Annotated in this window: 50 protein-coding genes and 1 pseudogene (1 of these 51 running past the window's edge); 10 read left to right on the top strand and 41 right to left on the bottom strand. The window is 45.9% G+C overall.

The window, feature by feature from the left end; genetic code table 11:
• The 3 genes from ACYVE4_RS21345 to ACYVE4_RS21335 form a co-directional block, all read right to left on the bottom strand.
• Positions 1-233, bottom strand: the 5' end (the start) of a protein-coding gene (locus ACYVE4_RS21345) for a dihydrodipicolinate synthase family protein (protein ID WP_461042267.1). It extends 706 nt beyond the left edge of the window; the window shows 233 of its 939 coding nt (coding positions 1-233); it begins with the start codon at positions 231-233; its stop codon lies off the left edge, out of view.
• Entirely contained in the window at positions 226-1,818 is a 1,593-nt protein-coding gene (locus ACYVE4_RS21340) for a sodium:solute symporter family protein (RefSeq protein WP_461042266.1), read from the bottom strand. The genes ACYVE4_RS21345 and ACYVE4_RS21340 overlap by 8 nt, the downstream gene beginning before the upstream one ends.
• Positions 1,819-1,959: 141 nt before the next feature.
• Positions 1,960-3,504: an MGH1-like glycoside hydrolase domain-containing protein gene (locus ACYVE4_RS21335; RefSeq protein WP_461042265.1), complete on the bottom strand. Its 1,545-nt coding sequence runs from the start codon at positions 3,502-3,504 to the stop codon at positions 1,960-1,962.
• A 129-nt stretch (positions 3,505-3,633) separates the two neighbouring features.
• Here ACYVE4_RS21335 and ACYVE4_RS21330 point away from each other — a divergent pair, with 129 nt between their 5' ends.
• Positions 3,634-5,961 (top strand): DUF5703 domain-containing protein, encoded by a 2,328-nt coding sequence (locus ACYVE4_RS21330; RefSeq protein WP_461042264.1) that lies wholly within the window; start codon positions 3,634-3,636, stop codon positions 5,959-5,961.
• Between the two features lie 17 nt (positions 5,962-5,978).
• Here ACYVE4_RS21330 and ACYVE4_RS21325 read toward each other — a convergent pair whose 3' ends face one another.
• From ACYVE4_RS21325 to ACYVE4_RS21235, 19 genes are all read right to left on the bottom strand, one after another.
• Positions 5,979-6,473, bottom strand: a complete 495-nt coding sequence (locus tag ACYVE4_RS21325; RefSeq protein WP_461042263.1) for an RES family NAD+ phosphorylase — start codon at positions 6,471-6,473, stop codon at positions 5,979-5,981.
• Positions 6,474-6,479: 6 nt separating this feature from the next.
• A complete protein-coding gene (gene parS / locus ACYVE4_RS21320; protein ID WP_461042262.1) occupies positions 6,480-6,884 on the bottom strand; it encodes a type II RES/Xre toxin-antitoxin system antitoxin in 405 nt (134 codons plus the stop codon).
• 106 nt (positions 6,885-6,990) lie between these two features.
• The gene (locus tag ACYVE4_RS21315; protein WP_461042261.1) at positions 6,991-7,503 is read right to left on the bottom strand and encodes an RICIN domain-containing protein; all 513 of its coding nucleotides are present in this window, start codon (positions 7,501-7,503) and stop codon (positions 6,991-6,993) included.
• Between the two features lie 59 nt (positions 7,504-7,562).
• On the bottom strand, positions 7,563-7,694 hold the full coding sequence (locus tag ACYVE4_RS21310) for a hypothetical protein (protein ID WP_461042260.1): 132 nt from the start codon (positions 7,692-7,694) through the stop codon (positions 7,563-7,565).
• Positions 7,695-7,728: 34 nt separating this feature from the next.
• Entirely contained in the window at positions 7,729-9,447 is a 1,719-nt protein-coding gene (locus ACYVE4_RS21305; RefSeq protein WP_461042259.1) for a protein-disulfide reductase DsbD family protein, read from the bottom strand.
• 9 nt (positions 9,448-9,456) lie between these two features.
• Positions 9,457-9,906 carry a protein-disulfide reductase DsbD domain-containing protein gene (locus tag ACYVE4_RS21300; protein WP_461042258.1) on the bottom strand — a complete coding sequence of 150 codons (450 nt, stop codon included), beginning with the start codon at positions 9,904-9,906 and terminating at the stop codon, positions 9,457-9,459.
• Positions 9,907-9,993: 87 nt separating this feature from the next.
• Positions 9,994-10,449, bottom strand: coding sequence for a protein-disulfide reductase DsbD domain-containing protein (locus tag ACYVE4_RS21295; RefSeq protein ID WP_461042257.1), 456 nt, complete (start codon positions 10,447-10,449; stop codon positions 9,994-9,996).
• Between the two features lie 210 nt (positions 10,450-10,659).
• Entirely contained in the window at positions 10,660-11,547 is an 888-nt protein-coding gene (locus ACYVE4_RS21290; protein ID WP_461042256.1) for a sugar phosphate isomerase/epimerase family protein, read from the bottom strand.
• 10 nt (positions 11,548-11,557) lie between these two features.
• The gene (locus tag ACYVE4_RS21285; RefSeq protein WP_461042255.1) at positions 11,558-13,168 is read right to left on the bottom strand and encodes a sodium:solute symporter family protein; all 1,611 of its coding nucleotides are present in this window, start codon (positions 13,166-13,168) and stop codon (positions 11,558-11,560) included.
• Between the two features lie 16 nt (positions 13,169-13,184).
• Positions 13,185-14,336 (bottom strand): four-carbon acid sugar kinase family protein, encoded by a 1,152-nt coding sequence (locus ACYVE4_RS21280; RefSeq protein WP_461042253.1) that lies wholly within the window; start codon positions 14,334-14,336, stop codon positions 13,185-13,187.
• Between the two features lie 18 nt (positions 14,337-14,354).
• Positions 14,355-15,422: a 4-hydroxythreonine-4-phosphate dehydrogenase PdxA gene (gene pdxA / locus ACYVE4_RS21275; protein WP_461042252.1), complete on the bottom strand. Its 1,068-nt coding sequence runs from the start codon at positions 15,420-15,422 to the stop codon at positions 14,355-14,357.
• Between the two features lie 66 nt (positions 15,423-15,488).
• A complete protein-coding gene (locus ACYVE4_RS21270; protein ID WP_461042251.1) occupies positions 15,489-16,403 on the bottom strand; it encodes a dihydrodipicolinate synthase family protein in 915 nt (304 codons plus the stop codon).
• A gap of 9 nt (positions 16,404-16,412) precedes the next feature.
• Positions 16,413-17,603 carry an iron-containing alcohol dehydrogenase gene (locus ACYVE4_RS21265; protein WP_461042250.1) on the bottom strand — a complete coding sequence of 397 codons (1,191 nt, stop codon included), beginning with the start codon at positions 17,601-17,603 and terminating at the stop codon, positions 16,413-16,415.
• 76 nt (positions 17,604-17,679) lie between these two features.
• Positions 17,680-18,813 (bottom strand): sialidase family protein, encoded by a 1,134-nt coding sequence (locus ACYVE4_RS21260; protein ID WP_461042249.1) that lies wholly within the window; start codon positions 18,811-18,813, stop codon positions 17,680-17,682.
• 53 nt (positions 18,814-18,866) lie between these two features.
• The gene (locus ACYVE4_RS21255; RefSeq protein WP_461042248.1) at positions 18,867-19,529 is read right to left on the bottom strand and encodes a DUF3826 domain-containing protein; all 663 of its coding nucleotides are present in this window, start codon (positions 19,527-19,529) and stop codon (positions 18,867-18,869) included.
• Positions 19,530-19,531: 2 nt separating this feature from the next.
• Positions 19,532-21,040, bottom strand: a complete 1,509-nt coding sequence (locus tag ACYVE4_RS21250) for a sialate O-acetylesterase (protein ID WP_461042247.1) — start codon at positions 21,038-21,040, stop codon at positions 19,532-19,534.
• Positions 21,041-21,093: 53 nt separating this feature from the next.
• Positions 21,094-23,001, bottom strand: coding sequence for an exo-alpha-sialidase (locus ACYVE4_RS21245; protein WP_461042246.1), 1,908 nt, complete (start codon positions 22,999-23,001; stop codon positions 21,094-21,096).
• On the bottom strand, positions 22,998-26,144 hold the full coding sequence (locus ACYVE4_RS21240) for a DUF6298 domain-containing protein (RefSeq protein ID WP_461042245.1): 3,147 nt from the start codon (positions 26,142-26,144) through the stop codon (positions 22,998-23,000). Before ACYVE4_RS21240 ends, ACYVE4_RS21245 begins: the two co-directional genes overlap by 4 nt.
• 76 nt (positions 26,145-26,220) lie before the next feature.
• Entirely contained in the window at positions 26,221-27,864 is a 1,644-nt protein-coding gene (locus ACYVE4_RS21235; protein ID WP_461042244.1) for a pectate lyase family protein, read from the bottom strand.
• Between the two features lie 406 nt (positions 27,865-28,270).
• Between ACYVE4_RS21235 and ACYVE4_RS21230 the strand changes: the two genes are divergently transcribed.
• Positions 28,271-29,419 carry an aldose epimerase family protein gene (locus ACYVE4_RS21230; protein WP_461042243.1) on the top strand — a complete coding sequence of 383 codons (1,149 nt, stop codon included), beginning with the start codon at positions 28,271-28,273 and terminating at the stop codon, positions 29,417-29,419.
• A 113-nt stretch (positions 29,420-29,532) separates the two neighbouring features.
• Here the strand turns inward: ACYVE4_RS21230 and mtgA are convergent, their stop codons facing one another.
• On the bottom strand, positions 29,533-30,387 hold the full coding sequence (mtgA, locus tag ACYVE4_RS21225; protein ID WP_461042242.1) for a monofunctional biosynthetic peptidoglycan transglycosylase: 855 nt from the start codon (positions 30,385-30,387) through the stop codon (positions 29,533-29,535).
• A gap of 115 nt (positions 30,388-30,502) precedes the next feature.
• The gene (gene hemW / locus ACYVE4_RS21220; RefSeq protein WP_461042241.1) at positions 30,503-31,639 is read right to left on the bottom strand and encodes a radical SAM family heme chaperone HemW; all 1,137 of its coding nucleotides are present in this window, start codon (positions 31,637-31,639) and stop codon (positions 30,503-30,505) included.
• An 87-nt stretch (positions 31,640-31,726) separates the two neighbouring features.
• Between hemW and ACYVE4_RS21215 the strand changes: the two genes are divergently transcribed.
• Positions 31,727-33,106 carry a hypothetical protein gene (locus ACYVE4_RS21215; RefSeq protein ID WP_461042240.1) on the top strand — a complete coding sequence of 460 codons (1,380 nt, stop codon included), beginning with the start codon at positions 31,727-31,729 and terminating at the stop codon, positions 33,104-33,106.
• Positions 33,107-33,436: 330 nt separating this feature from the next.
• Here ACYVE4_RS21215 and ACYVE4_RS21210 read toward each other — a convergent pair whose 3' ends face one another.
• The 3 genes from ACYVE4_RS21210 to ACYVE4_RS21200 form a co-directional block, all read right to left on the bottom strand.
• Positions 33,437-34,273 (bottom strand): PhzF family phenazine biosynthesis protein, encoded by an 837-nt coding sequence (locus ACYVE4_RS21210; RefSeq protein WP_461042239.1) that lies wholly within the window; start codon positions 34,271-34,273, stop codon positions 33,437-33,439.
• Between the two features lie 30 nt (positions 34,274-34,303).
• Positions 34,304-34,993 carry a hexitol phosphatase HxpB gene (hxpB, locus tag ACYVE4_RS21205; protein ID WP_461042238.1) on the bottom strand — a complete coding sequence of 230 codons (690 nt, stop codon included), beginning with the start codon at positions 34,991-34,993 and terminating at the stop codon, positions 34,304-34,306.
• 140 nt (positions 34,994-35,133) lie between these two features.
• Positions 35,134-35,421, bottom strand: a complete 288-nt coding sequence (locus ACYVE4_RS21200) for a YciI family protein (protein ID WP_461042237.1) — start codon at positions 35,419-35,421, stop codon at positions 35,134-35,136.
• 114 nt (positions 35,422-35,535) lie between these two features.
• Between ACYVE4_RS21200 and ACYVE4_RS21195 the strand changes: the two genes are divergently transcribed.
• On the top strand, positions 35,536-37,968 hold the full coding sequence (locus ACYVE4_RS21195; protein WP_461042236.1) for a prolyl oligopeptidase family serine peptidase: 2,433 nt from the start codon (positions 35,536-35,538) through the stop codon (positions 37,966-37,968).
• Between the two features lie 157 nt (positions 37,969-38,125).
• On the opposite strand, the gene ACYVE4_RS21190 is transcribed toward ACYVE4_RS21195, so the two are convergent.
• Both ACYVE4_RS21190 and ACYVE4_RS21185 read right to left on the bottom strand, forming a co-directional pair.
• A complete protein-coding gene (locus ACYVE4_RS21190; RefSeq protein WP_461042235.1) occupies positions 38,126-39,598 on the bottom strand; it encodes a serine hydrolase in 1,473 nt (490 codons plus the stop codon).
• 105 nt (positions 39,599-39,703) lie between these two features.
• Positions 39,704-40,930, bottom strand: coding sequence for an ABC transporter permease (locus tag ACYVE4_RS21185; protein ID WP_461042234.1), 1,227 nt, complete (start codon positions 40,928-40,930; stop codon positions 39,704-39,706).
• A gap of 150 nt (positions 40,931-41,080) precedes the next feature.
• Between ACYVE4_RS21185 and ACYVE4_RS21180 the strand changes: the two genes are divergently transcribed.
• Both ACYVE4_RS21180 and guaA read left to right on the top strand, forming a co-directional pair.
• Positions 41,081-43,315: an ATP-binding protein gene (locus ACYVE4_RS21180; protein ID WP_461042233.1), complete on the top strand. Its 2,235-nt coding sequence runs from the start codon at positions 41,081-41,083 to the stop codon at positions 43,313-43,315.
• Positions 43,316-43,448: 133 nt separating this feature from the next.
• Entirely contained in the window at positions 43,449-44,981 is a 1,533-nt protein-coding gene (gene guaA / locus ACYVE4_RS21175) for a glutamine-hydrolyzing GMP synthase (RefSeq protein ID WP_461042232.1), read from the top strand.
• 162 nt (positions 44,982-45,143) lie between these two features.
• On the opposite strand, the gene ACYVE4_RS21170 is transcribed toward guaA, so the two are convergent.
• Positions 45,144-46,514: a hypothetical protein gene (locus ACYVE4_RS21170; RefSeq protein ID WP_461042231.1), complete on the bottom strand. Its 1,371-nt coding sequence runs from the start codon at positions 46,512-46,514 to the stop codon at positions 45,144-45,146.
• A 362-nt stretch (positions 46,515-46,876) separates the two neighbouring features.
• Between ACYVE4_RS21170 and ACYVE4_RS21165 the strand changes: the two genes are divergently transcribed.
• Together ACYVE4_RS21165 and ACYVE4_RS21160 are read left to right on the top strand one after the other, a co-directional pair.
• A complete protein-coding gene (locus ACYVE4_RS21165; protein WP_461042230.1) occupies positions 46,877-47,608 on the top strand; it encodes a DUF72 domain-containing protein in 732 nt (243 codons plus the stop codon).
• Positions 47,609-47,685: 77 nt separating this feature from the next.
• Positions 47,686-47,931, top strand: coding sequence for a DNA/RNA non-specific endonuclease (locus tag ACYVE4_RS21160; RefSeq protein ID WP_461042229.1), 246 nt, complete (start codon positions 47,686-47,688; stop codon positions 47,929-47,931).
• A 230-nt stretch (positions 47,932-48,161) separates the two neighbouring features.
• Here ACYVE4_RS21160 and ACYVE4_RS21155 read toward each other — a convergent pair whose 3' ends face one another.
• The 8 genes from ACYVE4_RS21155 to ACYVE4_RS21120 all read right to left on the bottom strand — a co-directional run bounded on the left by ACYVE4_RS21155 (position 48,162) and on the right by ACYVE4_RS21120 (position 52,881).
• The gene (locus ACYVE4_RS21155) at positions 48,162-49,229 is read right to left on the bottom strand and encodes a 3-oxoacyl-ACP synthase III family protein (protein ID WP_461042228.1); all 1,068 of its coding nucleotides are present in this window, start codon (positions 49,227-49,229) and stop codon (positions 48,162-48,164) included.
• Positions 49,230-49,401: 172 nt separating this feature from the next.
• Positions 49,402-49,836: a hypothetical protein gene (locus ACYVE4_RS21150; RefSeq protein ID WP_461042227.1), complete on the bottom strand. Its 435-nt coding sequence runs from the start codon at positions 49,834-49,836 to the stop codon at positions 49,402-49,404.
• Positions 49,837-50,221: 385 nt separating this feature from the next.
• Entirely contained in the window at positions 50,222-50,485 is a 264-nt protein-coding gene (locus tag ACYVE4_RS21145) for a hypothetical protein (protein ID WP_461042226.1), read from the bottom strand.
• A 440-nt stretch (positions 50,486-50,925) separates the two neighbouring features.
• On the bottom strand, positions 50,926-51,096 hold the full coding sequence (locus ACYVE4_RS21140) for a hypothetical protein (RefSeq protein WP_461042225.1): 171 nt from the start codon (positions 51,094-51,096) through the stop codon (positions 50,926-50,928).
• 65 nt (positions 51,097-51,161) lie between these two features.
• Positions 51,162-51,356 carry a hypothetical protein gene (locus ACYVE4_RS21135; protein ID WP_461042224.1) on the bottom strand — a complete coding sequence of 65 codons (195 nt, stop codon included), beginning with the start codon at positions 51,354-51,356 and terminating at the stop codon, positions 51,162-51,164.
• A gap of 128 nt (positions 51,357-51,484) precedes the next feature.
• Positions 51,485-52,018: a hypothetical protein gene (locus tag ACYVE4_RS21130; protein ID WP_461042223.1), complete on the bottom strand. Its 534-nt coding sequence runs from the start codon at positions 52,016-52,018 to the stop codon at positions 51,485-51,487.
• Between the two features lie 336 nt (positions 52,019-52,354).
• Positions 52,355-52,546 (bottom strand): hypothetical protein, encoded by a 192-nt coding sequence (locus ACYVE4_RS21125; protein ID WP_461042222.1) that lies wholly within the window; start codon positions 52,544-52,546, stop codon positions 52,355-52,357.
• Positions 52,547-52,605: 59 nt separating this feature from the next.
• A complete protein-coding gene (locus tag ACYVE4_RS21120; protein ID WP_461042221.1) occupies positions 52,606-52,881 on the bottom strand; it encodes a hypothetical protein in 276 nt (91 codons plus the stop codon).
• Between the two features lie 259 nt (positions 52,882-53,140).
• On the opposite strand from ACYVE4_RS21120, the pseudogene ACYVE4_RS21115 reads away from it, so the two are divergent.
• Positions 53,141-53,253: pseudogene (locus ACYVE4_RS21115) on the top strand (IS1 family transposase); the annotation flags it as partial.
• Positions 53,254-53,257: 4 nt separating this feature from the next.
• A complete protein-coding gene (locus ACYVE4_RS21110) occupies positions 53,258-53,467 on the top strand; it encodes a hypothetical protein (RefSeq protein WP_461042220.1) in 210 nt (69 codons plus the stop codon).
• Between the two features lie 503 nt (positions 53,468-53,970).
• Here ACYVE4_RS21110 and ACYVE4_RS21105 read toward each other — a convergent pair.
• From ACYVE4_RS21105 to ACYVE4_RS21095, 3 genes are all read right to left on the bottom strand, one after another.
• Positions 53,971-55,650 (bottom strand): autotransporter outer membrane beta-barrel domain-containing protein, encoded by a 1,680-nt coding sequence (locus tag ACYVE4_RS21105; RefSeq protein ID WP_461042219.1) that lies wholly within the window; start codon positions 55,648-55,650, stop codon positions 53,971-53,973.
• 211 nt (positions 55,651-55,861) lie between these two features.
• On the bottom strand, positions 55,862-56,239 hold the full coding sequence (locus tag ACYVE4_RS21100; protein WP_461042218.1) for a T9SS type A sorting domain-containing protein: 378 nt from the start codon (positions 56,237-56,239) through the stop codon (positions 55,862-55,864).
• A 514-nt stretch (positions 56,240-56,753) separates the two neighbouring features.
• Positions 56,754-57,671: hypothetical protein (locus ACYVE4_RS21095; RefSeq protein ID WP_461042216.1), on the bottom strand; the 918-nt coding region annotated here is incomplete at its 5' end.

Here is a 57,671-nt window from a genome sequence, read left to right as displayed (position 1 = left end):
GGAACTGCGCCATTCGTCACCTTGATGACGTGTTCGATAATCTGAATCCGCTCGGCTTCGCTTAACTCAAACATTTCGCTCGACAGGCAATTGGCAAACAGTCCGGCAGCTCCTGCCTGTAAATACAGTTCGGTAAGTCGAGTCAGTGCATCGAAATCGATGGCGCCATTGTCTTTAAATGGCGTGAGCATAACAGGGATAAATCCCTTTTCGGCAGATGATTGGTTATTCATTGGAAAGTAGTGTAGCGCCCTCTGTTTGTTCTACAGGACGACCTTTAAGTTTTGTCAGCAGTACGCCAGCCAGAAAAATAGTCAGCGTACCGATAACGATAATCATATTGCTGTGAAATGGACTTCGAAGATAGCCGTATTCGTCAGAGAGTTTGGGAGAAAAAGTCATCCAGATAATTATTAAAACGCCAATGGTAGTAGCCAATATAGCTTCACGATTTTTAGTTTGCCGACTGATTAGGCCCAGTAGAAATAGCCCAAGCATACCAGCCGCAAAAATACCGGACAAGGTCCACCAGGCATCCAGAATACTCTTTACGCCAATCATAGCCAGCCCCGCTCCCAGCCCCATTAGTCCGACAACCACGGTAGCGATATGCAACAGTGTTAATTGTTTTTTGGATGACGGATTCGGGTTAATGTAACGCTTGTAAATATCTTCCGTAAATACCGTCGCCGATGCATTCATGCCCGAACTAATTGTACTCATCGCTGCCGACAAAATAGCGGAAATAATCAATCCCATCAGCCCCAGCGGTACGTTGGTCACCATAAAATTCGGCATCACTTTATCGCCATAATCGGCGGGTTGCAACGTAGCCGCCATACGTGAAATTTCGTCGGCAGAAGCTGTAGCAGGCAAGCGTTCAATTGCTACGTTGCGTCGAATGGTTTCGAGCATTTCGGGATGTTGCTGGTAATACGCAAACAGGCAGGCTCCTATTATAAAAAACAGCAACGAGGCTGGAACATAGAGCCATACGCACAACCAAAGTGATTTCCGGGCTTCTTCTGCCGATGCCGTGGTATGATACCGCTGAATGTAATTCTGATCCATCCCAAAATTATTCAGGTTGATGAAAAAGCCATACAGCAACACCACCCAAAACGTCGACTGCGTAAAATCGGGAGAGAAACTTCCCAGACTGAATTTACCGTTCGCACTGCCGATATCGACTATGGTTGAAACGCCACCTGGCATCGCATTCACAATCAGGTACAGAATTAGTAGCGCACCGAACGTTTTGATTACACCTTGCACGACCTCCGTCCAGATGACGGCTTCAATGCCGCCCATCACCGTGTAAATGATAATACAAACGCCCATCACCAGCATAATCGTCTGCATCGAATAGCCCGTCAATGCCTGCAAACTCAGGGCAATTCCTAGAAAAATAGAACCCATTCGGGCCAATTGCGTTAGCAGAAAACAGACGACAGCATAGGTTCTGGCCCAGGGACCAAACCGATGTTCAAAATGCGTGTAGGCTGACACTTCACCCGTACGTCGGTAAAAAGGAATAAAGAATCGTGACGCTACATAAGCAGCAATGGGCATCGACAAACTGAACACAAATGAATTCCAGTTGCCGCCAAAGGCTTTGCCCGGCACGCCCAGGAATGTATTGCTACTGAGGAACGTAGCGTAGATCGACAAGCCCGTTGCCCAGCCCGGAATCAGCCCGGAAGCGGTTGTGAACTGGTCGGCATTTTTATTTTTTCGGGAGAAATACACGCCCACCAGCACCATTGCTACAAGATACGCAGCAATAACGCCAAGGTCGAATAAGGGTAGGTTTTTCATGGGGTCAGGGTTACGAACTCAACTACCTTTTCCATGGCCTGTGTCCTCACAGGCCACTGTTCCGGATGGCTTGAGTACTGGCGCATGATTGGCCTGTGAGGACACAGGCCATGGAAAGGAATGCCAAATTATTGATTGTTCTTAAAATTTTAGAATCGTTACGTTTTCTAACGTACTTCCCTTAAATACTTGCTTTCCGTTCGAAAAGACTATGAACCCCTGCCCTTTACCGTAATGTTTTCCCGTTTTATCGTATAGAATGGTCAGGATTTTACCGTGATAGAGTACGTTGTCCAGGCAAAACCAATCCCATTTATTAGTAGGAATCAACGGATGAATTTCCAATGCCTTATCAGCGCGTGGTTTCAGGCCGACTAAGTTGTTGATGATCAGATCGGCAAAACCAGAATGATTATAGAACTTACTCCGTGGATTGTCACCTTTTAGCCACTCGCCCGTTTTTTCGTCTTGATACTCACCTAGATACAATTTCCCATTCATGGTATGCGACTTTGCATATTTGACCAGTTCGTTGTAAAAAATATCCTTCGTCATGCTTCCCTGATTCGTATAATTCGTGAGCAGATTCGACAATCCTTTCAACGTTTGCGTCGTTGCAAATGGCCATAAAGCCCCGTCCCATTCGCAACTATGTCCCGATCCATGCGTACGAAACTGCGGATGTCGGCGCTCAGCTGTCGTGATGCCCCAGGGAGCATCGAAACCCGTCGTATCGGTCAGTTGGTTCCATTGGGAAGCGTATGCCGGCGTATCATCGGGAAGGCCAAAATACCAAGGAATAAATCCGATGGCTTCGCGGACGTTTGCAAACGAACCATTTGGGTATTTTACCTCAAAAAAATGATCCGTTTTATTCCACAAACTATCCAGTGTCAGCTTTTTCAACTCCATAGACAGCCGTTCATATCGATGCTGTAGCGTGTCGTTTTTTGCCAGTTTCGCCATAGCAGCCAATGCTTTGGCGTTACCATACATGTAGCTATTGATCGTTGGGCGACGATTCTTGTCTTTCCGCGACCCACTGATCGATTCTTCCATCGCATCCTTCACGTCGAACTGCCAGAACAAACCACTGGGCAATTGTTTTTCCTGCTGCCATTTTCGATAGTCCGCATCGAGCGTCAGCAAATTTTTCTGAATAAACGGCTTGTCGAGATTGACCAGATATCGATTGTAAACCGCATCATCGACCCAGCTGCTGAATCCATGAAAGCGCTGCACCGTGTGCATTGGATCGACGTAGAGCCAGAATGAAATGTAGTCGTCAATGTATTTCTGCGTATGCAACCAGCGCCCTTCGTAAATATGGTGACCGAGCGCACTACTGACGGCATTATACTTACCTGCATGGTTTACTTTCGTGATGAATTCCGTAAAAATGAATCCCTCAGGCGTCTCTTTCAGGTGTTTCCGAAACGCCCACCATCGGTAGTAATACAACTCGCGAAGTATCGAATCGGGGCAGTCGAATAAGGGAATATTTTTCGCCAGCCAATCGAATGATTGATCATTCGGAACGTAGTTTTTAACCGCTTCTTCCTGATCGACTATATTGAAATAAGTTACGTAATCTTTGAGCTTATCTGTCGATAAAACCTTTGCCGACTGCGACCAGCCAACTGTGGTTTGGAGCAAGCAAATCAGTAAGACATAAAATTTCTGCATCTCAATTCAGAACTAATCGAACACTAAGGCTCTTCACAAAGCTAACTCCTAAATTTGTCCTGTATCTCTACTATTTTCCCTTTTAATTATACCATATTAGCTTTGACACGCCTTCTTTCTAATCTAAAAATGCATCAAAATAAGGTCCGCTCAATAGTACTTATTAGCTTAATTATAAGCACATTAACCAACGGATTTACACAATCAAACCCTATCAATCAGTACAACGTACTATGGACTAACCAAAGCAAAAATTCGTCAGAATCGATGCCTTGCGGGGGCGGGGACATTGGCTTGAACGTCTGGGTTGAAAACGGCGATTTGCTGTTCTACATGGCGAAAAGCGGTACATTCGATCAGAATAATACAGTACTAAAATTAGGTCGCATTCGGTTGAAACTTTCCCCCAATCCATTTACCGACGGCGCTTCGTTTAGGCAGGAATTAGTGCTCAACAAAGGACATATCGAAATTAAGGGCGCGACCTCTGGACTTTCGGCAACCATAACGGTTTGGGTCGATGTATTCCGGCCGGTCGTTCATGTCGATGTTTCGAGTAATAAAGCCCTGAAAGCCGAGGCTGCTTTTGAAAGCTGGCGTCATGTAGACCACATCACGAAAGGGAAAGAAAACAATGCGAATTCGTATAAATGGGCCCCGCCAAGCGAAGTAATTACGCGTAAAGATTCGATTGACTTCCAAAACAATGCCGTTTTATTCTATCATCGAAATGGCTCTGAACGCTCCGCTTTCGACGTAACAGTGCATCAGCAAGGATTAGACAGCGTTAAGAATCAGCTATTTAATCCTATCAAAAGCCTCACATTTGGCGGGAGCTTTTCGGGTAAAAACATGCAACCCGCCGGGACGTATCAAGGTACGTATTTGGATACCGATTTCCAGGGCTGGAAACTGACCAGTACATCGGCCTCCCGGACGCAGGAGCTTCTTATCACATTACACACCGCTCAATCAGATAACATAACTGACTGGAAACGGGGACTTGAACAGCAGCAAAAAGAAGCCGTTTTATCAGCAAAAACAGCGCAGTCGAAAACGCAGACCTGGTGGGCCGATTTCTGGTCGAAAAGTTTCATTTACATAAATACAGCGCCAAATTCGCCTGAATGGCAAGTTGCACGTAACTATCAACTATTACGGTATATGCTGGGTTGCAACGCATTCGGCAAGTTCCCAACCAAGTTTAATGGCGGCCTATTCACGTATGACCCATCGCTTACTGATTCCACAATGCGCTTTACACCGGATTTTCGGAACTGGGGGGGCGGAATCCATACGGCTCAGAATCAGCGTTTAGTGTACTGGCCAATGCTGAAAAGTGGCGACTGGGCCCTGATGAAACCTCAGTTCGATTTTTATTTGAACTTGCTAAAAACCGCTGAACTACGTACGGCTTTTTACTGGCGTCATAATGGAGCAAATTTCAATGAGCAAATCGAAAATTTTGGCCTTCCCAATTTTGCGGAATACGGCACAAAACGCCCGGCGGATTTTGACAAAGGCATGGAATACAATGCCTGGCTGGAGTATGAATGGGATACGGTACTGGAATTTTGCCTGATGATGCTCGAAACCGAACGATACGCGGGTCAGGATATATCGCCCTACATTCCGTTTATCGAAAGCTGCCTGACGTTCTTTGATGAGCACTACCAATATCTAGCAAAAAAACGGGGCAGTAAGGCACTAGACGCCGATAAAAAACTGATTCTGTACCCCGGTTCGGCTGCCGAAACCTATAAAATGGCATATAACTCAGCCTCTACAATTTCGGCGCTCCGTACCGTTCTGACTCGCTTGCTGGAACTTCCCGCTACGTATTTAACAACCGAAAAACGAACGAACTGGCAGGCCATGCTCGACCGGATTCCAGCGATTACATTCCGGTCGTTTGATGGACATCCGACTATTGCGCCCGCCAAAGTTTGGGAACGGATCAACAACGTTGAGTCACCACAACTGTATCCGGTATTTCCGTGGGGCATCTATAGCGTCGGCAAACCGGGGTTAGATACGGCAATCAATACCTATCGATACGATAAAGACGCTCTAAAATTTCGTAGTCATGTCGGCTGGAAGCAGGACAATATTTTCGCAGCCCGACTCGGTCTGACCGACGAAGCGGCCCGATTAACACTCCTCAAATTAGGCAATGCTCCCCGCCGATTTCCTACGTTCTGGGGACCTGGCTACGACTGGACACCCGATCACAACTGGGGCGGTTCGGGCATGATTGGCCTCCAGGAAATGCTCTTGCAGGCCGACGGTAAAAAAATCTACCTGTTCCCAGCGTGGCCTAAAACCTGGGACGTCCACGTCAAACTCCATGCACCTTACAATACCACTGTTGAAGCTATCTTGAAAAACGGTAAGCTGGAATCGTTGATCGTATCGCCCAAATCGCGACGGGCAGATGTTGTGAATATGCTGAAGTAGTACGTTGTGTAAACATTTTATTCTGGACCAGCTTTCGCCTGCCAAAGCCGTGTATCAATCGGAAACGGCTTACTATCAATAACCTGCACCTGTTCGAAAGTAGAGTGTAACGGATGTATCAGATAATTCAACGATTCAGATACCACTGCCGACGGGACTCCGATAGCGAGTGTATCCGGTTGACGAAACCAGTTGGCTAACTGGTTATGATTAGCCGTAAAATCGGCTTCATCACGCCAGTTGAGAGGTAATTCGTCTGGTGTCAGTACGCGGGGTAGCTCAGGCAATTCAATTGTGAGTAGGAAAAGTCGGGGCAAATCAGTGTAGGGCACCGTTGGCAGGTGAACCAACTGCTCCAATAGCGTTAACTCAGGTGTCGCTGATGTGTATAAAATACCGATACCCGGCGGATTCCAGCGACCACCCCACCGGCGGGCACCTTCAGCTGAAAGTGGACTACTCAGGAAACGCTCTTTAACTAACCGATAAACACGGAAAGGGAGGGAACTCATTACTAATTACGCGTAAATACCGTGTTCGATACGGCCTAAAACAGTATGCACCATGCCGAAACCTGTAACGGTATCCAACAACGTAAGGGGCGCCTGTTGACGTAATTCAGGCAAAGGAACACGCAGCCAGCGGCTAAGTACCTCAGGCCGTTCGTCAAAGACATCTAAACCGTGCCGAATCAACGCTTCCAGCAGCAATAGCCGTTCTGACGCGTTAGAATCTAATCGAGCGCTGGGCTGAATGCGATGCAATGTCCGCTCCGACAGATTCAGAACACGAGCCATTTCCCGGTCAGTCAGTCCTGCTAAAGCCGCTACTTCGTCTGCTTTAGACCGATAAACACCAGTCCTAGCCTGTTCCACTAAATTGAAACCGCTGTCTGTCGAGCCTGTTTCTAATATCAATTCCATATATGCGCCATTTGTCACAAATATAAACGCCATATGTCTTATTTACAATCTTCATTTATAAAATTCTGCAGCTATACAAACGATGGGCCATGCATCTTATAGACACTTAAATCTGCGGATCTTGCTCGTAAATGGTCCAGAGTTGCGCTTGCGAATTTGTTTTCTTAGCCAGCATGATTCGGGAATTGACGGAGCCTTTACTATCGACGGGCGTAATGTATAGATCTGATCCTTTGAGTTTTATGCGATACGCATCTTTACCAGCTGAAATAAATTCGTATTCTTGATTGGCTTGTGACGCTACTAATGGCTGCTGCTCCAGATTGACACCCTCACCTAATTTTCCGCCCTCCGGCTGCAACGTTTTGCTGGTGAATAGATTTTTCAGTTGATAGGTGCCGCCTTCAATGTGCATAAAATCCCAGGTAACGCATTTCCAGTTTACAGGCGAATAAGCAACGATCGGTGTACCATCGGCTTTTCGCGCATCCTGAACACGAAGCAAAAGCCCCGTTTGAACATTCTTTATGGCATAATGCCCACGAATGGTTTGCGCAAAACTGGCGATTTGAACCAGATTGAGAAGCAACAAACCGAGCAATAGGTCTCTGATTTTCATAACCGTTACGTTTATCCTTGTGCAAATTAATACATAACGGGCAATTGAAAAGACTTCTATTATTGACCTATCAATTCAATCACAGCGCCTTGCAGTCCCTCAGACGTAGCTTTCAGAATAATCTTACCCGGCTTTTCTTTTGTCTGAATAATGGCTAAGGCTTTGCCATTGTAAGCGCGTCGGTAGGTCATACAAACCACAGACTACTTCAAAAGTAGTTCCCTTCTAAAACGCTTTCAGCCCACTATCCAGGAAATTCAGGAAATGAGTTGGGTCGTAGTTGGCACCCTCCGGCTCGACCAGTGGTTTGCCATCTTTACCCAGTAATACGTAATACGGTTGCGAATTGGTATTGAACCGACTTGCCTGTAAATCACTCCATTGATTACCGATAGTTTTGATTTTTTTTCCGCTGTAAGACGAAACTCGTTTTTCATTTTCAGCCAATTCGGTTTTGTCGTCTACATAAAGTTGAATCAAAACGTAATCGTCTCGCAAACGTTTCAAAACGCTGGCATCAGGCCAAACAGAAGCTTCCATCTTACGACAGTTTACACAAGCATGTCCCGTAAAATCAATCAACACAGGCTTGTTCACTTTCCGAGCGTACGCCATGCCTTCGTCGTAATCGAAGAACGCATTGAGACCCAACGGTGCGTGGAAAATATCGCCGTATTTTTTAGGAGCAGAATGACTGGCATCAGCCACCGGAGCACCGCCCAAAGAGCGGGTATACAAGTCAAAATCCTGCGTTTGTTGGGGCGGTAGGAAGGCCGCCACCGATTGCAACGGAGCACCCCACAAACCCGGAATCAGATAGAGTGCGAAGGATAACGAAAGAATCGACAGAAATAGTCGGGGAACCGTAATACTGGTCAATTCGCTATCGTGCGAAAACCGAAGTTTGCCCAGCAGATAAAAGCCCAACATGGCAAAAATGATCACCCAAAGCACAATAAATACCTCACGATCAAACCATTGCCAATGGTAAGCCAGATCGACGTTGGAGAGGAATTTTAGGGCCAAAGCCAATTCTAAAAAGCCAAGTGTCACCTTAACTGAGTTCAGCCAGCTTCCTGATTTAGGCAACGACGTCATCCAGGAGGGGAACAGCGAAAACAATGTAAATGGCATTGATAACGCCAGCGCAAAACCAAACATGCCTATTGCCGGACCGATCAATTGGCCCATGGAGGCCGCCTGAACGAGCAACGTCCCGATGATCGGCCCTGTGCAGGAAAAGCTAACCAGTGCCAATGTAGTCGCCATGAAGAAAATACCTATTAATCCACCCCGATCCGCTTTTTCGTCCATTTTGTTAGCCCAGGTCGTAGGCAACATAATTTCGAAAGCACCGAAAAACGAAGCAGCGAAGGCTACCAACAACAGAAAAAAGGCAAAATTAAAAATGCCGTTGGTCGAAAGGTCATTCAGCGCATCAGCTCCGAAGAGAATAGTAATCAACAACCCCAGCGATACATAGATGACGATAATTGACAATCCGTAAATCAACGCATTGCGAATACCTTGTGCCCGAGTTCCCGACCGTTTCGTAAAGAAACTAACGGTCATGGGTAGCAATGGAAAAATACAAGGCATCAGAATAGCAGCAAATCCACCCAACAACCCAGCAAGGAAGGTAACCCATAAAGATTGTCGTTCTGGGCCAGGCGCAGTACCTACTGCTGCTTCCTGCGGTTGAGTGCCAGGATTTTCCGTTGGCTGAATGGTAGTTGGCGCTGTCGCTGCAGAATCGGTTACTGTAGCCGATGGCGTTTCCTCAGCCGGGGTAAATTCGATGCCTTCAGTCGAGATGGTATCCTGAGCATAGGCCTGATAGTTACTTAATAAACTGACGAGCAACCCCAGTAATATCAACCCAAGAAAACGATTTCCGATCAAGCGCCGAAGGGCAGTCACGCCCTGTAACGAATACGTATTCATGACGATTGCTTACTTAACTGGGATACTAAATTCGAGTTCATCAGGAGGCAAACACTTCTGATCATTACAGCTCATGAACTCAACACTACCTTTTACCGTAACGGGACCAGTACCTTTCAGCTTAATTTTTTGCTGAAAAACAACGGCATTTTCAAAGTAACTTACCTCCATATCGAAGACCTTTTCCAGTTTGGTAATGGGCTTGGGCTCCTGCGTTTTATTGGCTAATGCGTACGTTGATGCAGGTGTAAACTTGAAAGTCGTTTTGATTGGACCGCCCTCTTTTACATTCTGGGAATAAATGTGCCAACCTTTATCAATAGTGGCTTTCATCAGCAGAACAGCCTCGGTTGGACTCGTTTTCTTAGCCGCATAGCTCCAACGTACGGGCTTTTCAATTTGTGCCTTGACCTGTAAAGCCATTAGAAAAACGACAATGGCCAACAACATTTTTTTCATAATCGAGTGGGTACTGAATGTACCCGTTGTTTTAGTTTGTAAATATAATTGGGTTAACGAAAACCTATTCCGAATAACACAGAAGGCTTATTTAACAGGAATGGTAAAGTCAACCTCGTCGAGAGGCAGACAAACATGCTTCTGGTCATTACAGCTGATGTAAGCTACATTCCCTTTCACCAGAATGGGGGCGTTGCTTTTCAGTTTGATTTTCTGTTGGAAAACAACGGCCTCTTCAAAATAACTCACTTCCATATCCAGAATTTTTTCCAGTTTGGTAATGGGCTTGGGCTCCTGCGTTTTATTGATTAATGCATAGGTCGGAGCGGGTAAAAATGTGAAATTCGTTTGTACAGCTTCATTATCTTTTATATGCTGCGAATAAATATGCCAACCTTTGTCAATAGTGGCTTTCATCAGCAGAACGGCTTCAGTCGGGCTCGTTTTCTTAGCGGCATAACCCCACCGAACGGGCTTCAAAATCTGGGCATTAACTTGTAAAACCGTCAGTAAAATGATAACAACTAGTACCTCTTTTTTCATGATCGAATTCACTCGTTAATCCGTGTAGCCTAACTATTCATTTTCCTTTTTAAGCTTAATGACATCAATAACGTTCGATACCACCGAAATTTATACGTCATCCTGGCTATAACTACAATTATTGAGCCATCCTACTCAGCTCTGACGAGTGAATAAAATGGCTCAATTTAACTCAGTTGTGTAAAGGATTATTGGACTAATCGACCAATATCAAACCTGAAAAACCGATTTCAAATACGTTGTATTGGCAGTGAAATTCTTTTTGACATTCCGTGGATCATTGGCATCGCGGGAACGCTCGATGACGAGCCAGCCTTTCCAACCCATATTGTCCAGCGTTTGCTTCACTTTCTTCAGGTCGATTCGGGTGTTGTTTTGGAGCCAGACGCCATCTTCATCGGTGCAGTGAATCTGGCAAATTCGCTTTTTGCCGAGGATTCGTAATTCCTCATGTAAATCGCGACCGGCTTTAAGCGGATTCGAAAAGTTGACATAAATCTGAATGTTCTTTGATCCAATTTCATCCAGTAAAGCTACCTCCCCTTTCGCATCCAGCGATGTTTCGATACCTACTACAACACCCGCTTTCTTCGCCATTTTACCCACTACTTTCAACCGGTCAATAATGGCCGGACGGAGTTCAGGATTTTTAACCAAATCGCCTTGTATACCTAATGGCAGGAACGCAACTTTCACCTTAAGCGCGTTCATCGTATCGAAGCAATCCTGAATCATGCGTTGATACGTCGGTCGAGTCGCAAAGGATTGGGCATAGAAACCAGTCATGGCCAGCGAACAGATTTCCAGATTCAGCTCGTTCGCTTTATCGATAAACTGTTGACGTACTGCTGGATTGGCTAATTGATTATCAAACGTTTCCCGATCCCCCAAACCCCCCATATCGACCTCCACGCCATCCGCACCGATTTCTTTCGTCAGTTGAAACGCACCCAGTTTTTGCCGTTTCAGAATCATAATATCAGCTACGGCTATCTTATAAGATGACTTCGCAGCCGCAAACAGGCATTCTTCCGGTAAGAAACAACCGGCTGACAGCAATGCGCTTGTCGTCAGAAATTGTCGGCGATTAGCGTTCATGTTCGTATTATTAAAACTTTCCGAGAGGCTCCGTTTTATGCGCAGATCCGTTTGGGGACATTGGCGGATAGGATGCTTTCGAAGCTGTTCGCCAACCGCTGTAAAGCAGATTTTTATCCAGTTTTGGTTTCGGAAAAAACAGACTTGCAACATAGCCAACGCCAATTACAACCAGGTGGCTGTATACGCCCAACATCAGTTTGTGATGCGTGAAATTATAGTCACCCAAGTCTAGCAGTAATTTTTTATTATCACCTAAACCGATTTTAGTTGACGTCAGAAAGGCATAGCTTGTAAACAGAATGCATACAATAATGGCAATGTTGACGCCCTGTTTATTGGCCCTCGCACTGAAAATCCCCAGCAGAAAAATCCCAACAATACCACCTGAAAAAATGGCGTATAACGTAAACACGATTCCCAGAACGCCCTCATTACCAGCTTGTAGATAGATTGCACCAATACCAATAGCGATCAGCCCGGAGATGACAACAATCGTTTTACTGACAGTCAAATAGTCTTTATCCGTCTGATAGGGGCGGGCCTTTTTATAAAAATCTTCCAGACCGACAGCCGCCAGCGAATTCAGGTCCGCGCTGAGACTGCAAATAGCGGCCGAAATCATAGCCGCCAGAATAAATCCCACCACGCCCGTCGGGAATTTGGTCATGATGAAATACGGGAAAACCGCATCAGGACGCAGCCCTTCCGGTAATGACTGTTGCTTATAATACACAAACAGAGCCGTTCCGATAAACATAAATAGCGCCCAAACTGGTACCGTCAGCGAAATGCCAAGAATCGATGCTTTGATAGCGGCTTTGTCGGTTTTTGCAGTCAAATACCGTTGCACAACGGTCTGGTCGGTACCGTATTTCTGAATGGCATAGAAAGCACCGTTAATGACCATTACCACAAACGTCAGCTTCGTAAAATCCAGATCATACGGCCCAAAACCTGTTCGAGCATTCGCTGAAGCGGTGTTGATGATTTCAGAAAAACCGCCATTAACAGAGGAAATGATGACAACTACGCAAAGAATTCCACTGGCAAACAGCATGAAACCCTGAAACACATCGAGCCAGATAACGGCTTCGATACCGCCCAGCAAATTGACCGTAATGATAATCAGCCCGACTACAACGATGATGTAGAACGTATCACCACCCGTCATATTAGTCAGGGCTACCGACAGTAGAAAAAAGACAGTCCCCATTGATGAGAACTGCCTGAGTACAAAAGCGATAGAACTATAGTAACGCGCAAACGAACCAAAGCGTTTTTCGAAGTATTCGTAGGTACTCAGGCCGATTACTTTGCGATAAAGCGGGACAATAAACCAGATAGTACCCAGCAGAACTACCGGTACCATCAACCCCTGAACCAGCAGCAGCCAGTTCGACGAATAGCCTTCGCTGGGATATCCCAGAAACGTAACACTACTGATGAGTGTCGCCAGCAACGACATGCCAATAGCCCAGGCTGGCACCCGACCTCTGGCGGCAAAATAGGTTTCGGTCGTACGCTGGTTTTTCGCGTATCGTAACCCAAAATATAGGTTGATTAACAGTATCGCAACGATTATCAGATAATCAATTACGCTCAACGTTGGGTTTGACATTCAGTTTAGGAATTAATCAAAATGTCCATAAATCCGTTGGCCACTGATAGCTTCCGGGTTTTACAGTAATGTGCAATGGCGTTCTGCCAACAGCCGCGCTTCGAACGACACCCGGCGCCAGTTCCTGCGTCGGAGCGAGTCGTGTAACGTCAATAGCTCGCAACACGGCCGAAGCTGTTGAACCGCCTTCGATAATCAGTTCGTCAACCGCAACCTGGTCAAGTACTAGCTTCGCAGCTTTTGCCATCGTGGTGCGCAACCGAACGGCCAGCTTACAGGAGTTCACAGCCGAGCCAGGGTCGATTGCCATGATAATCTGTTCGTGCCGTCGAAAACAGCTAACGATTTTGTCTACCCAATTGTCTAATTCAGCTGGTTCCGGATCATCCAGTTGCATCAAGGCGCTCGGCATGTAGCAAACGGGCTTTCCTGCTGCGGCTGCTTTTTTCACCAATTCAACACTTGCGCCGAAGGCCGTTCCACAAATAAAAAGTCTATGCTGGCCAAACGTATTCAATGCGCCAGCTGAATAGTTGAGTGTGTAACTTCCTGACAGGATAGCCGTAAAGAAACCAGCCCCACCAACTGGCAACGTCTGTCTGTCGATACGGGTAGCCCACCAATTCAGATCACCTTGCGTACCCACCTCGCCAATCGTAATACCCTGCCGTAGCAAAAGCGTCGTGGGGGGTTGTACGCTTATTGGTACATTGTTGACAGCCATCCGCTTCATTACGTTCGATTCAGTAATTGGAAACTCAGGATCTTTCGAAAAATGAGTTTCGTGAATAAGCATCCCCTGAACGTAATAATGACCGTCGATTAGAATTCTACCCAACGCTGGATTGGCTGGCACAATGAGCGCTTTCGCAAAACCCAAAACTTTCAGTTGTGCACTGGTTTCGGCAACTACATGTCCGCGCAATACCGAATCAACTTTTTTAAAAATCAATTGCGGTTTTATTGCCCGTAACGCTGTGCTCACTTCGGTCATTTCCTGTACCGCTTCCGATTCCGAAACCGACCGGGCATCCGTCGCAATAACAAGCAAATCCGCTTTTGATTGCGGATTTACTGCCATAGCCAATTCGACAGTCAACCCATAGGTCATCCCAATTCCAGCCAGTTCAGCGGCCCCCGTTAAATCGTCAGCAATGACGGCGATCATAGTTAATGAGCGAAAAACTTAAGCTAATATCCGCTCTTTCGATCTTTCATTCTTTCGCTCTTTGGCAAGTTGCACCGCAGATTCAATGGCCAATACCATCGCATCGGGGCTGGCGACGCCTTTTCCAGCGATTTCAAATGCGGTTCCGTGATCGACGGATGTACGGATAATCGGCAGCCCCATCGTAATATTCACGCCTTTTACACTGTCCATCTGCTTTTTATCAGCGTTCCATTTGAAGCCTGTGAGCTTAAACGGAATATGTCCCTGATCGTGATACATAGCGACGACACCACCGTAATAACCCGTAGCCGCTTTCGAAAATAAGGTATCGGCTGGCACCGGCCCCTCTACGTCGAAACCACGCTGTTTAGCTTCCAGAACGGCGGGTAAGATTTCCTGATCGTCTTCAGTACCGAACAAACCCGAATCACCTGCGTGAGGATTTAAACCCGCCACACCAATTTTCAGATTGGTTTCGCCCAGTGAGATTAAGCCATTGTGCAGCAACTCGACAACTTCAAGAATGCGATCTTTTTTGACTAAGTCGCAAGCTTGCCGAAGCGATACGTGGGTTGATACGTGAATCACTTTCAGGTTATCCTCAACGAGCAACATACCGTATTTCTTCGTATTCGTATAATGCGCGTAGATTTCGGTATGTCCGGCAAAGTGATGACCCGCTTCATTGATGGATTTTTTGTTGATTGGCCCCGTAACAGTTGCATCGATTTCGTCAGCCAGGGCCAGGTCGATAACGGTTTTTACCGAAGCAAAAGCCGCTTCGCCCGCCATCGCCGAGATTTCACCGAACATCAAATTCGACACATCGACATTATTGAGGTCATACACATCGACTGTCCCCAATTGACATTTCGCGTCCTGTACTGATTGTATAGGGTGGATAACGGCCTTCAAGCCAAGTCGCGACGTAATATCGGCGAATACAGACGCATCGCCCACCAGAATTGGATTACAGATGTCGTAGATTTTCGGATTCAATAATGCCTTTACGGCTATCTCGGGCCCAATACTAGCCGGGTCACCCATCGTAATTCCGACGATTGGTTTTTCTTCTCTATTCATTTTTCTACTATAAAACCCTCTTCCTACAGGGGAAGGATTTAGGGTGAGATATACTGTTCGTAAACCTTACAATTGTATTTCTTCTTTCACTAACACGTTGGCAAAATCGGCCTTTAATCGGGTTTCTTCCTGAACTGACAGCGGCTGAAGCGGAGGCATCATGGCAGTAGCACACAGTCCATTTTCCTGCATAAGCACTTTCAACGCCCAAAGCGATTCACCCAGCGTACGACCGGATTGATAAACATGGCCGAAAACGTCGGATTGATTCTGATAATAAAATGCTTTTTCGTCATCACCATCCTGTACGGCTTTCAGCATATCGCGATAAATACCAGGAAATAGATTACCCGTACTTGGTACGAGGCCGTCACTCCCAGCCAGTAAGGCATGCGCAGAACGAGCCGCCCAACCCATAAAATGGCTAAAATCAGGTCGGTTTGCCCAGAGTGCCAGTGAGTCTGTCAACCGTTCAGTGCTACGTTCGGAGTCCTTAATACCCACAATATTTGGGTGATAACTCAACTCATCAATCACTGAAATTGGAATGGACATGCGGGTGGTAGCGAAAATGTTGTAGATAATCAGCGGACCGTTCAACTGATCAGCCAATTGCTCAAAATAACGCTTCATCTGACTCTCCGTAAGCGCATAATAGCAAGGCAACGTAGCACAAACGGCATCGACACCGGCCTCAAAGCTTTCGTTCGCAAACGCAACAGATTCTTCCAGGCAATTCGACGAAATTCCGGCATACAGCATTGTATTGCCTGACTTTAATCGAGCCATTTCTTTCACGTACTCCCTTTTTACAGATATCGGCAACGACGTTGCTTCGCCTGTAGTTCCCAGCACAAAGGGCATCGCTTCATTGACCTGAAGATTACCCATCATTTTCTCAACGGCCGCTACATCCAGTCGATACGTGTCGGTCAGGGGTGTAACCAGCGGAACAACAATACCCCGGTATTTCTTTTGCATACGCATTGGCTAATAAGCTGCTGTATAAATGGTTATGGCATCGTCGAGCGTGATTTCCCGTGGATTATTTTTCAGTAACCGGGTGATTTTCAACGCATCTTCTGCCATTTGTGGAATAGCATCTTTAGAGATTCCTACGTCGCGCAGACGAGCGGGAATCCCACATTCTTCAATCAATTGTTTAATTTTCCGGACACCGGCGGCAGCTGTTTCAGCCTCATCGCTACTTTGCTCGCAGCCCAGCGCAACGGCCACCTGTGCGTACTTACGTACCGACGCAGGAATAGTAAACTCCATTACATATGGCAGCAACAACGCATTGGACAGCCCATGCGCCAGATGGAACATGCTACCCAACGGATACGATAGCGCATGAACACCCGCTGTATTGACCGGCCCAAGACAGAAACCACCGAGCAAACTTCCCATCGCGACCTGCGTACGAGCCTCTTCGTCAGACCCGTTCCGCACCGCTTGCACGATATTGGCCGCAATCAGACGCATCCCTTCAAAGGCATACATATCGATAAAAGGCTGAGCAAATTTGTTGATATACGCTTCCAGACAGTGCGTCAGCGCATCAATTCCCGTAGCTGCTGTGATAGCTGGTGGAACACTAATGGTCAATAGGGGATCGACATAAACAATGTCGGGAACCAGGAATGGACTGATGATGCCTTTCTTCTGATTATCAGCATCATCGACCAATATCGCATTGGGAGACGCTTCGCTGCCCGTTCCCGACGTAGCAGGTACACAAATCAGTTTTTTCCGACGGCCCTTTAGTTTACCAATACCAAGCATATCCGTCAGCGTCTGATCATTTTCCAGCTGAGCGGCAACTAGTTTCGCTACATCGAGTACACTGCCCCCACCAATCCCCAATACAACGTCGGGATTGAATGGCGTAATAGATTGCATCAACGTTGTAAAATCGGCAAACGACGGTTCCTGTACGATACTGGTATCTATGCGCACCTGCATACACCTTGTTTCCAGGTGATCAATCAGGTATGTTAACTGATCCAGTAATGGGCTAATCGTGATCAGCAGCACCTTTTTGGGCGACAACTGAATCACTTCATCAACCAGATTCGCCAGCGAACCTCGGCCGAATACCAGCTTACCAGGAAAATGTATTTTTAACTCCTGTACCATTGTCAAAACTTCGGCTTTGTCTTCCCGTTGCTGTGTCCTCACAGCAACCTATGCGTCAGCAAGGCCTTACCTGCTGGACAGGTTGCTGTGTCCTCACAGCAACGGGATTTTTATTCTTTTAATCCTTTGTAATCTCCTTCGCAATGGGTGCTGAATAGCCGTCTAAAGCAGGCCAGACGCCGTTTACGATTGGTTTCAATTTTAGTTTTGCTGGGTCGATAACCGCATGTTTGATTTTTTGCCGACGCCAGGTGTAAATCACATGAACCATCCCCTCAGTCGTTTGAATGACAGATGGATATGAGTATTGGCTAATTGGTGAATCTTCCAGGATCAGGGCGGCTGACCAATTTTTCCCGTCGTTCGATACAGCCAGATTCAAGGGTGTACGTGGCCCTTTGGCAAGATCGCCGGGAGGCAGTACGTGGTTGTATACCAGCACGTGCCGACCGTCTTTGAGCGTGACTGCATCGGTTCCAGAGTTGTTGTTTGGCAAGGTCGATTTCGTCAATGGCGACCAGGTTTCACCGTTATCTGCCGACCACGATTCTTCAATCGCACGGTCTCGGCTACGGGCCAGAATCTGAAGCTTACCGTTACCGTACGACAGAATGCTTGGCTGGATGGCGTTCAGCGTTTTGCCATCGTTCAGCGGACCGATTTTGCGCCAGGTTTTGCCGAAATCTGGTGTTACTTCGAAATGGATTTTCCAGCCATCACCTTCTGTACTTGTCGGGCAAAATAGATTTCCATTTGCCAGCAGCACAGGTTTGTTTTTGATCGGGCCAAGATAGCCTTCGGGTAATTTTTTCGCAGTGGACCACGTACGTCCGCCATCTGATGACGTTTTCAATAATCCCCACCACTTGGATGGACTCGGACCAACCTTGTAGAAGAGCATCAAATCCCCTTTGGGAATCTGATATAAAACAGGATTCCAGCAAGCGAATCGAAGGGTATCGTTAATAATGCCGTTGGCTACATTCTGCGGGGCCATCCATTTGCCCTTCTCCTGCCGACTCACCCAGATACATACGTCAGGATTTCGCTCCTTAGTACCACCAAACCAAGCCGATACCAGGCCAGTGGGCGTTTCAGCAATGGTTGCCGCGTGGCTCTCCGGAAACGGCGGATTATCAACTACAAACTCATCCAGCACCAGTCCCGACTGCCATTTAGCCAACTGGGCAAACGTGGCGCGGAATAGCGTCAGGCTGATAAGAAGGGTGATATAAAGTATTTTCTTCAACATCTTCAGAATTTATTACTCACGTTGCTGTGAGGACACAGCAACGTGGAGTTGTCTCACTTTTTCTCTGCTGCTTTTTTCGCTTTGATAGCCGCTGTATAGGTGTTATACATCTCCCGCCAATTGCGGCCGTTGGCGTTTAGGTATTGCTCGGATTTAGTTTTATAGATTTCGAAAATGGCCGAGATTTCCTTCATGTTTTTGTAGTCGACTGCCTGTTCACGTGCTTGTTCCAGAAATCCCTGAATAGTGTTCTCTTCTTTCTCCGTGATGTTTGGCACAATAGCCTTATAGCCGTTCATGGTGAAGGCCACTTTCCCAATCGTGTATTTATCCAGCACTGCATCGACCTGGCTTTTCTCCAAGTCCTTTTGAAGGCCCGCCATCAAGGCTTGATGTACCGTTGACGGAATAGCCGAATCAGCGATGAGTTGCCGATCAAGTTCAGACAATGGTTTTCCTGTAATTGGGTTGATACCCGCAGGAACTGTACTGGCCGGATGCTCATTGTGCCAGTCTCGGACGGTTTTCAGGTGAGTAGCGACTACGTCAGTCAGGCGTTTTTCCTTTTCGGCATCATTCAGATTCAGCGACGCAATCCATTCAGCCGCTTTCTTTTCCTGTTCGACATCCGCTTTGGCTGTTTGCTCCTGAATAAAAGTGGGCGATGCTACCCCTAAGGCAATAGCGATTACCCAAAAGTTGAGTACCTTTTTCATCCTTATTTTATCTTCGATTCAGTACTTACCGAGAGTTTATTATTGACAGGTGATCCTGTTTCAAAAAGTTGACTCGCTTTCAAAGGATTATCCGTTCGAAACGGGCGGGCGGGGAAGCCTTCTTTATTGACTAAATTGGGTTGGGCAGCTTCATCCCAGGCAAAGCGAACCGCAACGGGACGCTGTATACTTGCCGCCGAAACCACGATGCGTTTGCCATCTAGTTGAGCTTGCGCCGGAACGAAACGGCCATCAGCTTCAGCAATCGTAAAATTGGTGAGTGGCTTTCCATCTCGACTCATTAGTCCACTCCCGATTTGCGAAAAGTGTAATTCAACAGTTCGGCCTTTGATTTTCATCCGCTCAAACACGGGGCCTGCTGCAATGATATCCTTTTGGCCGTATTCATCAGCTAAAGCAAGTAATGCCAGGCGCCGACCAATTTCCCATTTAAAAGGCGGGTGAATATCAGAGAGATCACTCGCCAGATCAGTCGTTACAATCATGCCCGTTCGAGGCAGATTCAGCACCAATTCCTGTGCTTCCCGAAACGCGGGTAGGGTTTCTTTAGTAAGCACTACTTTACCTTTCGATTCAGAGTATTTGAAGGGAGCCAGCGATACGTAGTAGAACGGCATTTTTGCATCGTTCCACGCATTTCGCCAACTGGTAATGAGCGTTTTAAGCTTATGCGAATAAGCCGTAGTCTCTTGTAAAAAACAGTTGCTTTCACCCTGATACCACAAGAATCCTTTTATGGCAAACGGCACCACTGGTCGGATCATTGGCTCGTAGAATTTGCCTGGATCTCCATCAATTTTTTGGTTACCATAATACGTTTCCCCGCGAAAAGCATCTTCCGAAATCCAGGGCTCAATCCGGCTGCCAGGCACAGCCGATGAAACGACACCGATCGGTACGTTCAGGTGTTTATGAAGTTCTTTGGCGAAGAAATAAGCTGGTGCTGAAAAGGAGCGTAAAGCCGAATCCTCCGCTACATTCCAACCACGATGCAGCGAATCAGGTTTGCTCAATTCTTTCCGATTGACCAGAAAAAGGCGTATCTGTGGATTGTGCGCATAGGCTAGCTCCTCAACTGGATTATGACCATCGACAGATTGCGTTGCTAACGCTGGAGATACTTTGCTGTTTTTTCGCATCGTGTACTCCATATTCGACTGCCCCGAACACAACCAAACCTCCCCTACCAAAATGTTTTGCAAGCGAATGGTATTTGTTCCGGCAATGACTAGTTCAGACGGTACAGCTGACGCTTTCAGGGGCTTCAAGGTAACACTCCATTTGCCTGTCACATCAGCCGATGTCGTCTGTGCTTGTCCGGCGAACTGCACATTTATCGTTTCTCCCGCCGACGCTTCCCCCCAGATTACCAATGGTTTACCCTGTTGCAACACCATATTATGCCCCAAAATCCGAGGCAAAACGATCTCTGCTTTCACTTGGCTTGAAAGAAGAAATAAGGTGATAGCTAACAGGGGGTATTTCGGCATTTTAGTGCTGTTTTCTAGTGTTCTATTTTTGTCATGCTGACACATGACAAAAATCACTCTGCTCTATTCTGTAACACGCTCGTTTTAAACGACTTAATTACGTAAACCGCTTCCGTTTCCAGTTCACCACCTTTGGGTAGATCATAGCTTTGATCAGTAGGCGTATCGGCATCGGGGAAGCGACGAACACCGCCCGTTCGGAAAACGACACGACGGAATGAAGCCACGGGTGCAAAGAATAATCTCGCGCCTTTGGATTGTCCATTGACGTACGTCGTGAACATCCGTTTGTCGCGGTCCAGCTCGATGCGTACGTCGTATTGTTTACCGGCTTCGTATTTCTGAATTCCCGAATCGCGGTAGCCAACTTTGGCTTTGAACGAACTGTCGGCATCAAACATCAGCCGGACGGCTGCAGTCCCTTTTGCGTCCTGAAATTCAATTTGTAACATGCCTTTATGGGTCTGCTGCGGCACTACCGAAAACTCAACCGTCAGTTTTTTTGAATCGGGAATGATGCGCTCGGCTTTGGCGAAATCGAATGGGTCTTTGTCTCGCAAAACCAGCGCTTTGGTCCCGCCCATTGATTCAATTTTTGCCGAAGCATAGATGGGGCTGTATATGTTCCAGTATTTCAATTCTTCACCAGCAGGCAACAGCGCAAAGGTTTCGTTCGGATGTGTCGTTACTTCTTCAGTGATGGGTACAGGAATTTTCGACACCCAAATATCTTCCTTGTTCATGCTGTAAGTCACCCAAAGATTCCCGTCAGCAGGGATTCCATTGCCCTCTTCGATGCCTCGCACGTACTGCGGTCCATACGATTTGTAAGCGCCACCGTACCGCATCGACGTAATCTCACCGTTGACCAGCAGCAGATTCGTATAATTCAGCCCATCCTTACTGGCCGACAATGCCAGCGGCCAGCGGAATTCAGATGGGTTATATACTGTAACGTATTGTCCATCAGACATTTTCTGCCCCCAGATTTTGGCATTACTATTCACAAATCCCGGCGCTCGAAGCGGGTTATATTGCCAGGTTTTACCTTCGTCTTTGCTGATGGTCGTAAGCGCGTGTTTCCAGAGACCCACTACGCGACGATCGGGCAGATGGTAGTAGCTAAACGCTTTTACATCTTTTTTCAGAGAAATGAGCGGATCGTTTCGGTCAGCTTCTTCGATCCATTGCTGCATCATTAGCGTATTGCCCAGCAGTTCGTTACAGGCATCTACAAAGCCCTTGTCTTTTGAACTGGTATAAAACGGATAGGTCGATCTCGATTTGTCCCAGGACGAATTGTTTCGGATGAAATAAATCGGTCCAAATTTGCCATCAGGATAAATTTCCCGCACAACTCGGCCAATGCCATTCCCATCGTTCGGATCGTCTTTCGGTCCCATCACAATGCCATAGAATGCCAGCGTCAGCAACCGCCCGTTTTTCGCTGTGTAAAAGCCCATGCGCTGGTGCATCACGGCGTATAAATCCTTGGCCACCTCCGAACGGCCTTCTTTTTTCCAGCCATCGGGTATTTTGTAAGGCGGAAAAATTATCGTTGGTTTCGACCAGTTTATACCATCTTTCGAGGTCAATAAAAGCGTTTGGCCGGGCGGTATATGTTCGCCCACCGGATTGCTGAGAAATTGCAAATAGTAGGTGTTGTTCCAGTAAGCCAGCATCGGCGCGTGATTATACGTCCAGTTCGTACCACCCGCCAACTCCGGATGCTCGCGATTTGCCCGAAACACTTGTATATTATGCACACCGACCGCTGGACTCAACTGCCCGTGATGGTAATCGACGTTTGAAAGCGTAGTACCGACGTAACGGACGGTATCCTGGGCGTAGGTTTGGGAGAGAAGTAAGAATAGAATAACCCCCAACCCCCTAAAGGGGCCTTTTATTGTAAATATTTTAGCCCCCTTTAGGGGGTTGGGGGTAAAACAAAACGTCCTCATAGCCCGGTACTTTTTTTCACCCAAATTACTTCGTTTCCTTCACCCTGTTTTCTCAAACTGACGACATTGCCACCTTTTACAAAGTCCTTCAACTTGCTTATCTGTCCCGTTTTCGGATTTACGTAACTCACCGAAAAAGAGCCTGTTGCTTTTGTCAAATCAAGTTGAGCGGGATTCGTTGATTCGTTGTAGAGAATGTAGCCGATTTTATCATTGCCGATAAGGCATTGACCAGCTGGCATTTGCGATAAATCAATTGGCTTCATCTGAGTTGCATCAGCCATAAATTGAGGATCAGCAACGGGCGGGACATTTGGCATAGAACCGCCAGCCATGAGCACTGCCCAACCAAACGCATCGTAGCTATCAGCGGCATACGTAACGGCTTTTTCCGGGAATTTCTGACGATATTCTTTTACGGCCCGGTACACCTGCCCGAACGAACTTTTCTTCGGAGGTGTAAGTCGGGCCTGTTGACGAGGAGCTAAATTTTGTCCGCCAGCGGGAGCGTATGTAGCCCCATCGGCCTGATAATGCCAGTACCGAATATCGATCAGACTGACAATAGACGCTCGTTTGGCATCGGCAAGAATGGCATCCTGAACATCTTTGGTAGCACTTAATCCAACCGTTACTTTCTTACCCGTCTCCTTCTCCCACTCGCTGATCGTATCAAGCCAAAACTGTACGAAGTGTAGAGGTCCTGTAAACTCAGCACTAATCAACTGAATGACGCCTGAATTTTCGGCAAAATTATTCAGGCACTGGCGGATGTACGCCCGGTGAAGTGCTCTCCGAACAGGATGCGATACATCATAAAATTGTTCAGCCATGAAAATCCGCTTATCCCCCGCGTACGGTACGGGTTCGGGGAAGCCGGTGTTGTTAATGTTGTTGGCAGGTCGCCAAGGAAAATCGGCGTAGTGTGCACCTGCTTCGATGATATTATGCTGAAAATAATTCTCGTGAATTAGTGTCAGACCTTTCTGATCGGCGAGATCAGCGTATTGCTTCAGACGATTCCAGTACCAGTGATTGTATTTGGTTAAATCGTATTTGCTCAGGCCATCCCAGGCAGTTTCTTTCCCGCTTCGGGCAAATGGCAGCTCATAAAACGGAGGCCACACTTCGCCATCCATCCGGCGAATTCGTTCGTGATCGTCTCGTCGACGGTCGTACCAAAGGCCATAATTATGATCAAGAGCAAGAATATTCCCGGCTCTCATCGAATCGGTCATGGCTTCCAGATCATCAGTCAAACCACGTCCGATCATTCCTGGCACGAAGCGGGTGATGTGTGGTTTGGCGGCAGCTACTCCGTATGGCCGGGCACTGCCATTCCACCAGGTTATTTCCTGCCGACGACCTACCAGTAATGTTCCTCCACGAACCAATTTGCCGTTCAGCAATTGCATGGCTTCTGCTTTCTTGGCAAGTTGTTCTTTCGGGAGGCCAATAGCATCAATAGACTTCGCAGATGAGGTATTTGGAATGGGTTGTCGTTTGGGGGCTGCCGTGATAAAATCGTATAATGTCGGGGCTGGATTTACGGCTTGCCTGGTAAGTTCAGCGGCTACCTCAATTTTCGGGCTACTCGACGCTTCCGAATCGACTGGTAACAGAATAGTTCGGGCTGCAACGTTTTCACCAAGTCGGTCTTTCAGTTGGGCGTAATACAAACTCCGGGGGCGTATATGCTCGTTCGACATATCCCAATAGCCATCGCCCGAAAATTGAGCCCAGGAACCAAACGACCAGTTCTGCGCCGTTGGTGGCCGAAAACAGTCGATTCGGGCGGCTGTGCACTGCCAGAAAACACTGTTGGCTGCATTCCACCCTGCGCCCTGCCCGTCCTGTCCTCGATTAGCAAAACGAAGTGCGTTACCATCCACATTGACGATATCAAACAACACGCCCGATGCCCAACTATCGACGCTGCCGCTAAAGCTAAAGGGTAGATGCGATTCGCACTGGACAAACGCATTGGGTCCGGCGCTGCAATAGCCGACGGCAAAGTCGTGATAACCTGATTCAGCATAAAGTCGCTGACAAAGAACCTGTTGGCCTTTAACAAAGAATGTATTCCGCCGTTCTCCACCAATCTCCGAAACCGGCTCCAGTGATTGGCAATCTTCAACCGTTATGCGTTTAGCCGTTTCCTGGACGAACACAGCCGATCCTGCAAAATGGCGAAATACAACCTGCCGCACCCAAGCATCTTGTACATTATCGAGCACGATAGCCATCCAGCGATGATCTTCGTCTTTCGGATTGGTTTTATCAAACGATGATTCCAGTTGCAGATTTTCAATGCCCGACTGCGTGATACGTCCCGGCCAAGTATAGCGGGCAATTGTTCCGCCACCGTATGCCGAATCCAACGCGGTTGTTAGGGGCGCATCGAGTGTTAGTTCAGAACCGTTGATAGCGGTAATTTGCCGATCCCAGAAAAGATCCCGCTGGCCCGGTTTCCAGCCTAATGCCGAAATGCCTCCACCAAATGTATCCGTTCCTACTGTCTGAATCCACTCTTTCGTTGAAGGGCGACGGATTTGTACACCATCTCCAACCTTAAAATCCGTCGAGTTTGTTACGCGTACTTTATTCGCATTAACCGGTACGTAAGCATCTGCGATGGCAACTGCTTTGGTCGATTGACGATTAGGTTTTCCACAAATTGTAATCAGAGTTTCGCGACTAAATCCTGTTCCGAGAAGTGTAGTAGTACTCATTCCGCTCCCGCGTAGTACAACGCCCGAAGCTGTAATACGTAAATTTCCAGCTACTTCGTGAGTACCTTTTTCCAGCAAAACAGCCCCCCGAAACCCCTCATCGTTGGCAGGTAAAGAGGCTACATAATCAATAGCGGCCTGTATCCGTCTGGTAGCGTCCCCTTTCCGGGCCGGGACAACGACTTTAACATCAATTGTTGGAATCGCCTGTTCGCCTGCTTTATACCCACAATACGAAAAATCAATAATGCGGTTGCCCAACGCATCCGGCGTGTATGTCAATCGCCCATTATCCCCAAGTATAATTGGCTTTGGCGGAGCGGGTTTCTTCCCTTGCGCACATACTTCGCCCATAAGCCCAAAAGCGAGCAAGGTTGAAAGAATGACAGCCAATAGATTGAGTTTGAGCACGGGTTTTAGGAGAAATAAAAGCTTTACTACTGATTCCCGTCGTGGTGTCCTCACAGCAACGAGAGTTTTATTATATCTACGTTCTGGGGCGCACTTGAGCAACGGATACAACACTGTTCAGGTATTCTTCAATGTTGGTATAGCCATCCTTATTTTTATCCTGGCTGGCATCCAACGGATCTTTTGGATTTAAGCCATTCTTAATTTCCCAGCTGTCAGGCATCCCGTCTTTATCCGAATCAACGTACGGCGTGCCTTTATAATCTGGATAACCACCCACCTGAATCGGATCGGTAATGATGCCGTTTTTATACGAATCAATTGGTAAACGACGGTGCTTGAACTGCGTTTCGGGTAATTTCACACCTTCTTTATACGAAATTTTACCGGTACGAACCTGCTCAACTACTCGTGTATCAACTGGATCGCGCTTGGGTAGCGTGGCACCAGCATTGGCAAGGACATACTCATATGCATCTTTGGCTGATACCAACGTTAGTTTAGGCATGGGCAGGGGCTCTTTCCACTTAATATTGGCGGTATATTCGCCAGCATTCGCCTGATCTTCAACCTGAACACCACCGTCCCAGTTGTCTTTCGTAACCTTCTCGTTACCATCAACAATATTTCCTGCTACGTATGCCCGTCCGTACACGCGATATGGCAATTTGCTGCGACCTGATTCAGGCTTTAAAATGCGGTAGGCAAGGGGTGAATTTTTGGGTGTTTCGGGACCAGGCTTGTAGTAGTTATTGATAATATTGTACATAGCTGTATAATCTCCCCCATCCATTGAACGGTGTACCCAGTTAAAAATCACGTTGTTGGCGAAATTGAAAATTCCGTTCCAGCCAATTGATGGATTTCGTCCGGCGTTATCGGCCCAGAGGTTCCGCATGAACGTACAATTTTCACCACCCAACGTACTACCGAACGCGTGATTCCAGGTATCGAGCGCTTCGGAGAAAATTGAGTTTTGAATCGTAATGTTGACCGTCGGCAATTTTTCTTCTACCGTTTTACCGGTGCTGTCATTATACATATGCCGGTACATCGACATATTCTCGTCCAATCCCCAGCTTGCTGATACGTGGTCGATCATAATGTTACCGATCGGGTTGCCACCAATCGAATCATCACGACGACCAACGTTGGTTTCGCCCCGACGGAACCGCATGAACCGAATCAGTACGTCGTGCGTGTTAATCCAGACCGATTCGCCCGCTATGCAAACGCCATCGCCGGGAGCCGTCTGTCCGGCAATAGTAACATAGGGAGCCCTGATAATCAGCGGAGTTTTAAGTTTAATTATTCCCGCTACGTTAAAAACAATCGTTCGGGCACCACCTTGTTCACAAGCTTCTCGCAGCGTACCAGGACCATTATCTTCCAGACTGGTTACGACAATCACCTTGCCACCGCGGCCACCGAACGTATAAGCGCCACCACCTTCGGCGCCCGGAAACGCAGGAATGCTGGCCTGTGGTAAATCAACCGGACGAGCTGCCCAGGGTATGTATGGTCTTCCTTCCTTCGCTTCCTTGGCAATGATGGGCTTTGCTTTTTCCCAGGCAATGTCCGATTGACGACGGGCTTCTTTGAGTAACTCTTCACTGGCTTTCTCCACATCAGGCGGAATTGTTGGGTACTGTGCCAAAGCGATTTGCTGGCCGAAAAACAGGCTGATGGAAAGGGCTAAAGGAGCAAACAGGTTTTTCATTGTTGAAAATTTCTGTTTAAAAACTGTCTACGAATTGGTAACTCATTGGACTGAACCAGCCAAAAGCCGTGATTCAGGTTGTATAATAGTTCAAAATAAGGCTAAAAAATAGCGGAATATCTATATCATTTTTTCGCCAATGTATAGGATATTATCATTCCCAATTAAATCCTCTTAACGTAGTTGCTTAGATGTTGGAATAACGGTCTAATACAACCTGAAAAGCAGTTCCTAGGGTTATCAGTTTATTCAAAAACAGGGTAATCAATAGTCGAACAGTTTGTGTTGGGTACCGCAAAATCTTATCTGACACCGAAATGGGGTAAATCGGCCCCCTTCTGAGCTTATTGTTTCAAATGGACGTTATGTATGTCTGACCAGTTGGCCTACTTAATCCTTACATAGAATGAAACTTATTACCCTTATTTTAGCCGGAGCCCTTTTCGGAACTAGTATGACAAACGAATCCCCCGTTGACAATTCCACAAATCCCCCCAAAGCGGGCATTGAAAAAACCTTATTTGGCAAACTCTCCGATGGCCGTGAAGTTGATCTGTTTACGCTTCACAACGCGGCAGGTATGGTCGTAAAGATTACCAATTATGGTGGCTACATCGTATCTATCTCTACACCTGATAAAACCAGCAAGCTAGACGACGTTACGTTGGGAGTTCCCACATTTGATGACTATATAAAAGGAACACCGAGCCTGGGGCCAATTATTGGTCGCTACGGCAATCGCATTGGGAAAGGGAAATTTACGCTCGATGGACAGGAGTACACACTAGCACAGAACAATAATGGCAATCACATCCACGGAGGCCCGACGGGTTTCGATAAGCGTCTTTGGACAGCCAAACCCGTTGATGGTCAGGAACCCGCTGTCGTATTAAATTACGTATCGAAAGATGGCGAAGAAGGCTATCCGGGTAATCTATCGGTTACCGTTACGTATACGTTACAAAAAGATAACGGTCTACGCATTGATTATAAGGCTACTACTGATAAACCAACTGTCTTTAATCCGACCAATCACGCTTATTTCAATCTGAGCGGGATGAAGCAGGATGTAATGAATCATGTCTTAATGGTAGCCGCCAATAAAGTGCTGGCAACTGATGAGAAACAGATTCCAACGGGCGAAATGCTATCGGTGGCTGGAACACCGTTTGATTTTACAAAACCAACTGTCATTGGGTCGCGCATTGACGATACGTCTAACGAGCAAATCAAATTCGGCAAAGGCTACGACCATTGCTGGGTTTTTACCGATCAGTCAAACAAATTGAAACTGGGAGCTACGGTCTATGAGCCAGCCAGTGGTCGATTTATGGAAGTATATACCACTGAGCCAGCCGTACAAGTCTACACAGCCAATAACTTAAACGGTAAACTGCAAAATAAAGATGGAGTTGCTTTAAGTCGCCGGTTCGGGGTTTGCCTTGAAACGCAGCATTTCCCCGATTCACCCAATCACTCGAACTTCCCCACTACTGTAGTGCGTCCGGGACAGACATTCAATAGCACAACGGTGTATAAGTTTTCAGTGAAATAAATAGTCTGGAATTCGAGGCTTTTTATTCAGGGATGTTTTTTGTTCTTCAGACGCAGCCGGGCCGCCGACTGCGTCTGAAGGACAACTATCTAAGCTGGTTCTTCGTAAACCGATTACAAATTCTGAATATACTTCTGTCCGCCGAGGTAGCGCATCTGGCGGGCGATCTGCCGGGTTCGGCGTAGTGTGTAATTTGACGGATTCGCAACGGAAAACTGGATTGGATTCGGCAGAACAGCAGCGATTCGGGCCGCTTCATTCCGCGATAGTTCTTTTGCCGGATGACCGTAATACCGCTCAGATGCGGCTTCAACACCAAACGTCATAGGCCCGGTTTCAGCGACGTTCAGGTAGACTTCCAGAATACGTTTCTTGCCCCAGATCAACTCGATCAGCATCGTAAAATACACTTCCAGCCCTTTACGGATGTAGCTATGCCCATTCCACAGGAAGACGTTCTTCGCAACCTGCTGTGAAATTGTACTGGCTCCACGGGCTCGTTTGCGGGTTTGGTTTTCTTTTATGGCATCCTGAATTTCGTCGAAATCAAAACCCCAATGGGTTGGAAATGCCTGATCCTCAGAAGAAACAACGGCAAGTGCAACCTCTTTGCTAATGTCGTCGTAGGATCGCCATTTTTTATGGACATGCGTGTCATCGCCCGTACTGTCGATCCAGCGACTCACCATTAACGGTGTTACATAAACGGGAACATACTTCAGCGCGATCACATACGCCAGCGATCCGAAGAAAATCCACAGAAATGCTTTGACGAAAAACCAGTAAATACTTTCCAGATAAGGCCGATCGCGCATAAACTGGCGAGTTTTTCCCCAACCCGATGAACTTGAATAAGTCGACTTACGTGAACGTTTATACTCACGCTGCGGAGCAGGCTGAGTTACCTTTGGGCGTGGCTGTTGGGGAGCACTGGTACGGAATCGGTTGACGGGTTGCTGAGTATTCATGGGTGTAGGGACATTCTGCGAAAATAATGGTAAGGCGAATGTAAAAACCGATTTTTAGCGAATATAAACGCAAATTCCCCGAAAAGCGGGGCCCTACGGCACAGCCTACTCTCTCCTACTCTACGAATAAGGTTGCAGCAACACGATCAGCGAACAGTTTACCGGCACTGGTCAAGCGCAGTAAATCTCCTTCGCGAATGAGCCAGCCCGATGCATACATTGCCTTCAGATCAGAAGCCTGTTGATGCGTAAAATCATCGCCCAGCAGATCATTCAATTCGGTCAGCGAGCATCCCCACTGCGTCCGTAATCCTGTCAGCAAATAGTCGTTCACCTGGTCGGCAATTGACAATTCTTCAATTTCAGCAGGTATTTTCCCCTGCCGAATATCAGCGATATAACGTGCATTATTAGCAATATTGTATTGCCGCGAAATACCATTATACGAATGGGCACTTGGCCCTATTCCGAGATACGATTTCCGTTGCCAGTAAGCCGTATTATGTCGAGCATAGTGGACTTGATTTTCGCCATCCCGACGAGCAAAATTTGAGATTTCATAATGTTCATAATCCGATTGCATTAATGCATTTCTTAGCTCGTCAAACTGATCGGCGGCTATACCTTCGTCAATAATGGGTAGTTTACCTTTTTTTTGCCAGCGCCCAAAAGCCGTATCAGGTTCAATCGTCAACGCATACGCTGACAGATGCGGAGGATTCAGAGCAATTGCTTTTTCTAGATCTACTTGCCAACGAGATGTATCTCGATCAGGAATTCCGTAAATCAAATCGATACTCAAGTTATTAAAACCAGCCTCCCGGGCCAGTTCAACGCAGTTTTCGGCTTCAGCAGCAGTATGAGCGCGATTCATCCATCGAAGCGCATCTTCATCGAAGGTTTGAATACCAATACTTAACCGATTTACGTAGCGACGAATCATCTTCAGTTTCTCTCGACTCAGATCATCGGGATTGGCTTCGAGGGTAATTTCGGGATTAGGCCGGATTGTAAACTGAGCATGAATTATCTCGAAAATCTGATCTAACTCTCGTTCCGTCAACAAAGAAGGCGTTCCTCCCCCAAAATAAATCGTCTCTACTGTCGTGGTTGGTAAATAGTCTTTTTGCAATTGAATTTCAGCACACAATGCATCAACCAGGTCCGACTTTTGCCCCAAACTGGTACTGAAGTGAAAATCGCAGTAGTGGCAGGCCTGTTTACAGAATGGTATGTGTAGGTAAAGATGCATATGCCCTATTGACAACAAAACGGCTGGATAGGTTTAACAGTGAATGAGAAAAGCCCTATTTTGCAGTTCAACGCCCCTGTAACGAACATGAATCTTCCCGAATCAGATCTCGTAGAACCGTCTCCACCCGTTCGATCAGATGAACAGGATAAACTTCGCGAGTTAACCAGTCAAAGCTGGAATCTGGAAATGCTGATTTCCGGAGCAGCCTTATTTGCGACGCTAAGTCTGCCCGAATTTCTGGATAGTGTTTTGACATACTATCGCTATAATCTGGTGGCGGATAGCGATTACATTCAAAGCATGATGCCCGTACAAGTAATGGGTTTGATAAAAGGGGTATCGTATCTTCTGTTTGTTGCCTTTCTGATCCATTTTGTCATGCGGGCTTTCTGGGTAGGTTTACTCGGTTTGCTCGCTGTATATCCGGATGGTATTCGCTTCGATACTATATACAACTTAAGTCAATACGCCCGAAAGCGATTCGCTCAGGAGATGGGCTCACTACCGGATTATATCATTCGGCTCGATCGGCGATGTAATGTCATTTTTGCGCTGGCCTTTAGTCTGGTTTTGCTGTTCCTTGGCGTAGCCGCTATTTACGCGCTATCGATTTTCCTCCAAATGGTGCTTCACCTCCTTGTTCCAGACAGGTACTATCAGCCTATTCGTGGGGTGTTTAGCTGGCTATTTGGTGGTGTCATCGCAGTAACAGGGATAACTATGTCTATTCTGAACATGACCAAATTTCGAGACGATCCCCGATACGCACCAATATCTTTTCAAGTGAGTCGGTACTTTTCCTTTCTGTTCCTGGGTCTCTATCAACCGTTGCTTTATATCGTTTACACCTTCTACAGCCAGATTCCTAAGGACGTACTAAAACGTCGGTTGGTGGTGTTTTTTACGATCTTCGTTGTAGCCGAAATGCTGATTATGTCTGTTGAATTATTTCAGACGCTGGGCTTGTCCGATGTGTTGGACAGCCGATCGTTTATTAGCACACGAAACCAGAGCCGAACGCTTGATGCCAATGCATTTGATAATTTACGCGCACCCGATGACCTGATCGATAAAGCGAGTATACAAGGCGATGTGATTCGAGAACCGTATGTGAAGTTATTTTTGAGTTACCCCAAATCCCTGGATGCCGAATTGACCAAGCGATACAAAGAGCCTTCCTGGCCGGATAGTCTTTCGCGGAAGGAGCGACGGGAACAACAAGCCAACTGGTACGGAAAAACGTTTGAAACGTATTTTGGAGTGTATTTGAATGATTCGCTTTATAAGTCCCCCGGACTGCTATTTACCAAACGGGCTGATAACGGACAACGCGGCTTAACGACCATTCTGTTAACAGCGAATCTGAAGACAGGACGTAATCTATTGAAAATAATGGTACCAGATTCAGCTAACAAGCCGACGATTTATTATCAGATACCCTTCTGGTACGTCCCTGAAAACTAATGAATCAATCAGGACACTTTTTGCAGCGTTTGCCCTTCTTATATTTCTTGCAGCACTTTTTCAGAACACACTCGTAGCCAACAAATGGGTTAGTCTGAATCAGCGATTTAGCTTCTTGCTGCGAAACGGAAGAATCAATAACGAATAGGTCAGTTATCATCAATAGTCAATGTATTTCTCTACAAAGTTAGTCTTGTTTAGATTCAGTACAAATTAAAATTCATGAAAGATTTCTCAACGCCGTTTCCAACTTGAGGATGAGCATAAAATGCAGCGAGGCATGACTGATAAAGCCATACCTCGCTGCATTTTACGTGATTATATTAAAACTTATAGCTTAACCTCGCCAGTTAAATAAAGCTGTACCTGTCCCGAAATATCGACACGAGCCGGGCTATCCTCTTGGCTATTAAGTTTGCACCGGATATAGCCCCCACGTTTGGAAAGTTGGCGAGCTGTTAATTCCGTTTTGCCGAGTTTCTCAGACCAGTACGGCATCAGGGTTGTATACGCTGATCCTGTGACGGGGTCCTCGTCGATGCCAGTTTGGGGAGCAAAAAATCGGGCTACGAAATCGACTCCGGATTCTTCGTCGGCGGGTGCCGTCACGATAACCCCCCGCGCCGGAACGGTATTCAGTTCTCGAAAATCAGGTTCTAAACTTTCAATCTGCTCCTGACTTTTATAGACTAACATGTAGTCGGTTTTTCCTTTGTAAATTTCAGATGGCCGTTCTTTTACGCTAGCCAGTAACGCCGGTGGCTGAAGGTTTGCGCGTTGCACATTATCGGCGGGAAAATCCAGTGTTAACCAATTATCAGCCCCCTTACACACTTTCAGAAGTCCGCTTCGGGAGTCGAAAAAGATCTGATCGTCACCTGTTTCTTCCGTTGATGCCTCCGCACCATTTTCCAGGAAAAACAATACATAGGCCGTTGCCAGCGTAGCATGCCCGCATAAATCCACTTCGATCGTTGGCGTAAACCAGCGAATATGGTATGTATTTGGTTTGTCAGTTTTTACGTAAAAAGCCGTTTCAGCCAGGTTGTTTTCAGCGGCTATCTGTTGCATTTTCGCATCAGGCAGCCAGTCGGTTAGCGGAATTACTGCGGCAGGGTTCCCCGCAAATAATTGATCCGTAAACGCATCAAGTTGGTAAATACGCATTTTTTAAAATGTGCCAGGCACTGTTAAGATTTAGGAATAGTGTTCTGTGGTTTGTAATGCATCAAATACCGTCGTGTTGAATGCTGTCAGCGATGGCAGAATTACATCGGCAATGGCAAATTTAGGGTCATTAATTTCAAATGCACCAGGTACCGCGACCGTTCGCATACCTGCGCTATAGGCTGACTTTAATCCACTGCCCGAATCCTCAAACGCCAGGCAATTAGCTGGTGATACATTCAATTTTTGGGCCGTTCCTAAATATACATCCGGGGCAGGCTTATTACGAGCTTCCAGGGTTGCTGAGTGCCAGAGTGTCAACGTATTTCGAATTCCCAGTCGATCCACCACTACCTCAATTAAACTCATAGGAGAAGCCGAAGCAATAGCCGTTGGAATTCCCTGTTTATCAAAAAAAGTCAACGCTTCAATCGCTCCAGGCATTGGTTCAGCCAGGTGGGCAATTCGTTTATGGACACCTTCCGTAATCGCATCGGCCAGTTCCTGAAACGTCCGGCCTGAAGCGGTCGAGTCGGTCCAGGGGCGATGAGCAAACCAGTAATAAACCACATCTAAAATAGGCAAACCAGTCGTTTGCTTACATTCTTCGTCGGTCAAATACAGGCCGACAGTGGCAAATACCTCCCGCTCCATTACCCGCCAGTGGGGTTCTGAATCCACCAGAAGGCCATCCATATCAAATATTGCTGCTTGTATCAAAATGAGTCGTTAGTCAATTGTCGACAGTCGTTGTCGATACCGTTTTATAGGCGCTTTGTGTGTGGCTTATGCCAGGTAAATCCTATTATGTACCCGTTTAGACTTCGAATAACACCAAAAGCCACAAAATAGTACTAATTTCATACCTGCGCCTGACGAAATGGTTTTATATCGATTGACTCCCATACGCCCTGTACAATATACGGATCATTTTTCATGTATTTAGCTACTTCCTCTTCTGTTTCTAAATTAAGCAGAAGCATCGAGCCGATCATTTTGCCAGCTGGGTCGAGCAAAGCACCGCCAAGAACGAACTGTCCCTTCTCTTTTAACTGACGAACATAGTCGAAGTGAGCCGGACGAGCGGCCATCCGTCGATCAAGAGCATCTGGATCAGTATGATCATACGCGTGGACAACGTAATGCATGGAAGAATTCAGTTATTTTATTGCGTTTATCTGGCAAGATACCATCTTTCTGGAAGCGTTTCATCTTTTCTTTTTAATTTCAGGTTTCTCGATCCGTTACCCACTTCATTTTTCATGAAACACCTCTTTTATTGGCCACTTACACTTCTGGCGACCTCGGCTTTCGCACAAACAACACCCAAACCAACTGCTACAACTGCCCGACCGGAACTGACCGTTGAAACCATTATGCAGGACCCGAAGAACTGGGTCGGAACGGCGCCCACTAACCCCATTTGGTCGGAAGATTCGAAAACGCTTTATTTCAACTGGAATCCCGACAAAGCGAAAAATGACTCGCTCTACAAAGTAACATTTGCCAGTTCGGGCAAAGGCAAGCCAGTTATGGCCTCAAAACCCGTTAAGGTGGGTTCTATTGAGCGTCGCGCCTTGCCAACTGCTCCTGTCGCGGCTTATAACAAGGCCTATACAAAACGGCTGTATGACAAACAAGGTGATTTGTTTTTGCTGGATGTGAAATCGGGAACGATTCGGCAATTAACAAATACAGTAGAGATTGAGTCTGACCCAAATTTCTCCGGCGATGAGCAACGTGTTGTTTTTCGGCGCAGCAATAACTTATTCAGTATCGATCTAAAAACCGGTGAGTTAGAGCAATTAACCGACTTCCGACCAGGTGCTAAACGTCCTGACCCCAAACCTACCGACGAAGAAAAATTTCTGAAACAGGATGCATTACGACTCTCGACCGTTTTGCAGGAACGTAAGGATAAAAAAGACGAAGGAGAACGTATCAGCAAAGCCGAACGGCCAAAGCGCCCGAAAGAAATTTATCTCGAAGAACGCCTTTTGCAAGGTCCACAACTCAGTCCTGATGGTCGGTTTATTACCTATCGGCTCTCGAAAAATCCCACCAATGCCAAGACCGCTCAGGTACCGAATTACGTAACGGAGTCAGGCTACACCGAAGAATTAAATGCCCGTACGAAAGTGGGCGCGCCGTTGGCATCGCAGGAGTTCTTTGTGTATGATCGGGTAAAAGACACGGTTCGTGTTGTCAGTACGAAAACGATTCCGGGCATTACCGATCAACCGGCTTACTTAAAATCGACGGGTAAGACGAAAGCGGATTCATCGAAAAAACAACGTGCAGTCACGATTACCGGACCACTCTGGTCGGATGACGGAAAACTGGCGGTTATCAATCTCCGAGCGGTAGACAATAAGGACCGCTGGATCATGCGATTCGAGCCCGAAACGCAGAAACTCTCCCTCCTCGACCGGCAGCACGACGATGCCTGGATTGGTGGTCCTGGCATCCAAGGCTTTGGCCCTCAACCCGGAAATATGAATTTTCTGGCTGATAATCAGACGCTTTGGTTCCAATCGGAAGCCGATGGCTATTCGCATATTTATACGGTAAACGTACTAACAGGGGAGAAAAAGCAACTCACAAAGGGCAAATTTGAGGTTCAGCAGGTACAACTCTCAAAAGACAAAACCCAGTTTTTCATACAAACTAACGAGGTTCATCCGGGCGAACAGCATTTTTACCGCATGGCTGTTACGGGCGGAGAGCGCGTAAAGCTAACCAGCATGCCAGGCGCTAACGACGTAACCTTAGCGCCCGACGAAAATCGAATGGTGATCCGCTACTCGTCTAGTACTCAACCCTGGGAATTATATGTGGTTGATATCAAAACCGATCCGAAGAAAGGGGATGGCATAAAAGAAGCGATCAAATTAACCGATTCGCCAACGGAGAGCTTCAAAAAATACCCCTGGCGGGAGCCAAGCTACGTAACAATCCCTGCCCGCGACGGCCAGACAATCTACGCTCGATTGTATAAACCCGAAAAAGCCAATGGCAAATCGGTCGTGTTTGTTCACGGAGCGGGTTATTTACAGAATGCCCACAAGTGGTGGAGTCAATATTCGCGCGAATACATGTTTCATAACTTGCTGGCAGACAAGGGTTATACAATTTTAGATATCGATTACCGAGCCAGCGCCGGCTATGGTCGCGACTGGCGTACGGGCATTTATCGATTCATGGGCGGAAAGGACTTGGAAGACCACGTCGATGCTGCTAAGTGGCTGGTGCAAACGCAGGGCGTCGATGCGAATCGGATTGGTATTTACGGCGGATCGTACGGGGGATTCATCACGCTGATGGCTATGTTTACAACGCCCGACGTATTTAAGGCTGGTGCTGCTCTTCGCCCTGTAACTGATTGGGCCGCTTACAACCACGGTTACACAGCTAATATCCTGAACGAACCGCAATTGGATTCACTGTCGTACCGCAAGTCATCGCCGATCAACTTTGCTGAAGGGCTGAAAAATTATCTGCTGATTTGCCACGGTATGGTCGATGTAAACGTCCATTTCCAGGATACGGTACGCCTGATGCAACGACTCATCGAACTCCGAAAAGAAAATTGGGAAGTAGCTGCTTACCCAGTTGAAGATCACGGCTTTGTCGAACCTACAAGCTGGATGGATGAATACAAACGTATTTTGAAGCTCTTTGAAGAGAGGCTTTAAATATGTGATTTACTTTTTGTCATCCTGACCGAAGGGAAGGATCTTAACATATCGATGTTTTAGTGTTTGGAAGCCTTGAGATCCTTTCCTTCGGTCAGGATGACAAAAAATAGTTTAATCTTCTATTATTTAGGCACTTGCCTATTAATTAATCAAACTATTTTAACATCCGCTCTAATATCTTTTTCCCGTTTTGGTTATCGGGGTTTAGCTCGACGGATTTCCGATACATACTGATCGCTTCGTCTTTCTTCCCGTTTTTCAACAGGGATTCGCCTAAGCTGTCGTAGGCATTCCAACTGTCGGGATAGAGGCTGACAATTAGTTTGAATACCTCCAGCGATTCTTTTATTTGCCCTCTTCCGTTCATCATCCGGTAAGCCCAGTCATTCAAATCGTTCTCAGTTGGCCAAGCGCTCTTTTCTTTCTTCTTCAATTCATCCGCAATAGTGAGTGCCTGCGTATAACCACGCTTCTCAAGCAGCATTCGTAGTGCTGTAATAGGATCGGCCAATGGGATTTCCGGGTTAAAGTAGCCAGCCAGTTCATCCAGAAATTCTTCCGGATATGAGCCAGACAGATTCGTAAGTGCAATAATTGACAAATCATCTTCTGGATACACTAAAATAGCCGACACCGATCCTCCGGTTATTGTTACCGCACTATGTCTGGAACGAGGTTTGGTCACCCAGCCGAGCGCCCATTGGGTTGGGTTACCGTTTTTGTAAGTCCCTGCGGTCCAGAGTGTATTCAACGCAGCCTTTGTTTTGAGAAGTTTATCCTGTTGCAGTGCAATTATCCAATGTGCAATATCCTCCGCCGTGCTATTTAAACCCGAAGCTGTTCGCTTAAACGGCGGATGCTCACCATAAGCATTGATCAGTTTTTCCGATCCAAGTGATTTCCCATCCAAACGCGTTGTGTACCGATATGATTGCACCTTATTCGGGATAACATCACGCGAATCGCCGTATACCGTTCCGGGCATCCCAACTACATCAAATTGGCGTTCTTTGTATACCTGAGCAAAAGGCTTCCCGGTGAATTTATCGATGATTTTTCCCAATAACACATAATTCGTCTGGTTGTAGGAAAACTGCTCGCCAGTCGGAAAATCCATCGGCATCGTCTGGACTTTTGCCCACGCAGCTTCCTCACTACCAATCCCTTCAAGCCCGTATGTATTGGCATTCAGTACACGGTTAATATCGGGCAAGCCTGAAATATGCGTTAATAATTGTCGAATAGTAACTGGTTGCCAGGAGGCAGGAAGTCCGTCCAGATACTGCGATACGGGAGCGGCCAAGTCTATCTTTCCATCTTCTACCAATTGCATTATCGCAACACCTGTAAACGCTTTCGTGCAGGAGTAAATTGGGAAAACGCTTTGATTGGTAACCGGAATATTATCCTGAACATTAGCCATACCGTACGACTTCGACAGGACAATTTTGCCGTGTTGAACTATAGCCAGTTGAAGCCCCGTAATCCGACGTTCCTGCATTTGTTTTTGCAAAAATTCATCAATGGCCCTTGAGGCAGGTTTAGACTGACTATATGAAAATGAATTAATTAGCAGAATAAGCCAGGTTGTAAGGCTTATAGCAAAATGAAGGAGTCTTATGTTCATCCTATTGACGTTTCCGCGGAAACTTCAACTCGGCAGAATGGTTACAGGGAATTTTAAAAATTGTAGTAGCCCTGAAGATCATTTTGTCCTGCCGACGCTTCGATTCTACTTCTTAAATGCCAGCGCTTTCACAGGTTGAATACGGCTGATAATAAAGGTTGGGAACCATAATACAATTGCGATCAGGAAAATTGTCGCTACGTTTAAAGCCAGAATCGTAGGCCAGTCCCAAACAATGGGTACATAATTCATGAAGTAGTTTTTCGGATCGAGCGGAATCAGTTTAAAGCGATACTGAATATAGCAAAGTCCTAATCCGACGGTATTGCCGATGAGAAGCCCCCACCCGACCATGTTCAACCCGACGAAAACGAACATACGTCGGATCAACGGGTCTGGACTACCCAAAGCTTTTAATAAACCAATCATCGGCGTTCGCTCCATCATCAGCACCAGCAACACCGAAATCATGTTGAACGACGCAATGAACGTGATCAGACTCAGCAAAATAATCATGTTGCGATCCAACAGCGTCATCCAGTCGAATAAGGGGCGGTACTGATCCGTTACACGAGTTAGCCGCATATCAACGGGAAGCTTTCGGAAGAGATTGGCTGCGGTTTGATTTAGTCGTGAAAAATCTTTGACGAAGATCTCGTAGCTCCCCACCGAATCCGGTCCCCAGCGATTGAGTTTTTGAATGAGCCGAATATCGCCCAATGCAATGGTTTTATCGACTTCTTCCAGTCCAGTGTCATAAATCCCCACTACGGTCATTTTACGGGCTCGGGGAGGATTACCCAGAAAATACAATGGCACCGAATCGCCTACTTTCACAGACAACTGATTGGCCATATACTGACTCAATAGCAATTGCGTTGAACCAGAACCGGTATCGGCACCAACAACGGGCACCGTTCCAGCCACCAGCGATTCGCGTAATAAATTCCAGTCATAATCGCGTCCTACGCCTTTCAGAATGACTCCAGCTAGTTCATCTTTCGTTTTCAGGATGCCCGCTTTCAGCGCAACTGCCTGTATATGCCGCACTCCAGATAGTTTGGTACTGTCTTGATATATTTTTGATTTCAGCGTCAGGGATGACTCTTCATACGACATGTTGTTGGTAAACTTGCTTACCTGCAAATGAGCTCCGAACAGAAAAATCTTCTGTTGAATCGTATTTTTAAACCCGAACAACACCGCAAAAGCCACGATCAGAATAGCCAGTCCGAGGGCAATGCTGCCAATACCGATACGGGTAACAGTGGCCGAAAAACTACCCTCAGGCGCGTGACGGACCTTGCGGGCCAGAAAGACAGGAACGTTCAAGATAAGTGGTTAGTCAATGGTCGATGGTCAATAGTGATGTGTCTTTGCGCATGATACTACCTGGCGACTGCTGACTAACGACTAGAGACCCTCAACTGTTTTGTTCTGGTCCGTAAAAGTAAGAGTTTTGCAGGACGCAATTTGTCAATAATGACTGTATCAACGTATCAACGAACGAATTTATCCGAATACCGGGCCAAATTACTTGTAAGTAGGCTTTGGTTGGCTTTAGTACTGGCCTTTTCGGGTCAATTGCTGTATGGGCAGTCCGATCTTCGTATTGACAGTATACCAGCAAGTGGATTACAGCTGAATAGCGGCTGGCGCTGGCATTCGGGCGATAATCCGACCTGGGCAAATCCCTCAATTGACGATAGCCAATGGGACACGATTCGACCCAGCCGTGCTATATCTCGTTTGGAAAAGTTCAAACGCAATCCTTATGGCTGGCTCCGCTTGACATTTACTATAGACTCATCAATCCAGTCTATTCCACTAGCTGCCACCCTTAATCAGGCTGGTGCTTCCGAGATTTATATAGACGGCTCACTATGGCAACGTTTGGGAAAGGTCGGTTCAACAAATCAGACCCAAATCGCTTATACTCCATCTGATAATTCCTTCTATAGCCTTCCACCACTGGCGTCGGGGCGTCATGTAGTAGCCGTACGTATTTCGCAGCAAGAGCCACCCTGGTATACGCCTAAACACCTTTATTTTATCCTACCCGTATTTCGAATTAGTTTATTCAAATCTCAAATTCTCGCAGAGAGTCAATTGAGTAGCCTATATACAAAGGCATTCGGCAATTACCTTTTGGTTGGCATATTCTTAATGCTAGGCGTAATTCATTTTATGTATTACTTCTACCGGCGAAAACGAGTCAATCTGGTATTCGGCCTAACTATGTTTTTAGGGGCCAGCTGCATTACGCTGATTGAATCGATGGGGCAAGTCTCTAATCTGGTGATTGGTGAATGGCTCATTTTAGGGCAAGGGTTACTTATGTCTGCATTTATGCTAATGCTTCTGGTTACCTATTACGTGTACCTACAGCAGCCCTTGTCGTGGTTTTTGATTATCGAAGCCATTTTGTTAACTACCCCCCGTATTATCAACGCGGTCTCTTCCTCCTGGCAAGCTGTTAGTTTTCTATCCATTTTGGCTATTATCGGCCTATTTGCTGATGGGATGCGTGTCAGTATCAATGCAGTACGCGCCAACCGAGTAAATGCCAGGTTCATGTTGAACAGTATTCTCACCATGCTTCTTACGCTGCTGATTGGCGGACTTTTAGGCTGGTGGATGGCCATTAATTTTCCTACGTATAGTCTGATTTTAACAGCGATCACAAACATGCTGTTCTTCCTGACATTACCTATCACATTTGCCATCATTCTAGCCCGTGAACATGCCCAGACCAACCGAAATCTGGAAGATCGTCTGGCTGAAGTCGAGCAACTTTCTACCGAAAAAGAAAGCATTTTGACCCAACAGAATGAAACCCTTGAACGACAAGTAAACGAACGAACTTCCGAACTAAGCCAATCGCTGACAGAACTGCGCGAAACGCAACAGCAATTGATTCAGCGCGAAAAAATGGCTAGTCTGGGAGAATTGACAGCGGGAATTGCCCACGAAATACAGAATCCGCTCAATTTCGTCAACAACTTCGCAGAGGTATCGGGTGAGTTGATTCAGGAACTGAAAGCGGAGCGCGAACAGGCGAATCCAGATCATGAACTAGAAGGCGAAATTCTGGACGATCTGACGCAGAATCTGGAAAAAATCAATCATCACGGCAAACGAGCTTCTTCCATCGTACGGTCCATGCTCGATCATAGTCGAACCAGTACGGGCCAGCGCGAGCCAACCGATCTGAATGCGCTGGCAGACGAATATTTACGATTGTCATACCACGGTTTGCGGGCGAAGGATAAACAGTTTAATGCGCAACTCGTTTCAGAGTTTGATCCGTCCATTGGCGCCATAACTATGGTCGCGCAGGACATTGGGCGAGTCTTGCTCAATTTGTTCAACAATGCATTTTACGCGGTGCAGGAACGGCAGCGACTAGCGTCGGCAGATTACCAGCCTACTGTTTCGGTCAGTACCAAACGAGTCGATGGATTTGCCGAAATCCGGCTGAGCGACAACGGTACAGGTATTTCCGATGCGGTTAAGGAAAAGATTTTTCAACCGTTTTTTACGACCAAACCCACTGGCGAAGGTACCGGCCTTGGCCTCTCGCTTAGTTATGATATTGTCACAAAAGGACATGGCGGCTCAATTAGCCTGGAAAGCACTGTCAATCAGGGCACTACTTTTATAATTCGATTACCGCTACAGGTAATGAATACTCCAAAAAATGCCCCAAAAGAATAGAAAATCTGTCTTTCAACCCGATCGTATTTTTTCACTCATCCCTAAACTGATTCCTCTTTGATACTCTTTTGTGACAGTGGTTGGGATGGGCGTATTCGAAAATGCTCTAACTTTGCATTTTAGAGACCTATTCATGGCCACCGAACAAATTCTGATTCTGGATTTCGGTTCGCAATACACCCAACTCATTGCCCGCCGGGTGCGCGAACTAAACGTTTACTGCGAAATCCACCCCTACAATCATCTTCCTGTTGTCACGTCCGACGTGAAGGGCATTATTCTCTCAGGTAGTCCATCGTCCGTTCGCGACGCGGATGCTCCCGACGTTCATCTGGCTGCTTTCCGGCATAAACTACCGATTCTGGGTGTTTGCTATGGTGCGCAGCTAATGGCACATACAAGCGGTGGCGAGGTGAAGCCATCATCCATTCGCGAATACGGCCGGGCTAAACTCGGTACGGTTAATTCCGAGAATCCGCTGCTGAAAGGCATCGATCAGCACTCGCAGGTTTGGATGTCGCACGCGGATACGATTACGAGCGTTCCCGAAAATTTCAAGATTATTGCCTCTACCGATACCGTGCGCGTAGCGGCTTTTCAGATAGACGGAGAGCAAACATACGGCATTCAATTTCACCCCGAAGTAACGCATTCGTTACAGGGCAAAACCGTACTGCATAATTTCGTTGTCGATATCTGTGGCTGTGCGCAAAATTGGACGGCGGAGTCATTTGTTGAAACGACCGTAGCTCAATTGAAGGAAAAATTGGGCAATGACAAAGTCGTATTGGGGTTATCGGGTGGAGTCGATTCGTCGGTAGCAGCTATGCTGATTCACCAGGCCATTGGCAGCAATCTTTACTGCATTTTTGTCGATAACGGCGTACTGCGAAAAGATGAATTTTCGGGTGTACTGGAATCCTACAAAACACTGGGACTGAACGTAAAAGGCGTTGACGCAAAAGACCAGTTTTATACAGCGCTTGCCGGTTTAACCGATCCCGAAGCCAAACGGAAAGCGATTGGAAAAACCTTTATCGATGTGTTTGATCACGAAGCGCAGTTGATCGAAGGTGTTTCCTGGTTAGGTCAGGGAACGATTTATCCTGACGTGATCGAATCTGTTTCGGTAAAAGGCCCTTCCGCAACGATCAAATCGCACCATAACGTAGGTGGCCTTCCTGATTTCATGAAATTGAAAGTTGTGGAGCCACTCAATACCCTTTTCAAAGACGAAGTACGGTTAGTCGGTAAAACCTTAGGCTTGCCCGATGCTATTCTGGGACGCCACCCATTCCCTGGCCCCGGCCTTGCCATCCGAATACTGGGCGATATTACCCCCGAAAAAGTGGAAATCCTCCAACAAGTCGATGCGCTGTTCATCGACGGTCTTAAACGGGAAGGCTTGTACGATAAAGTCTGGCAGGCAGGGGCAATGCTTCTACCCGTTCAATCGGTCGGTGTCATGGGCGATGAGCGTACATACGAGCGAGTGGTTGCTCTCCGGGCAGTAACGAGCGTAGACGGTATGACTGCCGACTGGGCGCATCTACCCTACGAATTTCTGGCCGATGTTTCGAACGAAATTATCAATCGGGTGAAGGGTGTAAACCGAGTTGTTTATGATATTTCCTCGAAACCACCTGCTACCATTGAGTGGGAATAACAGATTGATTACTTGATGATTCAAACAAAATGCCCGGTGTTATTCACCGGGCATTTTGTTTATAAAAATTTCCTAATACACACAAATAACTATCAATCAAATACTTACGAGTTATTCAATTAAATAAGGTACAAATAGGGATTAATTCCCGCGAATCTAGGTTTAATTTACGAGACTACTAAATGGCAAGCCTACGCTCAGCCCAACGGATGCTTTTTGAATGAAAGTTTTTTCAGGCTCTAGTTCGTTGTATAAATCCGAGGCTCTTAGTTGAATTTCAAAGTTTACAGTTGGGTCACCATCCTTATCATTAAGCCTTATAGGAATACCAAATCTCCCATTTAACGGATTATATTTTCCGAAGTTCTTTTCAAGTTGGATACTGAAACCAAGAATTGATTTTTTGGGGAACCAAACTACTTGCCCTTTGAGGAATGTAGTAATGAATTCAGAATAATCGCCTATATAGGCTGTCTCTGATTTTATTTGGGCATATTTCAAGGGATTCGTTCCTCCTAGATTTTGATAATCGATTAGACTAATCTCATCGATATCTTTGGTTTTAACGGAGTTGTTTAAAAAAGCACCAACGTTGCCAAAAACAAAGAATCTCCCATTTTGCTCTGATTCCCAGATACGATTATGAGAAATACTTAGCTCCCATGGATAAAGCTGTTTATCCTCAAAATTTGATGTATAAGACGGAGCAACGCTAAACTTTTGGACTGTAACTGGTATATAGGCATTAATAGTCGTCCAGAAAGTCCTAACTGAATTATAACTTCTTGTTTCACTAAATACATCCGACTGTTGTTCATCAAATTTCTTTAAGTATTCTTTCTCTAGCTTTTTATAAAATTCACTTCTTAATGAATCCTGGACAGTAGCGAGTTCATCGCCAGGGACATCTTTACTGACAATTGACCTTAGGCTATTCTCAAAGTCGACAGCTTTTGCATTCATCTCTTCTTCTAAAGTATAAATGATTTTTGCCCTTTCGGTATTCATTTTCCTTTTTTGAGCAGAAGGTATAATTTCAGGAACCAATGCGTTTTGCCTTTGCTCGCAAGGACCAAAATTTGTTGTCCCCTTGCCAAACCAAGTTTGCTTAAACGTGATACCGAGTTCATTACTGAACTTTGATTCACTAAAGATTGACGCAAACCCATCCGCAATGTTAATCTTGGCACCTAGGGTGGTTAACGATCTCAGCATTTTATTTTTAGGAGTATATTTTGGCTCAAGGTTGTAATTAAACGAAAGCCTGCCGTCGCTCGAATTTAAAGTAGCATAACTTTTAAATAAGGAGATGTTGCCTTCTTCTGAGAGGTAACTACCAATTTTATCAGCAAAGAAATGGTTTAAGGCCTTATCTGTAATGATCATGCCATTACCTGGTGGACAATCGTTATCTACAACCGCCTTGTTTTCTTCCTGCATTTTTGCCTTAATATCTGCAACAGCTGGTAGTGTTTGTGCATGAAGGAAACTAGTTACATTAACTAGAAAAAATAGTAAGAAGAAATTCTTCATAATTAATCAGGAGGAAAAAGAAAACTTGTAAACAATCATTTTGATATAGTTAGCAAGTAGAGTCTAGATATAGTCAATCGCAATGGGGAAAACACCCTTTTCGAACAGCAACAGTGGTTTACATTTCATCTCGAATCCAGTAGCCACAAACTACTGTATGGTGTGGATAGAAAAGCGAAACGCCCCGGCTGGTATAGTTAGGCGATTTTCTTGGCTGGTAATGGTAAAGGCTCTATATAGGAGTTTACCACCTTACCACCCAGAAATTAGCCTCTTTTTTACTTACATCATATCTCTGACATTAAGCTAAGTTGATAACCTTATCGTGCGCTCGGCGTTACGTTGGAACATACTTTGATGATATGAATACCAACCTGCGCATTGGCACCTGTGGCTTTAGCGGCTCCAAAGCAGATTATAGCCAGCAGTTAGCTTGTGTCGAAATCCAGCATACGTTCTACCAACCACCCCAGCTAGCTACACTTGAACGCTGGAGGGCCCAAGTCCCTGAACATTTTGAATTCACCCTTAAAGCCTGGCAGCTGATTACCCATCAGGCCAAAAGCCCTACATATAAACGCCTGCGAATTAAGCTCAATCAACAGCAAATAGAGGAAGCGGGCTTTTTCAAGCCTACTGCCATTGTTCAGCAGGCCTGGCAGACCACCCTGGAGTGTGCGAAAGCGTTGCGAGCCGAGACGATTCTGTTTCAGTGCCCAGCCAGCTTTACTCAGACGCCCACCCATATTCGTCAGTTAACTGACTTTTTCACCAATATTGATCGGACGAGTTTGACGCTGGGCTGGGAGCCTCGGGGTAATTGGGATCGGCAGGTCATTGAGGAGTTGTGTCACGATCTCCAGCTGTGGCATGTGGTTGATCCATTCACTACTACAACCGTTACCCCGGAGCAGTGTTACTTCCGGCTACATGGCCGGCAGGGCTGGCGATATCAATACGACTCCCAGGAGTTAGTTGAACTAGCTGAGTTATTGCCGGTGAATAGGCCTTCTTACGTGTTCTTCAACAACGTTCACATGTGGGAAGATGCTCTGTCATTCAAAAGGCTAGTTGAAACCACACCTGATTATTAAGGCTATTTAGTCAGCTAAGACAAAGGCATCAAGGGTACGATCAATATTATTAACAGCAGTGACTAATCGTTCCAACTGTGCTCTGGAAGGTGATTGCGTTGTTGCCTGTAGGTTTGGACGATCTGAATAGGATCAGTGCTCAGACGCGGGTTATTACGGTCTGGATGGGCAATACGAATGCAGTGGGTGAGCAGCAGTCGTGGGGAAACTACCGGGTGAGTGTCGATGAAGTAGAGAAGCAGACGGGGTATGATTTGCTATCGAATGTACCTGAGAGTGTGCAGCAGGTGATTGAGGCCAGGGTTGATGAGCGAATAGAGTAAAAAGGTGGCGGCACAGAAACTCCGACCCAAGCTAAGTCGGCGTTTCTTACCTCTCTCACAATTAATTGCGTACATTTAAAGGCTTCTAACCTGTTTATAGAAAATCTACATAATATAGGTAATGGTCAAGCTAGTTGGGTTAAGGTCTGATAATGAAGCAGATTCTTTCCGAAACCAGTTCCGACTCCTAATTGAACTACAAACCTGCTTTTAAGGTAAGGTTCGGTGGATTAAAATTGATAAATGACCGCGTTTATATTCATACCAGCCCCTACCGAAGCAAACACAATCGTATCACCCTGAGCAATCCGTTGATTGGCTAGCTGGCCCCGTTGTAGTAAATCAAGCAACGTTGGAATCGTAGCGACCGAACTATTGCCCAGCCAGGAAATAGTCAGTGGCATGAGCTCTTGGCTGGGGCATTCCTGATCATAAAGCTTGAATAGCTGCGTCAAAATAGCGACATTCATTTTCTCATTAGCTTGATGAATTAGGACTTTCTTAACGTCAGAAATAGTCATCCCGGCTTTATCCAGAGCTGCTTTAATGACTAAAGGTACCTGCTGTAAGGCAAATTCATAAAGTTTGCGTCCATTCATTTTCAGGAAAAGATCATCGCTGTTGGCTTGTTGCCCGTAAGGTTTCCCCATCTTAAGAAGTTCGACGTGCTCGTGCGCGTGGGTCTGAGTATGATGAGTTAGCAAACCCGTTTGCCCCTTAGAGCATGCGTCTAGAATAATGGCACCACTGCCATCACTAAACAGCAAAGAATCCCGATCCCCTGGATCAATGATACGTGACAAGGTTTCTGTACCGATCACCATACAGCGGTCGGCATCCCCCGAACGGATATAATAGTTTGCTTGAATAACCCCTTCCAGCCAGCCAGGACATCCAAAAGCCAGATCATAGGCCACGCAGTTAGGATTTTTTATAGCTAACAGCGCTTTGATGCGCGAAGCTAACGAAGGGACCATTTCAACCCGGTTACTCTCATAGGCAACATCACCAAAATTATGAGCTACGATCAGGTAATCGAGAGTCTCGGGGTTAATTCCAGAACTATCCAGTGCATGACGAGCGGCTAGGAAACCTAGATCAGACGCTTTTTGATCGGGGTAGGCGTACCGTCGTTCACCAATGCCTGTAATGGCTTTAAACTGCTGTAGAATGATGGACTGATCTTTATCTATAGCTTCGCCTTCCTGAGTAAAGAATTGGGCCGTTAAGAAATCTTGATTCCTAATGATGGTGTCGGGAATACAAGAACCAGTGGCAGTAATAACAGACCGAATCATAGGGTTGACTAGTAAGATTAACCAATTTGACGAACAAACGCTTTATGACGAGTTGATTTTGACGGGTGGCTAATGATCTGGGAGTTTCTTGACTTTTATACTAAAGTACCTTCGACAAGACCCTATCCATATGAACACTATTCAACCTTATTCACTAGCAGAAGATTATACTTTACTCTATGATTTCCATGTCTGCGCCATCCACGTGCTCATAGAGTAGGGCTGTTGCTACTTTAGCGATGTGAACCGTATCCGCTATCTTCACCGCTTTATCAATCACTTTGTCAGTACGACCGACCTCATCACCGGCCTCTGAGTAATAGAGAAATCGTACCGGGATCGTTTTATAACTATGCCGCTTTGAGGTGTTATAAATTGTGAACCAATGGTAAGCAATAGACCCTGTTTCGGCTTTCTGCCACGTAAATGTCTTGATCACTAAATCTCGCCTGGGGTTGAGCTTACTGGCTTCGCTCAGGGCTGCTTTTTGTTGCTTTTCGCTAAAGTCGATTTCGGCGATATGCGCTTTGTGCCTTACTTGATAAATCAGGCTCAACACGATTAAAGTACCAAGAACCAATAGGGTAATCTTCTGCCATTTTTTCATATAAGGTAGAATAAGTGGGACTGGACTGTAGGATAAACCTCAGCGTACGTATAGCGCTTTTGCAGGCTATTTACCGATTATTAGCTCGGCGACCGGAATTTGTTTGGTATTAGTCTACTACACCCATAATCTTATGAATACCTGATTCTATGGTCACATTCAGGCTCTTATTGATCCAGTCTTGGAGATCAGCACCCCCCATTTCACTCCTCATGGGGCTTGTTCCTTTCCTGAGCACAGGACCATCTAAGATGCGCACCGGAACCCGGCAAATAAACCCCGAACTGGTCTGGGTAAAAAGATAGTTGAAGATGATCGTCATAGTTGGTAGGGTTAATGGAAGGAACAGCTATTCGCTTGACTGAACGTAATAAGTGACAGAACTTCACTGACCTTCGGCAGCCGTGTGGCCAGGATCTGATAGGCTTTCGGCTAACTCGATACGCTTTTTGAGGAAATACGTTAGAAGTTCGGCAGCCTTCTTGTACCTGCTTAGCTTTACGTCTGAGGTTTCCGTTGACGAAAAGAAGGAAATCTCGGTAGCCAACTCGGCAATAAAAACATCGCATTGATTGATTAAGGCTTCCAACAATTGCTTGTCGCGGACAAATTTGTTAAACCGAAGTAACATCGCTTCTGAATCGGCCATTGTGATGTTGTTTATAAGTGTACTTGTGCTTGTGGCCCTGCTGATTAGGTACTTTATAAGCCATCAAAAAACCTTTCGATCATCACTAGTATCTGAGTAGGGCTCTCGTCGCAGAAAAAATCTCCTTCTACAGTAAATACCTGGCTACCAACAGTCGATATGGCAATCCTGACAATGTGGTGCACATTAACCAGATAGGTATCACTGCCTCCATACTGTGACGAGCGCCTTAACTTGATAAATGGACTCATAGCGTATTAAAAATTAGTTGTAGTTGACTAGCAAACATTGTGGGTATATATGAGCAGAAAAACTATGATCCATCGTGCAGACCAGGCATAACTATCAATACTTTTTTTACGACCTCAGTAATGCGTCCTGTTTTGTCAGATTGTAGGGGTTGATCCATTCCTCAGGGTTTCTCTGGTTAACCATTATGATTATCCACGAATAGCGTATAATAAGGCATAAACAAGCATAACGGCCATTAAAATCAGGACCAGGTTTGTTTGCATATTGCTTTGCCCACCCTGCCTTTGCGCTCGTTTGTCAATTATAAAAACCAGTACTGCGCTAGCGCCAATTAGAACAAAAACGGACCATAATAGCATGAGTAGGATTGGTTATTTACTTTATGACCGACTGACACTCAGAGGCCTGTTGTGTATGTACGGGTTCACGGGTTGGGTGACGGCATTAGTACGATATCCTGCTGATACCAGATTGAATCCGCCCGGTTTGTCGAATCGAGTCGATGTTGAATTTGATGCTGAAAGATGTATTTATTCTGCCGGTCATGGTAGATAAGGTTCAGGAGTAGAATCGACAACAGAAGTATACTGATCGTTCGTAGTAGTTGGGGCGTTCTCAACTCGATTAGGTTTAGAGGATGAAAGTAGATGAGAACGCTACCAGCCTAGGTTTAGCTAATAGTAGACTATATGAACACTCTTTGCCTGTTCAGGAAAGAATCTCGTTAGAGGGTCAACCACACTTAACTTAATGAGACCCAGCAAGAGACTGCTCTACCTGATCGATGGCCCGGCGGAGATGATGATTTAAGTAAATCCGTTGATCATCGATAAAAAAGGCAAGCTCATCGTCGTAATCGACGGTAAAAAAAGATTCATTGGCAAAATAACCCCACCCCTGGCCGAAATATCTGTTTAAATGATTGTCAGCCAGTTGTCCGGGAACATCATTGAGTAACTCGGGTAAATGCTGATGCATCCAGCCAACTAAGGAGGTAATATCCTGAATCTTACCATTGACACCCACATCGTCTAGAAAATCAACCCGGCCACATGTCTGTTCTGCCTCAAGCAAGACACCGTTAACCAGGGTGATAAGTTCGGCGAATTGCTCTCGCCATTGACTAGTATCTGCTGAATCCCGATGGAATGCTGGGGAGTCCAGCAATTCATGCGTTCGGGTCAGGCTCTCTTTCAATAGGCTCGTATTAACTGGCATATTCCTGACTAGTGTTGGTTTAGTTGCTCCAATTGACTCATGCACACCAACAGGGGAATGCATTCAGGGTAAGCCAGGTAAGAACTTAGTTGAAAATAAAGATACGATAGTAGCGACGATTACCCTGCTCTGAAGTAGAAGTCGCTGTATTAGTAAACGCTTTTAGCCGAGGTAGAACCTGCTCATCATTAAGACGATCACCCCAGTGCGAAACCATAGTCTGCGTCAACGGATCGGTACCGAACTCGTCCACCCCCGACGCCATTAGCTTGTGTGAGTTAGCCAGAAATAATGGAAGCTACTTACGATGCTATCAATCCGGTAAAGGATCGCTAATTGCGCAGAATTGCCTGGTGGGTTATCATACGGACACCATCTTTAGCAATATCGGGTCAACTTCTACCCCCGACCAAAATCCAATAAAGCCTCCTCAGTGCTGATATAGACCGGCCAACCGATTCGGTTATCGACGTGATGTATGCTTTCTTTACGGGCATGTTTGGGGCCAACGTTGGCCATACCTAGTTGCTCGTTCTTGGGAAAATAGAACTGACCTGTTGTGCCAAGAAAAGCGTTGGGGAGATTACTCATTGGGTGAAGGTACAGTCTTTTTTTTTACAAACTAACTTGTTTTTATTGATAAGCCAGTATTAGTAGTTGGCAGTGTCTCCATTTGACGTTAAAATTTCCTTCCAACAGTCTTGGAGTTGTTTTACTGGCTCCGCTATTAATACACCATCGAAGGCTTCGACAGGCAGGTACATAAACTGAGTGGGACTCTCGTATAACTTTATCCAGAGGAATTGCCAGCCGCCAGCTGCCAATTTGGAAAGCAAGTCAAAGCAGTCTTCTAGGTTTTCAGCCCCCAGACTATGTTCGTGGAATTTTTCTTTTGAATTGATAGCAGCAAAAAACAAAAAGGTCATCGGCTTCCTAGGTAAAGTGAGTATCATAAACCTAGAAAACAGAAAAGTCAATTAAGCTTCTGTGCTTGGAAAGTTCACAATAGATGTGACTGATGGTATAACGAACCTAGCACCATTTTGTTCGACAATTTGCCGAATAGTCATCGGGTAGGTAATCCCGTTTCCATAGCAGGGGTTACCTGTAATTTTTTATTCACCCTCGCAAGATTGTACTATATCAAGATTGTACTATATAAAGTGTCATGCGATTCACTGCATTCTTTATTATAATTTTTGTAAAGTACATAAAACCTTGCGGGTAACTCCGGCAATGGAAGCCGGTTTAGCCAGCCGCCCAATGAGTAACAACAAATTGTCGAATTGACCGACTAAGGCCATGAATAACTTTAACCCCTCTTATAAACGCTTCAAACACGCCGAACGATTAAAGAAAATCGAATCGATTATGAAGCAGCAATTGGATGTAACAAGATTACTTGACCAGCAACTGAAAATACGACAAGAGCGAATTGGCAACTTGTTTCAGCGGATTAATCGACTTGAGGATAAAATTCAGCAGCTTAAAAATGAGTGGAGAGTTGAGTAGAAAAAACCAAACTGAGACACTACCCTTCAATCACATGATTTTACAGCTATGGACGCTATAAATCGATAGATGTATAAGATAGGGTATTTGAGTAATTGTCAAAAAACGCCAACCCTAACAGAACTGGCGTTTCAAAAACCTTACGTTTATGTGCTACTATTTTTAAACTCACCCTTGAGCTTAATAGCTTTTTGTGGTGAGGTAATGGAATGGTCTGTTGTATTCATGCGGTCCCTGCAACACGTTTGTGGCTATCGTAAAGGGCATTTCCAACCCCATTCTCACCCGGTAGGGTTTGTCATTATAAGCATAGAGGCAAAACTAATTCAACGACACATCAAACGAGGTTGGCGATTATCCTCCACCAGACGCCCGGTAATACCCTTATAGTCGTAGGTATTCGACCGATCAGTAACCGCTGACTAAAAGTGCAGGCGTGATTTCTATAGCCGAAGATAGGCAAGAAAAAAAAGATTGTTTTTCAGCCTGCACTTCCTACACGCTTACTTCTGTTTTAGGATCTGGTGAAGCAGCCGTTCTAACTCCGCCTGCTTTTGTTGCAACGCCTGAATCTTCTGCTGGTCCTGCTGTTGTTGCTGTTGCAAAGTCTGTACCTGCTGTTGTTGCTGCTGGTTAGCTTTTTCCAATTGGATACTGTACAAAGTAAGCTCTTCAATCTTTTCCAGTAATTTGGCGTCCATCTTCACCATATCCACGCCTTTATCAACTACCTCATCTGCCGAGGGTACACCAGGCAAATGCCCCTTTTGTTGAATGTGTTGCTCAACTTCGGTTAGGCTCTTCAAACTATATCCCGGCTTAAACACATAATCACTCCACTCACTGCTATTCTTGACCGCTACTTTTACCCGCTCGGTTAGAATACCTTGTTCGACCACTAACTTATAGCCAACAGGGGCTTTCAAACTCTGACCAATGACCACACTGCCCTGATTGGTGTTCTGTAACTGATCACCATTGACTGACCACGAGTCTGCCGCTACCCGCGCCGAGCTATTACTACTGGCCAGGATCACATCGCCACTGGCATTCACACTCAGAAATTTGGTCTGATTCAAGGCACTAGCGGGCGAAGCACTGGTCAGATTGGTGAAGCGTAAACCCGATTGATTAGCTGTCCCTTTGGTAATCTCTACCTTGTTGGCTGGAGCCGAAGTGCCGACCCCAACATTAGCACCACTGCCCAGTATCAGGGAGTTTGAGCTAGTCACCTGCGTATTGTAGCCAATGGCGGTCGCATTCGTCAGCGCTCCACTACCAGCTGGCGTATTAGCGCCCGAGCCAACAAACGTATTATTGGAACCCGTCGTATTATTGGTGCCAGCCTGATTGCCAACAAATGTATTGTAGCCACCAATCGTGTTGGCATTGCCCGCTCGATAGCCATAAAACGTATTCAGCCCACCAGACGTATTAGCTTTGCCCGCTTCCGCACCAGTAAAGGTGTTATAGGTTCCGGTCGTATTATAATAGCCCGAGCTTTGACCTGTGAAGACGTTGTACGCTCCCCCTGTATTGGTATAGCCAGCCTGATAACCCATAAAGGCGTTATAGCTTCCCGATGTGTTGTTGAGACCAGACTGAGTCCCCAAAAACACATTCCTGTATCCAGTTGTACCTAAGTATCCACTTGAGAAGCCCAAATACGAATTTTCGTAGCCGGTTGTGTTGTTAGCCCCTGCCCCGTACCCTGAAAATGTATTGCTGTGACCCGATGTATTGAAATAGCCAGCTCCGTTGCCCAAAAATGCGTTGAAATTTCCAGTCGTATTATTATAGCCAGCTGTCATACCCATAAATGTATTCATACTGCCTGTTGTATTGAGCTGCCCAGCCCCATAACCCATAAAGGAATTGGAATGTCCAGTTGTGTTCTGGTTGCCCGCCCCATACCCCACAAAGGCATTGCTATAACCAGAACTGGTTAGCGTTCCGGCTCCATACCCGACAAACACATTGCCCGTAGCGGTATTGTACTGGCCAGCAAAGGCACCAATGGTGACTGTTTGGTAACCCCCACTTGTTCCCGAATAGGGGCCTAGGGTTACGTTCGATTTGCCATCGGCATTGGTAGCCGCTGTATAGTAGATACTCTGGGTTTGTTGCGCCCTAACAGAGGTAATTATCACCGCTGCTAAAAGTAGGGATAGATGTACTTTCATGGTACAAAGGGGTTAAGGATTAACGATGAACAGTTCAACAAACATACATAATCTTCTATTAGTCAGCAGGTATAACTGAGTTAGTGGTTGACAAGCTTTGTCCAGGTTAGTTTCTGAAAAGCGGTCTGATCGACGGTAAGTTGGTGGCTTGTCAACAAAAAACGCCAGCCCCACCAGAGCCAGCGTTTTGTATTGACGACATCGAACCCAATTACGGTTTCAGCAATTTGATCACCTGACGTTCACTACCGGTACTCACTTGCAGGATGAGCTGACTTGGTAGTGAACTTACGTCCAGTTTCACCTGCTCCCTAGCAGTTGCCTGTTCAATGCGATGCATCTTGAATTGGCGACCTTTCAGATCCACTAACTCCAGACTCACCCGCTGGCCTTCCACGCCCCGAATTTCTACTGCCAGAATTTGCCCCTCAATCGGGTTCCCCAACACTTTGACCTGTAAACCTGTTCCTGGTTCCAAAGCGGCTGTTCGTGCACCAGATGGACAGGACGTTAGCCAACTGTACACAAAACTGGCTTCGCCCACAGTGCCTGCCTGAGTTGCCTTCAGGGTAATGATCGGGTTGTCCATATAGAGATTCAACTGATAGGCTACCCGGATCGGTCGCCGTCAGCATGATGGTTGATGTCCTGGTACTTTGATAAGGCTATAAGCTCTTGATTATCACATACTTATAGCCTTTTTCTTGTTGTAAATTGTAACATTACTAAAACAAAATGAAGAGCTTCATCTAGGATAAGCTAATATTGATCCCTATATCTAGTTAATTTTGTGCGCAGTATTCTATTTAGAGTTATCGAAGAATAGCGGTCGTCATAAAGACGCATTTGGATAAAATCTATCTTCGTTGACAACGTCGCCGAGATTACACTGAAACTAAAGACATAAAGCAAACATAAAATAATTTTATGAGCTGAATTTGAAAATAAAACTGAGAGAATTGATGATAGAAGCGGGTATATTAGGATAGTGAATTTCGTTAACAGTATACTAAAAGTATCGGCGAATATACCTAGCCAAGGAAATAATTTAACACCACCTTTGTCGGTATCTATAATTTTCATTAAATGGCTAGTTAAAGAATTTAAGTAAGTAGAGTTAATAAAATGAATGGGCCTAGAAGATAGATCAATTCGCTTGAGATTTTTACTCCTGCTACTTCAAGTTCTTTTGGGTCACCAATCCTTTTTTTATTCGATAAATCTTTGAAGATTTTTCTTGCTTCTACTATATTAAAAGATCCAATGTTACTTTGAAGATACCTTAGCTTAGGAAGTAAGGGCTCCTCATTTTGGTTATCCCATAGCCCATTTTCATGTAGTACTTCAAAATAAGAAATTTCAGTTCTAATTGGGAACTTCAAAGCCGGGAAATCATAACACTCAGTTGACCCTATCCACTCTCTATTTTTTTCAAAATTAAGTATTACTATTGGGCGGTTATTTTGAGAAAATTGAGAAAACTTAATTTGTATTTTCGATAAGTCGGACAGATTATATGGAGAAATATCAACAACATTTTGTGTTCCAACATTCTTATACATTAGGTCACTGAGAGCTGGATTATAAATAGAACTATCTATATTTTTAAACATTCTCAAAGTGTTACAAAGGCTATCTAGTGTAATGGTACTATAATCACCTAAAGCTTCTTGATTTTCGAAGTGCAGTTGTAGTTTCTTATTGTATACCTTTGCATAATCATATATTAAGAGATCTTTTGCTCCTCTATAATCTCTAGGCGGGTCCCAATAATTTTTTACAATTTCCCTTCTTTTGAAATGGATATCTATTATCAGTGATTGAAATTTGTTTAAATATTTAATTCCCTCATCATATTCATTAGATTGACTTAAGGAAAATGCGAATATTCCAACAATTGTGCTGGCAATAATTAGGTGTATATCGTCAACCGAAAGTGGACAGATGCGGGTGAAAAGAGAAGAGACGGTTTTAACAGCTTTGTACTCGCTGAAAAATATGACTTTTCCGTCGTTTGAGCA

Source organism: Spirosoma harenae (assembly GCF_054776975.1).
This window is presented reverse-complemented; position numbering and strand designations above follow the sequence as displayed.

Coding starts and splice junctions, on each gene's coding strand:
- ACYVE4_RS21340 (WP_461042266.1), bottom strand. CDS start 1,818: ATGAAAAACCTACCCTTATTCGACCTTGGCGTTATTGCTGCGTATCTT.
- ACYVE4_RS21335 (WP_461042265.1), bottom strand. CDS start 3,504: ATGCAGAAATTTTATGTCTTACTGATTTGCTTGCTCCAAACCACAGTT.
- ACYVE4_RS21330 (WP_461042264.1), top strand. CDS start 3,634: ATGCATCAAAATAAGGTCCGCTCAATAGTACTTATTAGCTTAATTATA.
- ACYVE4_RS21325 (WP_461042263.1), bottom strand. CDS start 6,473: ATGAGTTCCCTCCCTTTCCGTGTTTATCGGTTAGTTAAAGAGCGTTTC.
- parS (WP_461042262.1), bottom strand. CDS start 6,884: ATGGAATTGATATTAGAAACAGGCTCGACAGACAGCGGTTTCAATTTA.
- ACYVE4_RS21315 (WP_461042261.1), bottom strand. CDS start 7,503: ATGAAAATCAGAGACCTATTGCTCGGTTTGTTGCTTCTCAATCTGGTT.
- ACYVE4_RS21310 (WP_461042260.1), bottom strand. CDS start 7,694: ATGACCTACCGACGCGCTTACAATGGCAAAGCCTTAGCCATTATTCAG.
- ACYVE4_RS21305 (WP_461042259.1), bottom strand. CDS start 9,447: ATGAATACGTATTCGTTACAGGGCGTGACTGCCCTTCGGCGCTTGATC.
- ACYVE4_RS21300 (WP_461042258.1), bottom strand. CDS start 9,906: ATGAAAAAAATGTTGTTGGCCATTGTCGTTTTTCTAATGGCTTTACAG.
- ACYVE4_RS21295 (WP_461042257.1), bottom strand. CDS start 10,449: ATGAAAAAAGAGGTACTAGTTGTTATCATTTTACTGACGGTTTTACAA.
- ACYVE4_RS21290 (WP_461042256.1), bottom strand. CDS start 11,547: ATGAACGCTAATCGCCGACAATTTCTGACGACAAGCGCATTGCTGTCA.
- ACYVE4_RS21285 (WP_461042255.1), bottom strand. CDS start 13,168: ATGTCAAACCCAACGTTGAGCGTAATTGATTATCTGATAATCGTTGCG.
- ACYVE4_RS21280 (WP_461042253.1), bottom strand. CDS start 14,336: ATGATCGCCGTCATTGCTGACGATTTAACGGGGGCCGCTGAACTGGCT.
- pdxA (WP_461042252.1), bottom strand. CDS start 15,422: ATGAATAGAGAAGAAAAACCAATCGTCGGAATTACGATGGGTGACCCG.
- ACYVE4_RS21270 (WP_461042251.1), bottom strand. CDS start 16,403: ATGCAAAAGAAATACCGGGGTATTGTTGTTCCGCTGGTTACACCCCTG.
- ACYVE4_RS21260 (WP_461042249.1), bottom strand. CDS start 18,813: ATGTTGAAGAAAATACTTTATATCACCCTTCTTATCAGCCTGACGCTA.
- ACYVE4_RS21255 (WP_461042248.1), bottom strand. CDS start 19,529: ATGAAAAAGGTACTCAACTTTTGGGTAATCGCTATTGCCTTAGGGGTA.
- ACYVE4_RS21250 (WP_461042247.1), bottom strand. CDS start 21,040: ATGCCGAAATACCCCCTGTTAGCTATCACCTTATTTCTTCTTTCAAGC.
- ACYVE4_RS21245 (WP_461042246.1), bottom strand. CDS start 23,001: ATGAGGACGTTTTGTTTTACCCCCAACCCCCTAAAGGGGGCTAAAATA.
- ACYVE4_RS21235 (WP_461042244.1), bottom strand. CDS start 27,864: ATGAAAAACCTGTTTGCTCCTTTAGCCCTTTCCATCAGCCTGTTTTTC.
- ACYVE4_RS21230 (WP_461042243.1), top strand. CDS start 28,271: ATGAAACTTATTACCCTTATTTTAGCCGGAGCCCTTTTCGGAACTAGT.
- mtgA (WP_461042242.1), bottom strand. CDS start 30,387: ATGAATACTCAGCAACCCGTCAACCGATTCCGTACCAGTGCTCCCCAA.
- hemW (WP_461042241.1), bottom strand. CDS start 31,639: ATGCATCTTTACCTACACATACCATTCTGTAAACAGGCCTGCCACTAC.
- ACYVE4_RS21215 (WP_461042240.1), top strand. CDS start 31,727: ATGAATCTTCCCGAATCAGATCTCGTAGAACCGTCTCCACCCGTTCGA.
- ACYVE4_RS21210 (WP_461042239.1), bottom strand. CDS start 34,273: ATGCGTATTTACCAACTTGATGCGTTTACGGATCAATTATTTGCGGGG.
- ACYVE4_RS21200 (WP_461042237.1), bottom strand. CDS start 35,421: ATGCATTACGTTGTCCACGCGTATGATCATACTGATCCAGATGCTCTT.
- ACYVE4_RS21195 (WP_461042236.1), top strand. CDS start 35,536: ATGAAACACCTCTTTTATTGGCCACTTACACTTCTGGCGACCTCGGCT.
- ACYVE4_RS21190 (WP_461042235.1), bottom strand. CDS start 39,598: ATGAACATAAGACTCCTTCATTTTGCTATAAGCCTTACAACCTGGCTT.
- ACYVE4_RS21180 (WP_461042233.1), top strand. CDS start 41,081: ATGACTGTATCAACGTATCAACGAACGAATTTATCCGAATACCGGGCC.
- guaA (WP_461042232.1), top strand. CDS start 43,449: ATGGCCACCGAACAAATTCTGATTCTGGATTTCGGTTCGCAATACACC.
- ACYVE4_RS21170 (WP_461042231.1), bottom strand. CDS start 46,514: ATGAAGAATTTCTTCTTACTATTTTTTCTAGTTAATGTAACTAGTTTC.
- ACYVE4_RS21165 (WP_461042230.1), top strand. CDS start 46,877: ATGAATACCAACCTGCGCATTGGCACCTGTGGCTTTAGCGGCTCCAAA.
- ACYVE4_RS21155 (WP_461042228.1), bottom strand. CDS start 49,229: ATGATTCGGTCTGTTATTACTGCCACTGGTTCTTGTATTCCCGACACC.
- ACYVE4_RS21150 (WP_461042227.1), bottom strand. CDS start 49,836: ATGAAAAAATGGCAGAAGATTACCCTATTGGTTCTTGGTACTTTAATC.
- ACYVE4_RS21145 (WP_461042226.1), bottom strand. CDS start 50,485: ATGGCCGATTCAGAAGCGATGTTACTTCGGTTTAACAAATTTGTCCGC.
- ACYVE4_RS21140 (WP_461042225.1), bottom strand. CDS start 51,096: ATGCTATTATGGTCCGTTTTTGTTCTAATTGGCGCTAGCGCAGTACTG.
- ACYVE4_RS21130 (WP_461042223.1), bottom strand. CDS start 52,018: ATGCATTCCCCTGTTGGTGTGCATGAGTCAATTGGAGCAACTAAACCA.
- ACYVE4_RS21125 (WP_461042222.1), bottom strand. CDS start 52,546: ATGAGTAATCTCCCCAACGCTTTTCTTGGCACAACAGGTCAGTTCTAT.
- ACYVE4_RS21120 (WP_461042221.1), bottom strand. CDS start 52,881: ATGACCTTTTTGTTTTTTGCTGCTATCAATTCAAAAGAAAAATTCCAC.
- ACYVE4_RS21110 (WP_461042220.1), top strand. CDS start 53,258: ATGAATAACTTTAACCCCTCTTATAAACGCTTCAAACACGCCGAACGA.
- ACYVE4_RS21105 (WP_461042219.1), bottom strand. CDS start 55,650: ATGAAAGTACATCTATCCCTACTTTTAGCAGCGGTGATAATTACCTCT.
- ACYVE4_RS21100 (WP_461042218.1), bottom strand. CDS start 56,239: ATGGACAACCCGATCATTACCCTGAAGGCAACTCAGGCAGGCACTGTG.